The sequence below is a fragment of the Mycobacterium sp. pUA109 genome (genome assembly GCF_041287095.1).
In the GTDB taxonomy this organism is placed as follows: Bacteria; Actinomycetota; Actinomycetes; order Mycobacteriales; family Mycobacteriaceae; genus Mycobacterium.
In genome coordinates, this window is the sequence record NZ_JBGGKS010000001.1 from 1 (window position 1) to 57411 (window position 57411).

The 57411-nt window shown below is 69.2% G+C and carries 54 protein-coding genes (1 of these 54 only partly in view); 26 read left to right on the forward strand and 28 right to left on the reverse strand.

The genetic code is table 11. The features are described 5' to 3' along the window. Positions 1-143: 143 nt before the first annotated feature. Complete coding sequence (locus ACAG26_RS00005) at positions 144-575, reverse strand: DUF3499 domain-containing protein (RefSeq protein ID WP_370477815.1); 432 nt, start codon at positions 573-575, stop codon at positions 144-146. A 161-nt stretch (positions 576-736) separates the two neighbouring features. Here ACAG26_RS00005 and ACAG26_RS00010 point away from each other — a divergent pair, with 161 nt between their 5' ends. Further along, complete coding sequence (locus ACAG26_RS00010; RefSeq protein ID WP_370478753.1) at positions 737-1159, forward strand: metallopeptidase family protein; 423 nt, start codon at positions 737-739, stop codon at positions 1157-1159. 13 nt (positions 1160-1172) lie between these two features. On the opposite strand, the gene ACAG26_RS00015 is transcribed toward ACAG26_RS00010, so the two are convergent. After that, the gene (locus ACAG26_RS00015; protein WP_370477817.1) at positions 1173-1541 is read right to left on the reverse strand and encodes a WhiB family transcriptional regulator; all 369 of its coding nucleotides are present in this window, start codon (positions 1539-1541) and stop codon (positions 1173-1175) included. 316 nt (positions 1542-1857) lie between these two features. Here ACAG26_RS00015 and cofD point away from each other — a divergent pair, with 316 nt between their 5' ends. From cofD to ACAG26_RS00035, 4 genes are all read left to right on the forward strand, one after another. Continuing rightward, complete coding sequence (gene cofD, locus ACAG26_RS00020; protein WP_370477819.1) at positions 1858-2844, forward strand: 2-phospho-L-lactate transferase; 987 nt, start codon at positions 1858-1860, stop codon at positions 2842-2844. Positions 2845-2960: 116 nt separating this feature from the next. Further along, positions 2961-4271, forward strand: a complete 1311-nt coding sequence (locus tag ACAG26_RS00025) for a coenzyme F420-0:L-glutamate ligase (RefSeq protein WP_370478755.1) — start codon at positions 2961-2963, stop codon at positions 4269-4271. Further along, positions 4268-4813, forward strand: coding sequence for an NUDIX hydrolase (locus tag ACAG26_RS00030; RefSeq protein WP_370477821.1), 546 nt, complete (start codon positions 4268-4270; stop codon positions 4811-4813). The genes ACAG26_RS00025 and ACAG26_RS00030 overlap by 4 nt, the downstream gene beginning before the upstream one ends. Before the next feature lie 66 nt (positions 4814-4879). Next, on the forward strand, positions 4880-5098 hold the full coding sequence (locus ACAG26_RS00035; RefSeq protein ID WP_370477823.1) for a hypothetical protein: 219 nt from the start codon (positions 4880-4882) through the stop codon (positions 5096-5098). 75 nt (positions 5099-5173) lie between these two features. Here the strand turns inward: ACAG26_RS00035 and ACAG26_RS00040 are convergent, their stop codons facing one another. The 3 genes from ACAG26_RS00040 to rfbD are packed head-to-tail and all read right to left on the reverse strand — an operon-like array spanning position 5174 to position 8006. Continuing rightward, positions 5174-6250 carry a sugar phosphate nucleotidyltransferase gene (locus tag ACAG26_RS00040; RefSeq protein ID WP_370477826.1) on the reverse strand — a complete coding sequence of 359 codons (1077 nt, stop codon included), beginning with the start codon at positions 6248-6250 and terminating at the stop codon, positions 5174-5176. Further along, complete coding sequence (locus ACAG26_RS00045) at positions 6247-7131, reverse strand: glycosyltransferase family 2 protein (protein WP_370477828.1); 885 nt, start codon at positions 7129-7131, stop codon at positions 6247-6249. The genes ACAG26_RS00040 and ACAG26_RS00045 overlap by 4 nt, the downstream gene beginning before the upstream one ends. Continuing rightward, the gene (rfbD, locus tag ACAG26_RS00050; protein ID WP_370477830.1) at positions 7128-8006 is read right to left on the reverse strand and encodes a dTDP-4-dehydrorhamnose reductase; all 879 of its coding nucleotides are present in this window, start codon (positions 8004-8006) and stop codon (positions 7128-7130) included. Before rfbD ends, ACAG26_RS00045 begins: the two co-directional genes overlap by 4 nt. Positions 8007-8071: 65 nt before the next feature. Between rfbD and ACAG26_RS00055 the strand changes: the two genes are divergently transcribed. Beyond that, positions 8072-9541, forward strand: a complete 1470-nt coding sequence (locus tag ACAG26_RS00055; protein ID WP_370477833.1) for an LCP family protein — start codon at positions 8072-8074, stop codon at positions 9539-9541. A 51-nt stretch (positions 9542-9592) separates the two neighbouring features. Then, positions 9593-10291 (forward strand): TIGR03089 family protein, encoded by a 699-nt coding sequence (locus ACAG26_RS00060; RefSeq protein WP_370478757.1) that lies wholly within the window; start codon positions 9593-9595, stop codon positions 10289-10291. Here the strand turns inward: ACAG26_RS00060 and ACAG26_RS00065 are convergent. Next, positions 10288-11709, reverse strand: coding sequence for a wax ester/triacylglycerol synthase family O-acyltransferase (locus ACAG26_RS00065; protein WP_370477835.1), 1422 nt, complete (start codon positions 11707-11709; stop codon positions 10288-10290). The two genes, ACAG26_RS00060 and ACAG26_RS00065, sit on opposite strands and share 4 nt — an antisense overlap. 464 nt (positions 11710-12173) lie before the next feature. Here ACAG26_RS00065 and ACAG26_RS00070 point away from each other — a divergent pair, with 464 nt between their 5' ends. The 5 genes from ACAG26_RS00070 (at position 12174) to pstA (ACAG26_RS00090) (ending at position 17784) form a co-directional block, all read left to right on the forward strand. Further along, positions 12174-12452 (forward strand): DUF1490 family protein, encoded by a 279-nt coding sequence (locus tag ACAG26_RS00070; RefSeq protein ID WP_370477837.1) that lies wholly within the window; start codon positions 12174-12176, stop codon positions 12450-12452. A 125-nt stretch (positions 12453-12577) separates the two neighbouring features. Then, complete coding sequence (gene ctpC / locus ACAG26_RS00075) at positions 12578-14686, forward strand: manganese-exporting P-type ATPase CtpC (protein ID WP_370478760.1); 2109 nt, start codon at positions 12578-12580, stop codon at positions 14684-14686. Between the two features lie 76 nt (positions 14687-14762). Beyond that, the gene (pstS, locus tag ACAG26_RS00080; protein WP_370477839.1) at positions 14763-15893 is read left to right on the forward strand and encodes a phosphate ABC transporter substrate-binding protein PstS; all 1131 of its coding nucleotides are present in this window, start codon (positions 14763-14765) and stop codon (positions 15891-15893) included. Positions 15894-15934: 41 nt separating this feature from the next. Next, entirely contained in the window at positions 15935-16882 is a 948-nt protein-coding gene (gene pstC, locus ACAG26_RS00085; RefSeq protein WP_370478762.1) for a phosphate ABC transporter permease subunit PstC, read from the forward strand. After that, positions 16879-17784, forward strand: coding sequence for a phosphate ABC transporter permease PstA (gene pstA, locus ACAG26_RS00090; RefSeq protein WP_370477841.1), 906 nt, complete (start codon positions 16879-16881; stop codon positions 17782-17784). Before pstC (ACAG26_RS00085) ends, pstA (ACAG26_RS00090) begins: the two co-directional genes overlap by 4 nt. Here pstA (ACAG26_RS00090) and ACAG26_RS00095 read toward each other — a convergent pair. The 3 genes from ACAG26_RS00095 to pstS (ACAG26_RS00105) all read right to left on the reverse strand — a co-directional run bounded on the left by ACAG26_RS00095 (position 17781) and on the right by pstS (ACAG26_RS00105) (position 22943). Further along, positions 17781-19757, reverse strand: coding sequence for a serine/threonine-protein kinase PknD (locus ACAG26_RS00095; RefSeq protein ID WP_370477843.1), 1977 nt, complete (start codon positions 19755-19757; stop codon positions 17781-17783). The genes pstA (ACAG26_RS00090) and ACAG26_RS00095 overlap by 4 nt on opposite strands. Before the next feature lie 77 nt (positions 19758-19834). Then, a complete protein-coding gene (locus ACAG26_RS00100) occupies positions 19835-21793 on the reverse strand; it encodes a serine/threonine-protein kinase PknD (protein WP_370477845.1) in 1959 nt (652 codons plus the stop codon). 46 nt (positions 21794-21839) lie between these two features. After that, positions 21840-22943, reverse strand: a complete 1104-nt coding sequence (gene pstS / locus ACAG26_RS00105; RefSeq protein ID WP_370477847.1) for a phosphate ABC transporter substrate-binding protein PstS — start codon at positions 22941-22943, stop codon at positions 21840-21842. 273 nt (positions 22944-23216) lie between these two features. Between pstS (ACAG26_RS00105) and pstS (ACAG26_RS00110) the strand changes: the two genes are divergently transcribed. From pstS (ACAG26_RS00110) to pstA (ACAG26_RS00130), 5 genes are all read left to right on the forward strand, one after another. Next, complete coding sequence (gene pstS / locus ACAG26_RS00110; protein WP_370477852.1) at positions 23217-24341, forward strand: phosphate ABC transporter substrate-binding protein PstS; 1125 nt, start codon at positions 23217-23219, stop codon at positions 24339-24341. A gap of 88 nt (positions 24342-24429) precedes the next feature. After that, positions 24430-25254: an ATP-binding cassette domain-containing protein gene (locus ACAG26_RS00115; protein WP_370477854.1), complete on the forward strand. Its 825-nt coding sequence runs from the start codon at positions 24430-24432 to the stop codon at positions 25252-25254. A 36-nt stretch (positions 25255-25290) separates the two neighbouring features. Next, positions 25291-26403, forward strand: coding sequence for a phosphate ABC transporter substrate-binding protein PstS (gene pstS, locus ACAG26_RS00120; protein ID WP_370478765.1), 1113 nt, complete (start codon positions 25291-25293; stop codon positions 26401-26403). A 28-nt stretch (positions 26404-26431) separates the two neighbouring features. After that, positions 26432-27490: a phosphate ABC transporter permease subunit PstC gene (gene pstC, locus ACAG26_RS00125; protein ID WP_370477857.1), complete on the forward strand. Its 1059-nt coding sequence runs from the start codon at positions 26432-26434 to the stop codon at positions 27488-27490. Position 27491: 1 nt separating this feature from the next. Further along, positions 27492-28343 (forward strand): phosphate ABC transporter permease PstA, encoded by an 852-nt coding sequence (gene pstA / locus ACAG26_RS00130; protein ID WP_370477861.1) that lies wholly within the window; start codon positions 27492-27494, stop codon positions 28341-28343. Between the two features lie 15 nt (positions 28344-28358). Here pstA (ACAG26_RS00130) and ACAG26_RS00135 read toward each other — a convergent pair whose 3' ends face one another. The 6 genes from ACAG26_RS00135 to ACAG26_RS00160 form a co-directional block, all read right to left on the reverse strand. Beyond that, positions 28359-29567 carry an MFS transporter gene (locus ACAG26_RS00135; RefSeq protein ID WP_370477867.1) on the reverse strand — a complete coding sequence of 403 codons (1209 nt, stop codon included), beginning with the start codon at positions 29565-29567 and terminating at the stop codon, positions 28359-28361. A gap of 294 nt (positions 29568-29861) precedes the next feature. Continuing rightward, positions 29862-30248 carry a MarR family winged helix-turn-helix transcriptional regulator gene (locus ACAG26_RS00140; RefSeq protein ID WP_370477870.1) on the reverse strand — a complete coding sequence of 129 codons (387 nt, stop codon included), beginning with the start codon at positions 30246-30248 and terminating at the stop codon, positions 29862-29864. An 84-nt stretch (positions 30249-30332) separates the two neighbouring features. Beyond that, entirely contained in the window at positions 30333-31589 is a 1257-nt protein-coding gene (locus ACAG26_RS00145) for a PPE family protein (RefSeq protein WP_370477873.1), read from the reverse strand. Between the two features lie 101 nt (positions 31590-31690). After that, a complete protein-coding gene (locus ACAG26_RS00150) occupies positions 31691-32908 on the reverse strand; it encodes a PPE family protein (RefSeq protein ID WP_370477876.1) in 1218 nt (405 codons plus the stop codon). Positions 32909-32925: 17 nt separating this feature from the next. Continuing rightward, complete coding sequence (locus tag ACAG26_RS00155) at positions 32926-33225, reverse strand: PE family protein (protein WP_370477878.1); 300 nt, start codon at positions 33223-33225, stop codon at positions 32926-32928. Between the two features lie 250 nt (positions 33226-33475). Then, positions 33476-34525, reverse strand: a complete 1050-nt coding sequence (locus ACAG26_RS00160) for an LLM class flavin-dependent oxidoreductase (protein WP_370478767.1) — start codon at positions 34523-34525, stop codon at positions 33476-33478. A gap of 175 nt (positions 34526-34700) precedes the next feature. On the opposite strand from ACAG26_RS00160, the gene ACAG26_RS00165 reads away from it, so the two are divergent. The 6 genes from ACAG26_RS00165 (at position 34701) to ACAG26_RS00190 (ending at position 41478) form a co-directional block, all read left to right on the forward strand. Then, on the forward strand, positions 34701-35447 hold the full coding sequence (locus tag ACAG26_RS00165; protein WP_370477881.1) for a class I SAM-dependent methyltransferase: 747 nt from the start codon (positions 34701-34703) through the stop codon (positions 35445-35447). A gap of 151 nt (positions 35448-35598) precedes the next feature. Next, positions 35599-36789, forward strand: a complete 1191-nt coding sequence (locus tag ACAG26_RS00170; protein WP_370477883.1) for an ABC transporter substrate-binding protein — start codon at positions 35599-35601, stop codon at positions 36787-36789. After that, the gene (locus ACAG26_RS00175; protein WP_370477886.1) at positions 36786-37820 is read left to right on the forward strand and encodes a FecCD family ABC transporter permease; all 1035 of its coding nucleotides are present in this window, start codon (positions 36786-36788) and stop codon (positions 37818-37820) included. The genes ACAG26_RS00170 and ACAG26_RS00175 overlap by 4 nt, the downstream gene beginning before the upstream one ends. Then, a complete protein-coding gene (locus tag ACAG26_RS00180) occupies positions 37817-39526 on the forward strand; it encodes an ATP-binding cassette domain-containing protein (RefSeq protein WP_370477889.1) in 1710 nt (569 codons plus the stop codon). The genes ACAG26_RS00175 and ACAG26_RS00180 overlap by 4 nt, the downstream gene beginning before the upstream one ends. 114 nt (positions 39527-39640) lie before the next feature. Then, positions 39641-40813, forward strand: coding sequence for a CoA transferase (locus tag ACAG26_RS00185; protein ID WP_370477892.1), 1173 nt, complete (start codon positions 39641-39643; stop codon positions 40811-40813). Positions 40814-40917: 104 nt separating this feature from the next. Beyond that, complete coding sequence (locus ACAG26_RS00190; protein WP_370477894.1) at positions 40918-41478, forward strand: XRE family transcriptional regulator; 561 nt, start codon at positions 40918-40920, stop codon at positions 41476-41478. 5 nt (positions 41479-41483) lie between these two features. On the opposite strand, the gene ACAG26_RS00195 is transcribed toward ACAG26_RS00190, so the two are convergent. Next, entirely contained in the window at positions 41484-42095 is a 612-nt protein-coding gene (locus ACAG26_RS00195) for a cation transporter (protein WP_370478770.1), read from the reverse strand. Positions 42096-42333: 238 nt separating this feature from the next. On the opposite strand from ACAG26_RS00195, the gene ACAG26_RS00200 reads away from it, so the two are divergent. Further along, positions 42334-43257: a class I SAM-dependent methyltransferase gene (locus tag ACAG26_RS00200; RefSeq protein ID WP_370477896.1), complete on the forward strand. Its 924-nt coding sequence runs from the start codon at positions 42334-42336 to the stop codon at positions 43255-43257. After that, positions 43254-44735 (forward strand): succinate CoA transferase, encoded by a 1482-nt coding sequence (locus tag ACAG26_RS00205; protein WP_370477898.1) that lies wholly within the window; start codon positions 43254-43256, stop codon positions 44733-44735. The genes ACAG26_RS00200 and ACAG26_RS00205 overlap by 4 nt, the downstream gene beginning before the upstream one ends. Positions 44736-44775: 40 nt before the next feature. On the opposite strand, the gene ACAG26_RS00210 is transcribed toward ACAG26_RS00205, so the two are convergent. The 6 genes from ACAG26_RS00210 to ACAG26_RS00235 are packed head-to-tail and all read right to left on the reverse strand — an operon-like array spanning position 44776 to position 51494. Further along, positions 44776-45915, reverse strand: a complete 1140-nt coding sequence (locus tag ACAG26_RS00210) for an acetate kinase (RefSeq protein WP_370477900.1) — start codon at positions 45913-45915, stop codon at positions 44776-44778. Then, entirely contained in the window at positions 45912-48014 is a 2103-nt protein-coding gene (pta, locus tag ACAG26_RS00215; RefSeq protein ID WP_370477903.1) for a phosphate acetyltransferase, read from the reverse strand. Before pta ends, ACAG26_RS00210 begins: the two co-directional genes overlap by 4 nt. A gap of 23 nt (positions 48015-48037) precedes the next feature. Then, positions 48038-48622 (reverse strand): maleylpyruvate isomerase family mycothiol-dependent enzyme, encoded by a 585-nt coding sequence (locus ACAG26_RS00220; RefSeq protein WP_370477905.1) that lies wholly within the window; start codon positions 48620-48622, stop codon positions 48038-48040. A gap of 9 nt (positions 48623-48631) precedes the next feature. After that, positions 48632-49801 (reverse strand): acyl-CoA dehydrogenase, encoded by a 1170-nt coding sequence (locus ACAG26_RS00225; protein WP_370477907.1) that lies wholly within the window; start codon positions 49799-49801, stop codon positions 48632-48634. Between the two features lie 14 nt (positions 49802-49815). Continuing rightward, a complete protein-coding gene (gene purE / locus ACAG26_RS00230) occupies positions 49816-50322 on the reverse strand; it encodes a 5-(carboxyamino)imidazole ribonucleotide mutase (RefSeq protein ID WP_370478772.1) in 507 nt (168 codons plus the stop codon). Further along, positions 50319-51494 carry a 5-(carboxyamino)imidazole ribonucleotide synthase gene (locus tag ACAG26_RS00235; RefSeq protein WP_370478775.1) on the reverse strand — a complete coding sequence of 392 codons (1176 nt, stop codon included), beginning with the start codon at positions 51492-51494 and terminating at the stop codon, positions 50319-50321. Before ACAG26_RS00235 ends, purE begins: the two co-directional genes overlap by 4 nt. 142 nt (positions 51495-51636) lie before the next feature. Here ACAG26_RS00235 and ACAG26_RS00240 point away from each other — a divergent pair, with 142 nt between their 5' ends. Beyond that, a complete protein-coding gene (locus ACAG26_RS00240) occupies positions 51637-52299 on the forward strand; it encodes a GtrA family protein (protein ID WP_370477909.1) in 663 nt (220 codons plus the stop codon). Here ACAG26_RS00240 and ACAG26_RS00245 read toward each other — a convergent pair. The 6 genes from ACAG26_RS00245 to ACAG26_RS00270 all read right to left on the reverse strand — a co-directional run. Then, entirely contained in the window at positions 52254-52772 is a 519-nt protein-coding gene (locus ACAG26_RS00245; protein WP_370477911.1) for a PH domain-containing protein, read from the reverse strand. The two genes, ACAG26_RS00240 and ACAG26_RS00245, sit on opposite strands and share 46 nt — an antisense overlap. A 9-nt stretch (positions 52773-52781) precedes the next feature. Then, positions 52782-53579, reverse strand: coding sequence for a biotin--[acetyl-CoA-carboxylase] ligase (locus ACAG26_RS00250; RefSeq protein ID WP_370477913.1), 798 nt, complete (start codon positions 53577-53579; stop codon positions 52782-52784). Between the two features lie 106 nt (positions 53580-53685). After that, a complete protein-coding gene (locus ACAG26_RS00255; protein WP_370477915.1) occupies positions 53686-54810 on the reverse strand; it encodes a Rieske 2Fe-2S domain-containing protein in 1125 nt (374 codons plus the stop codon). 10 nt (positions 54811-54820) lie between these two features. Continuing rightward, the gene (locus ACAG26_RS00260; RefSeq protein ID WP_370477917.1) at positions 54821-56470 is read right to left on the reverse strand and encodes an AMP-binding protein; all 1650 of its coding nucleotides are present in this window, start codon (positions 56468-56470) and stop codon (positions 54821-54823) included. Then, a complete protein-coding gene (locus ACAG26_RS00265; RefSeq protein WP_370477919.1) occupies positions 56471-57025 on the reverse strand; it encodes a nuclear transport factor 2 family protein in 555 nt (184 codons plus the stop codon). An 83-nt stretch (positions 57026-57108) separates the two neighbouring features. Beyond that, positions 57109-57411: the end of a PucR family transcriptional regulator gene (locus ACAG26_RS00270; RefSeq protein WP_370477921.1), read on the reverse strand. 834 nt of this gene lie beyond the right edge of the window; 303 of the gene's 1137 nt are visible here — the last part of the coding sequence; its start codon lies off the right edge, out of view — the gene reads right to left on this strand; it ends in the stop codon at positions 57109-57111.

Here is a 57411-nt window from a genome sequence, read left to right on the forward strand (position 1 = left end):
CCACACAGACCCCGAAAACCGACAAAACACCAGCACACCCCACTTGACAACACCCCACCCCTTCAGGGATGACTCTGCGCCTACCAGACGGGTTACTCGAACTTTTGCGTGGTGACTGCAGAGTCACGCCAAAATGCCGGGTGTCAGTCGGCGGGGTCGGGCAGCACCCGCAGGTGGCCGCGGCGACGGCCGTTGCTCACCGGGCGCGGCGGGGGCGGCGCTAACACGCTGCTCGCCGGCGCGCCGGCATGCGACGGGGACAGCTGGCCGTCCGGTTCGGAGAATCCGCTGACCGGCGCGGCGCTCGGCACCGGCCCTTCCCGCACCGCGTCGGCGAGGGCCACCAGGTCGTCCTCGTCGGGGTGGGTGGGCAGCGGGCCGGCGTGCCGGACCAACTCCCACCCCCGCGGCGCGGTGATGCGGCTGGCATGGCTGACACACAGGTCCCAGGAGTGCGGTTCCCGCGCGGTGGCCAGCGGGCCGATCACGGCCGTCGAATCCGAGTACACGAACGTCAGCGTCGCCACCGCGTAGTGCGGACACCCGGGCCGGCAGCAGCGGCGGGGAACATTCACGCCTGCGAGGCTATCGTGCACAAACGGCTGTGCCGCACCGGACACGCGCATTCACACCGGGGGCTATGTCCAACCGTTACCATCGGCGCGTGTCCGATTCGCGCAGCTCTCGCCGCGGCGCTTCCCCGGCCGGGATCTCGGCGTCCCGGCGGGGCCGGGAGATGCGCGGGCCGCTGCTGCCGCCGACGGTGCCGGGCTGGCGCAGCCGCGCCGAACGCTTCGACATGGCGGTGTTGGAGGCCTACGAACCCATCGAGCGACGCTGGCAGCAACGGCTGGCCGCGCTCGACATCGCCGTCGACGAGATCCCGCGGATCGCCGCCAAGGACCCGGACAGCGTCCAATGGCCGCCGGAGGTCGTCGCCGACGGGCCGATCCCGCTGGCCCGGTTGATCCCGGCCGGCGTCGATGTCCGCGGCAACCCCACCCGAGCCCGAATCGTGTTGTTCCGCAAGCCAATCGAACACCGCGCCAATGACAGCGTCGACCTTGCTGAATTGCTGCACGAAATTCTGGTGGCGCAGGTCGCCACCTATCTGGACGTGGAGCCCTCGGTCATCGACCCGACCATCGACGACGACTAGATGCGTTCGGCGGTCAGATGATGCCGCGCTTGAGGCGACGGCGCTCCCGCTCGGAGAGGCCGCCCCAGATGCCGAAGCGCTCATCATGGGCCAACGCGTATTCCAGGCATTCCGAACGCACCTCGCAGCCCAAGCAGATCTTCTTGGCCTCGCGGGTAGAGCCGCCCTTTTCCGGAAAGAACGCTTCTGGGTCGGTCTGCGCGCACAGCGCGCGGTCCTGCCATTGATCCGGGGTCGCCGGCGCTGGGTCGAACACCTCCGCAGCGTCGGGAACCAAACTCAAGTGTGGCCGTGCGGCCGCCCCCGTCACCCCCATTGCCCCCGAGCCGGTATTGGTGTGCGGTGTGCCTCCCATTACGCCCCGAAGGTGCTCATAGGACATGCTCCGCCTCCTCACCTGGTTTCGTTGATCGTCAATCTCGCTCACTATTGTGATGTGCGGCCATCTCATTCGAACAGGTGATCGAATCTCGGTCTGCGACACCGAATCCGGCCGGCCAACCGGGAAATGACACTGGTGTGATTACACACGGGTTAGCTGTCCAGGTCAAGCGCTAGGCGGCGATTCCATACCATCTCGTGACGAAATCTCGGCGTGTCTGAGACCCGGCGAGTCCTGTTGCGTCGGCCACATTGCGGCCCGCGGAGGTCGTCGCCGCCGCACACGACCCCCTCGGCGGGCAGTACTGTCGTGCGCTGTGAAGGTCACGGTTCTGGTCGGCGGGGTCGGCGGCGCCCGCTTCCTGCTGGGTGTGCAACGGCTGCTCGGGCTCGGCCAGTTTGCCGGGGCCGACCCAGAGACCGGTCACCAGCTAACTGCGGTGGTCAATATCGGCGACGACGCCTGGATGCACGGGGTGCGCATCTGCCCGGATCTGGACACCTGCATGTACACCCTCGGCGGCGGTGTCGACCCGGAGCGCGGCTGGGGGCACCGCGACGAAACCTGGCACGCCAAGGAGGAGCTGGCCCGCTACGGGGTGCAGCCGGACTGGTTCGGGCTGGGCGACCGTGACCTGGCCACCCATCTGGTGCGCAGCCAGATGCTACGGGCCGGCTACCCGCTGTCGGCGGTCACCGAGGCGCTGTGCGACCGCTGGCAGCCCGGTGCCCGGCTATTGCCGGTCAGCGACAACCGGTGCGAAACCCACGTGGTGATCACCGACCCGGCCGATGACACGCAGCGCGCGATTCACTTCCAGGAATGGTGGGTGCGCTACCGGGCCCGGGTCCCGACCCACAGCTTCGCCTTCGTCGGGGCCGAAAAGGCAAGCCCGGCACCAGGGGTCAGCGACGCAATCGCCGATGCCGATGCGGTGTTGCTGGCCCCGTCCAACCCGGTGGTCAGCATCGGCGCGCTGTTGGCGATTCCGGGTGTGCGCGGCGCGCTGCGCTCGACCAGCGCACCGATCATCGGCTACTCCCCCATCGTGTCCGGAAAGCCGTTGCGCGGCATGGCCGATGAGTGCCTATCCGTGATCGGGGTGGACACCACCTCGGAGGCCGTCGGCCGGCACTACGGGGCGCGCGCGGGCACCGGCATCCTGGACTGCTGGCTGGTCCACGACGGCGACCACGCCGACATCGATGGCGTGCAGGTGCGCTCGGCGCCCCTGCTGATGACCGATCCGCAGGCGACGGCCGACATGGTGCGGGCCGGGCTGGACCTGGCGGGCGTGCAATGACCCGCGCCGGCGACGATGCAGTGGGGGTCCCCCCAGCCGCGCAGCGGCGAGGGGGCCGCAGCGATGAGGAGGAGCGGCGCCATACAACCGACCACGGCAGCGCGGCGAGCGTCGAAATCCTGCCGGTGGCCGGACTTCCCGAATTCCGGCCGGGCGACGACCTGGCCGCCGCCATCGCCGCGGCGGCACCCTGGCTGCGCGACGGCGACGTCGTGGTGGTCACCAGCAAGGTGGTGTCCAAGTGCGAAGGTCGGATCGTGCCCGCCCCGGTCGACCCTGAGGAACGAGACGTGCTGCGCCGCAAGCTGATCGAGAGCGAAGCGGTGCGGGTACTGGCCCGCAAGGGCCGCACCTGGATCACCGAGAACCGGTTGGGCCTGGTCCAGGCCGCCGCCGGGGTGGACGGCTCCAACATCGGCGCCGACGAACTCGTGCTGCTGCCCGTCGACCCGGACGCCAGCGCGGCCGCGTTGGCCGACGCGCTGCGCCGCCGGCTCGATGTCACCGTCGCGGTGGTCATCACCGACACCATGGGCCGGGCCTGGCGCACCGGCCAGACCGATGTCGCGATCGGCGCGGCCGGACTGGCCGTGCTGCACTCCTACGCCGGCGCGCTCGACCGGCACGGCAACGAGTTGGTGGTCACCGAGATCGCCGTCGCCGACGAGGTCGCCGCCGCCGCCGATCTGGTCAAGGGCAAGCTGACCGCGATCCCGGTGGCGGTGGTGCGGGGCGTGGCCCCGCGCGAGGACGGGTCGACGGCGCGCACCCTGGTGCGGGCCGGCACCGAGGACCTGTTTTGGCTGGGCACCGCCGAGGCCCTCGAACTGGGCCGCCAGCAGGCCCAGCTGCTGCGCCGGTCGGTCCGCCAGTTCGCCGCCGCGCCGGTGCCCCCGCAGCTGATTGAGGCCGCCGTCGCCGAGGCGCTCACCGCGCCGGCCCCGCACCACACCCGGCCGGTGCGCTTCGTCTGGCTGCAGTCCGAGACCGTCCGGGTCGCGCTGCTGGACCGGATGCGCAAGCAGTGGCGGGCCGATCTGGCCGGCGACGGTAAGCCCGCCGCGGCGATCGAACGCCGGGTGGCCCGCGGCCAGATCCTCTACGACGCCCCCGAAGTCGTCATCCCGATGCTGGTTCCCGACGGCGCGCATGACTACCCGGACGCCGCCCGCACCGACGCCGAGCACACCATGTTCACCGTGGCGGTCGGCGCGGCCGTGCAGGCGCTGCTGGTCGCCCTGGCGGTGCGCGGGGTGGGCAGTTGTTGGATCGGGTCCACCATCTTCGCCGCCGAGCTGGTGCGCGCCGAGCTGGAGCTGCCCGACGACTGGGAGCCGTTGGGCGCCGTCGCGATCGGCTATCCGGCCGAGCCGGTGACCGAGCCGCGGGACCCGGTGCCGCCCGACGATCTGCTGGTGCGCCGATGACGAACGTCCGGGACTCGGCGATCGCGCTGCTGTCCGGCTGGGCCGCACCGAATGCGGCCCAGGAGACGCTGCGCCACGCCGTGCTGGCGTTCCTGGACGCCCGCCCCGACGCCTGCGCGCGGGAATGCGCGGCCGGCCACATCACCGCCTCGGCGCTGGTGCTCGACCACACCGGCACCCGGGTGCTGCTGACCCTGCACCCGCGGGTGGGACGTTGGGTGCAGTTGGGCGGGCACTGCGACGACACCGACCCCGACATCGTGGCCGCGGCGCTGCGGGAGGCCACCGAGGAATCCGGGATCACCGGACTGCGTATCGATCCGGTGCTGGCCGCCGTGCACGTGCACCCGGTCACCTGTTCGCTGGGGGTGCCGACCCGCCACCTGGACCTGCAGTTCATCGCCCAGGCCCCGCCCGACGCCCAGATCGGGATCAGCGACGAGTCGCTGGACCTGCGCTGGTGGCCGGTCGACGGGCTGCCCGCCGACGCCGACGCCGCGCTGGCCTATCTGGTTTCTCGCGCGCCGCGCGGCCAGTTATGACACGCTTTTTCGCAGAACGCGTGCGTTAACTGGCCGCGCGGCGCGGTCGAGGATTGAGGTGACGAGATGCGCGGACACCTGCACACCTACACGGCCTACAGCATCGGTTGCGCCGTCGTGTGGGCGGTGATCCTGGCGGTGCTGTCGACCACCGCGGACGGCGCGACCAAGCACACCTTCGTGGTGTTCTTCGGCGGTTGGGTGATCGGGTGGCTGTCCGCGACCATTGCCCGAGCCGTCTATCCGCCGCCCAAGAGCCGGAACCCGGCCGGCACCGCGCGGTGACCAGCGCCGAGTGGCCAGTTATGACACGCATTTTCGCGAAAAGCGTGACATAACTGGCCACTCGGCGGAAGCGGCTCACACATCACTCGAATAGCGGATGCCGCCGTCGGGAATGGCCACCCCCGGCCACACCCGGGCGCCGCGCAGCAGCTCGCAGCGCGCCCCGATGTCGGCGCCGTCGCCGATCACCCCGTCGCGGATCAGCGCCCGCGGCCCGATCCGGGCCCCGAACCCGATGATGGACCGCTCGATCACGCTGCCGGCCTCCACCCGCACCCCGTCGAAGATCACCGCGCCGTCCAACCGGGCGCCCGGCCCGATTTCGGCGCCGCGGCCGACGACGGTGCCGCCGATCAGCACCGCGCCCGGCGCCACCGCCGCGCCGTCGTGCACCAACTTCTCCCCGCGCTGGCCGTGCAGCGCCGGGGACGGTGCGATCCCGCGCACCAGGTCCGCCGAGCCGCGGACGAAGTCTTCCGGGGTGCCCATATCGCGCCAGTAGCTGGCGTCGACGTACCCGCACATGGTGATCCCGTCGGACAGCAGCGCCGGGAACACTTCCCGCTCCACCGAGACGGCGCGCCCGCGCGGGATGCGGTCGATGATCGCGCGGTTGAACACGTAGCAGCCGGCGTTGATCTGGTCGGTCGGCGGATCCTGGGTCTTCTCCAAAAACGCGGTGACCCGGCCGTTTTCGGTGGGCACGCAGCCGAACGCCCGCGGGTCGCCGACCCGCACCAAATGCAGGGTCAGGTCGGCGTCGTTGCCGTGGTGGTAGTCGAGCAGCTGACCCAGGTCGGCACCGGAGAGCACGTCGCCGTTGAACACCATCACGGTGTCGTGCCGCAGCCGCGAAGCGACGTTGGCGATGCCGCCGCCGGTGCCCAGCGGCTCGGTCTCGGTCACGTACTCGATCTGCAGCCCCAGCTTGGAGCCGTCACCGAACTCGGCTTCGAACACCCCGGGCTGATACGACGTGCTCAACACCACGTGCTCGATCCCGGCGGCGGCGATCCGCGACAGCAGGTGGGTGACAAACGGCAGCCCGGCGGTGGGCAGCATCGGCTTGGGCGCCGACAGGGTCAGCGGTCGCAGCCGGGTGCCCTTCCCGCCCACCAGGACAACGGCATCGACCTGTCGAGGATCCGTCACGACCGCCCTTTCGCCAGTTTTCGCCGTGAGCTGCGCACCACCAGCCGCGACCGGGTGGCCAGCGCGGTGCGCATCGCCCAGCGCAGCGGTGCCCGCACCCAGCCGGCGTGCCGGTCGGCGAGGTAGGTGTAGGTGCTCTGGTGGTGCGCGGCCAGGTTGCGCGCCGGGTCGCGACCGGTGGAGTGCCCCTTGTGGTGCAACACCTCGGCCGACGGCACGTAGACGTTGAGCCAGCCGGCCTTGCCGAGCCGGTCCCCGAGGTCGACGTCCTCCATGTACATGAAGTAGCGCTCGTCGAAGCCGCCGACTTCGTCAAACGCGGCCCGGCGCACCAGCAGACACGACCCGGACAGCCAACCCACCGGCCGCTCGTTGGGCGCCAGCCGCTCCTGCCGGTAGGCGCTGGTCCACGGGTTGGACGGCCAGACCGGGCCGATGACGGCGTGCATGCCGCCGCGGATCAGGCTGGGCAGGTGCCGCGCCGACGGGTAGACCGAGCCGTCGGGGTCGCGGATCAGCGGGCCTAGCGCGGCCGCGCGCGGCCAGCGGGCGGCCGCGTCCAGCAGCGCGTCGATGCTGCCGGGCCCCCACTGCACGTCCGGGTTGGCGACGATCAGAAACTCACCGTGGCCACCGTCGTCGGTCAGCTGGGTGACCGCCCGGTTGACCGCGCTGCCGTAGCCCAGGTTGGCGCCGGTGGTGAGCAATTCCACATTCGGGTAGCGCGCCACGGCCGCCTGCGGGGTCCCGTCGGTGGAACCGTTGTCGGCCATCAGTACCCGCACCGGCCGGTCGGTGGCCAGCGACAGCGACGCCAGGAAACGGTCCAGGTGCGGACCCGGCGAATAGGTCACCGTCACGACCGGCAGGACGTCACTCACGGCGTAGAGGGTAACTGGCCCGCGCCCAGCGCCTCGACCAGCGCGTCGTGCCAGCCGCGCAGCGGCGTCAGGCCGGCCCGCGCCGACGCCGCACCGGACAGCGCGGAGTAGGCCGGGCGGGCCGCGGGACGCGGATTGTCGGCGCTGGCGACCGGGCGCACCCGGTCCGGGTCGGCGCCCAGGTAGCGGAACACCGCACGGGCCTGCTCGCACCGGCTGACCGCGCCGTGATTGGCGGCGTGCACGACGCGCGCGGTCACCCGCCCGTCGGCCACCTGCAGCAACGCCGCGACCAGATCCGCGACGTAGGTCGGCGACCCGATCTGGTCGTCGACCACCGACACGGTGCCGTCGTCGCCGGCCAGCCGGCGCATGGTGGCGACGAAGTCGGTGCCGGTGCCGCCGGTGTAGACCCAGGCGGTGCGCACCACGGTCGCCGTCGGCGACGCGGCCAGCACCGCGCGTTCGCCGGCCAGCTTGGTGCGCCCGTACACGCTGAGCGGCCCGACCGGATCGTCCGGCTGGTAGGGCCGCGGCGCCGACCCGCCGAAGTCGCCGCTGAACACGTAGTCGGTGGAGATGTGGATCAGCGCCGCCCCGGCCCGCGCGCAGGCCCGGGCGAGGTGGCCCGGACCGGCCGCGTTGACCGCGTGGGCGGCCTGCTCGTGCGATTCGGCGGCGTCGACGTTGGTGTAGGCCGCGCAGTTGATCACCACGTCGCCGGGTTCAACGATCGGCTCGGCGGCCGCCGGGTCGCTGATATCCCATTGCGCCGAGGTCAGGGCCAGCACCTGCCGGCCGTCTTGCGCCGCGCGCGCGGCAAGGCAGCGTCCGACCTGTCCGCCGGCGCCGGAGATCACGATCCTGTCTGGCATGGGTTCCGAGTCTGGCACGCCGAGCCCGGCTACCGCTGATACGGCTGATGCATAAGTAACCTGGAGTGATGCCTGTGCACCGTGTGGTCCGTGTGGTTGCGACGGTGGCTGCCGTCCTGGTCGTGCTGAGCACCGGGGTGGCCTGGAGCAGGATCCGCTCGTTCGAGGACGGCATCTTCCACATGTCCGCGGCCGCGCTGGGTGAGGGCGGCGACGACGGCGCGATCGACATTTTGCTGGTCGGTATGGACAGCCGCACCGACGCGCACGGCAATCCGTTGACCCCCGAGGAGCTGGCAACGCTGCGGGTCGGCGACGACGAGGCCACCAACACCGACACCATCATCTTGGTCCGCATCCCCAACAACGGGAAGTCCGCCACCGCGATCTCGATTCCGCGGGACTCCTACGTGGCCGCCCCCGGCCTGGGCAAGACCAAGATCAACGGGGTGTACGGCGCCACCAAGTTGGAGACCGCCGAGGCGGCGGTGGACTCCGGGCTCGGGCCGCTGGAAGCCGACGCGCGGGGCACCGAGGCCGGCCGGGAAGCGCTGATCAAAACCGTGGCCAACCTGACCGGGGTGACCGTCGACCATTACGCCGAAATCGGGCTGCTGGGCTTCTCGCTGATCACCAACGCCCTCGGCGGTGTCGACGTCTGCCTCAAACAGGAGGTCTACGAGCCGCTTTCGGGGGCGGACTTCCCCGCGGGCTGGCAAAAGCTGGACGGTCCCCAGGCGCTGAGCTTTGTCCGCCAGCGCCACGACCTGCCGCACGGCGACCTGGACCGGGTGCACCGCCAGCAGACGGTGATGGCCTCGCTGGCCCACAAGGTCATCTCCGGCAAGACGCTGTCCAGCCCGGTGACCATGCAGCGGCTGCAGCAGGCCGTGCAGCGGTCGGTGGTGTTGTCCTCGGGTTGGGACGTGATGGATTTCATCTCGAAGCTGCAGCAGCTGGCCGCCGGGCAGGTCGCGTTCGCCACCATCCCGGTGCTCGAGGAGTCCGGCTGGAGCGACGACGGCATGCAAAGCGTGGTGCGGGTCAACCCGGACCAGGTCCGCACTTGGGTGGGCGGGCTACTCCATGACCAGGACCAGGGCAAGACCGAGGAGCTGGCCTACGCACCGGAGAAGACCACCGCCAGCGTAGTCAACGACACCGACATCAACGGGCTGGCCGCCGCGGTATCGAACGTGTTGACGGCCAAAGGGTTTAGCACCGGCACCGTGGGCAACAACGAGTCCGGCCACGTGACCGGCAGCCAAGTCCAGGCCGACAACGCCGACGATTTGGGCGCCAAAGCGGTGGCCAAGGAGCTCGGCGGGCTGCCCGTCGTGGCCAGTGCGGCGGTGCACCCGGGGTCGGTGCGGGTGGTGCTGGCCAACGACTACACCGGGCCCGGATCCGGGTTGGGCACCGGCGATGCGACCGCGTTGGGCAACGCCACCGAGGGCGAGTCGGCGCAGACCGCGGCTCCCCCACCGTCGCCGATCATCACCGCGGGCTCGAGCGACCCGCAGTGCGTGGACTGATCCGACTACCGTGGCGGCGTGACTAACCTCAGCGCAGCGGTGCTCGATCCGATGTTGCGCGCCGATCCCGTCGGCCCGCGCATCACCTACTACGACGACGCCAGCGGCGAACGCATCGAGCTGTCCGCGGCCACGTTGGCGAACTGGGCGGCCAAAACCGGCAACCTGCTGCGCGACGAGTTGGGCGCCGGCCCGGCCAGCCGGGTGGCGGTGCTGCTGCCCGCCCACTGGCAGACCGCGGCCGTGCTGTTCGGGGTGTGGTGGATCGGCGCCGAGGTGGTGCTGGGCGGCCCGGACACCGCCGCGGACATCGCCCTGTGCACCGCGGCCCGGCTGGAAGACGCCGACGCCGCGGTCGGGGTCGGCGGCGAGGTGGCGGTGCTGTCGCTGGATCCGTTCGGGCGGCCGGCGCCGGATCTGCCGGTCGGCGTCACCGACTACGCGACGGCGGTGCGGGTGCATGGCGACCAGATCGACGCCGAACGCCAGCCCGGCCCCGCGCTGGCCGGCCGATCGGTGGATCAGGTGCTGGCCGCGGCCGCGAAGTCCGCGGCCGATCGCGGCCTGACCGCGACGGACCGGGTGCTGTCCACCGCGTCCTGGGATACCGCCGACGCGTTGATCGACGCCCTGGTGGCGCCGCTGGCCGTGGGCGCATCGCTGGTGCAGGTCGCCCACCCCGACCCGGCGGCCCTGCCGCGCCGCATCGAATCCGAGAAGGTCACCCGCCGCCTGGACGAACCGGACTAACCCGGGGGCCTGCGCGGTCTGCGGTCACGCCGCGACCCAATCCGGTGGAAAGCGTCGAGCAGGTCGAGTTCGCGGCCGAGATAGTCGGCCAGCGCGCCGATCCGCGGCACGGCGCGACGGCAGCCGGTCAATCCGAAACTGACCTGGTCATCGACGCTGGTGCAGCTGATGTTGAGGGTCTGCCCGTCCACCGGTACCGACAGCGGGTACAGCGCTTCGACGCGGGCGCCGTTCCAGTACGACGGGCCGCTGGGACCGGGAACGTTGGAGATCAGCACGTTCGGCGGGCGCAGCGGTGCCGGCGCTCGCCCCACCGTCATGGCCAGCGCCAGCGGCGCCGCGCCCAGCGCGCTCATCGCCAACACCTGCAGCTGACCGCGGCCGGCCAGCGCCGCCTTGCCGTCCCGCATGCTGGTCTGCACCACCGCCAGGCGTTCGGCGGGGTCGTCCAAGTGCGTGCCCAGCGAGCACATCAACGTCCCGACCTTGTTGCCGGGCACCACATCCGCGGTGTCGACGGGGTCGTCGCCGCGCAGCGACACCGGCACCATCGCCATCAGCGACGCAGCCGGCAACGCGTTGCGGTCCAGCAGGTAGCGGCGCAACGCACCCGCGCACATGGTGAGCACGACGTCGTTGAGGGTGGCGTCGGTGTGCTTGGCGACCAGCCGCAGCCGGTCCAGCGCAAAGCTGCATCCGGCGAACGACCGGGCACCGCTGATCGGCACGTTGAGCGGCGTGTGGGGCGCCGCCAGCGTCAGCGGCCCGCCGCGGTGCCGCATCGCCCGCCAGGCGGTGTCGAGCAGGGCCGGACCGACTCCGGCCAGGGCCTCCGCCCCGCCGATCATCCCTCGGGCGGCGTCCAGCGCCCGGAATCCACCGCCGGCGCCCCGTTCCCCATCCGACACCTCCCACAGCGCCGGCATCCCGCGCTGGTCTGCGTCCGCGCTGACCGTCCGCCGCAGCAGCCGCATCGCCGAGACCCCGTCGGCGAGCGCGTGGTGAATCTTGACGTACACCGCGTAGCGCCCATCGGCGAGGCCTTCGATCAAGTGGAACTGCCATAACGGGCGGGTGCGGTCCAGCGGCACGCTGTGCACGCGCGACACCAGATCCCACAACTCGGCGTGCCCGGCCGGGCTCGGCAAGCCGCTGTGGCGCACGTGGTAGTCCAGGTCGATGTCGGCGTCGGTCCGCCAACACCACTGCCCCAGCGAGGTGATCGAGCGATGCGGGCGCCGACGCCACAGCGGTGCCACCTCGCGTCGGCGCAGCGCAGTGGCGAACATCCCGCGCACGTCGCGCGCGTCGCCGCCCTCGGGTGGGCGCAGCAACGCCAGCGCGCCGATATTGACCGGCCGCTCCGGCTGTTCGGCATGCAGGAACATCGAGTCGGTGGGCGACATGGGAAGCGGCATGTACAGCAGCACCTTCGGCAAGTCCGGCAGATGACCCGCATTGGCCTCCGCCACTCCGCCCGGCTGGCACCGCCGCAGTCAGATCGCCGTTTGCCGAAACCGACGGGCACGTAAGCTGAGCGGGTTCAACACGATTGGGGTCGAAGGACAACTGCCGCCACGTTCGAACGGCGAACCCGCTGGTTTCTCAACGGGTGGGCGCGGTCAACGTAACACGCACGCTCAGTTACTACAAAGTAACTTGTAAAATTTGCCAGTCCGTCAAGCGCGTCCGGCGCATCGGAGCGTTGAGATTGCGCCGGCGGTCGTGCATTTGCGAAAACCGCGACCCTCTATGCAATCTCAACGTCGCCCCGTGCTTTAGCGTCTTCTCGGCACCGGATCCAGCCACCGGATACATATTGATATCGCAATATTTGTATGTTAGCGTCGGCGGTCAGTGACCTGAGAGGAAGGGTGTCCGAATGGCATACGCGCTATTCGCAAAGGCGGCCAGCACGGTCGTCACCGGGCTGGTCGGCGTGAGCGCCTACGAGCTGCTGCGCAAGGCGGTCGATAAGGCCCCGCTGCACGAGACCGCGGTCAAGGCCACCGAGTGGGGGCTGCGCGGAACCCGCCGCGCCGAGGAAGCCGCGGAGTCGACCCGGCTCAAACTCGCCGACGTCGTCGCCGAGGCGCGGGAACGCATCGGGGAGGAGTCCCCGCCGCCGGCCGCCGCCGTCGACCACAACCACGAGCACTGATCGCGGCGCCCGTGAGCACGCGCCGACGACGATGCAGAACGAAGTGATGAGGAGGAGCGGCGCCCGTGAGCAGCAGCACTGCCATCGACCCTGACCTTTCCGTCATTTCCGACGCGGCCGGACGGATGCGGGTGCACGTCCCGTGGGTGCGCGGCAACGCGCGGCGCGCCGTGGCGGTGGAAGAAAGCGTCGACCGCGAGCACGGGGTGCGCACCGTGCACGCCTACCCGCACACCGGATCGGTGGTGGTGTGGTATTCGCCGAAACGCTGCGACCGGGCGGCGGTGCTGGCGGCGATCAGCGCGGCGGCCGAGGTGGCGGCCGAGCTGATCCCGGCCCGCACCCCGCGCTCGGCGGACATCCGCAACACCGACGTGTTGCGGATGGTGATCGGCGGGGCGGCGCTGACCCTGCTCGGGGTGCGCCGCTACGTCTTCAAGCGGCCGCCGCTGCTGGGGCCGACCGGCCAACTGGTCGCCACCGGGGCGACGGTGTTCATGGGCTACCCGTTCCTGCGCGGCGCGCTGCGGTCGATCCGCTCCGGTCGCGCCGGCACCGACGCGCTGGTCACCGCGGCGACCCTGGCCAGCCTGGTGCTGCGGGAGAACGTGGTGGCGCTCACCGTGCTGTGGCTGCTCAATATCGGTGAGTACCTGCAGGATCTGACGTTGCGACGCACCCGGCGGGCCATCTCCGACCTGCTGCGCGGCAGCCAGGACACCGCGTGGGTGCGATTGGGGCAAGGCCCCGAGGATTACACCGAGGTGCAGGTGCCGATCGAGACCGTGCAGATCGGTGATCAGGTCGTGGTGCACGATCACGTCGCGATCCCCGTCGACGGCGAGGTGGTCGACGGCGAGGCGATCGTCGACCAGTCCGCGATCACCGGGGAAACCCTGCCGGTGAGCGTGCTGCCGGCGTCGACGGTGCATGCCGGCTCGGTGGTGGTCCGCGGCCGGCTGGTGGTGCGGGCCACCGCGGTGGGCAGCCAGACCGTCATCGGCCGCATCATCAGCCGGGTGGAAGAAGCCCAGCACGATCGGGCACCGATCCAAACCGTCGGGGAGAATTTCTCCCGGCGCTTCGTGCCGGCCTCGTTCATCCTGTCGGCGATCACGCTGGCGCTGACCGGCGATGTGCGGCGCGCCATGACGATGCTGCTGATCGCCTGCCCGTGCGCGGTCGGGTTGGCCACCCCGACCTCGATCAGCGCCGCGATCGGCAACGGCGCCCGGCGCGGCATCCTGATCAAGGGCGGCTCACACCTCGAGCAGGCCGGCCGGGTGGACGCGATCGTGTTCGACAAGACCGGCACCCTGACCGTCGGGCGCCCGGTCGTGACGAACATCATTGCGATGCACAAGGATTGGCAGCCCGAGCAGGTGCTGGCCTACGCCGCCAGCTCGGAGATCCACTCGCGGCACCCGCTGGCCGAGGCGGTGATCCGCTCCACCGAGGAACGCCACATCACCATTCCGCCGCATGAGGAATGCGAGGTGCTGGTGGGCCTGGGCATGCGCACCTGGGCCGACGGCCGCACCCTGCTGTTGGGCAGCCCGTCGCTGCTGCAAAGCGAGAACGTGACGGTATCCCCCGACGCGGCGCGGTGGGTGGACAAGCTGCGCCGCCAGGCCGAGACCCCGCTGCTGCTGGCGGTGGACGGCGCCCTGGTCGGGGTGATCAGCCTGCGCGACGAGGTCCGGCCGGAGGCGGCCGAGGTGCTGACGAAGCTGCGCGCCAACGGGATCCGGCGGATCGTCATGCTCACCGGCGATCACCCGGAGACCGCCGAGGCGGTGGCGGGTGAACTCGGTATCGAGGAGTGGCGCGCCGAGGTGCTGCCCGAGGACAAACTCGAGGTGGTGCGCGCGCTGCAGGAGGACGGCTACGTCGTCGGGATGGTCGGCGACGGGGTCAACGACGCGCCGGCGCTGGCGGCCGCCGACATCGGCATCGCCATGGGGTTGGCCGGCACCGACGTGGCGGTGGAGACCGCCGACGTCGCGTTGGCCAACGACGACCTGAACCGGCTGCTCGACGTGCGGGACCTGGGTGCCCGCGCGGTCGACGTGATCCGGCAGAACTACGGCATGTCCATCGCGGTCAACGCGGCCGGGCTGCTGATCGGCGCTGGTGGCGCGCTGTCCCCGGTGCTCGCGGCGATCCTGCACAACGCGTCGTCGGTGGCCGTCGTAGCTAACAGCTCACGGCTGATCCGCTACCAGCTGGACTGACCGGTTCCTCGACGGGCCCAGCGGCCGGATAGTAGTGTTCTGACACGCCAGCCCCCAACCGTTCGAAGGAGCCGATGTGAAGGTCAACCGACTTGGCGCAGCACTGGGCGTTCTGGCCACTGGTGCACTGGTGCTGTCGGGATGCGGTAGCGACAACAACAGCGCCAGCCAGGGCGGCAATGAGGGCGCAGCGACACCGGGTTCGGCCGCGTCGAACGTCACCTGCGGCGGGAAGAAGACCATCAAAGCCAGCGGTTCCACCGCGCAGAAGAACGCGATGGACCGGTTCGTCAAGGCGTTCCAGCAGGCCTGCCCCGACCAGGACCTGAACTACACCGCGAACGGGTCCGGCGCCGGGGTCAGCGAATTCCTGGGCAAGCAAACCGATTTCGGTGGGTCGGATGTGCCGCTGAGCCCCGAGGAATACGGCAAGGCGCAGGAGCGCTGCGGCGGCGCCCCGGCCTGGAACCTGCCGACGGTGTTCGGGCCGATCGCGATCACCTACAACGTCAAGGGCGTCGACTCGCTGGTGCTGGACGGGCCGACCGCCGCCAAGATCTTCAACGGTGCCATCACGTCGTGGGACGACGAGGCGATCAAGAACCTCAACAGCGGCGCCACGCTACCCGCCGAGCCGATCCACGTGGTGTTCCGCAGCGACGAATCGGGCACCACGGACAACTTCCAGGAATACCTCGACGCCGCCTCCGACGGCGCCTGGGGCAAAGGCACCGGCAAAACCTTCAACGGTGGGGTCGGCGAGGGCAAAAAGGGCAACGACGGTACCTCGGCGGCGATCACGTCCACCGAAGGGTCGATCACCTACAACGAGTGGTCGTTCGCCCAGGGGCACCACCTGAACATGGCCAAGGTCATCACCTCGGCGGGCCCGGACCCGGTCGCGATCAGCACCGACTCGGTGGGCAAGACGATTTCGGGTGCGACGATCAAGGGCCAGGGCAACGACCTGGTGCTGGACACGATGTCGTTTTACAAGCCGACGCAGGCAGGCGCCTACCCGATCGTGCTGGCCACCTACGAGGTGGTCTGCTCGAAGTACCCCGACGCCGACGTCGGCAAGGCCGTCAAGGCGTTCCTGCAGGCCGCCATCGGTGAGGGCCAAAACGGCTTGGCGGACAACGGGTACATCCCGATTCCCGACGCGTTCAAGTCGAGGTTGTCCACCGCGGTCAACGCCATCGCGTGAGCTTGACGTCCCCCGAGCCTGATCCGAACCGCGGAACCGCCGTGCTGCCTGCGCCCAACCCGGGCGCAGCGCGGCGCGGCGACCGGCTGTTCAAGGCCGTCGCGGTCGCCGCCGGGTTGACGATCGTCCTGTCCATCGCGCTGATCGCGGTGTTCCTTTTGGTGCAGGCGATTCCGGCGCTGCGCGCCAACCACGCGAATTTCTTCACCAGCGCCGACTTCAACACCAGCGACCCCGACAAGTTGTCGTTCGGGATCCGCGACCTGCTGATGGTCACGGTGCTGAGTTCGGTGTGGGCGCTGATGCTGGCCGTGCCGGTGGCGATCGGCATCGCGGTGTTCCTCACCCAGTACGCGCCGGCCCGGCTATCGCGGCCGTTCGGCGCCATGGTGGATCTGCTGGCCGCGGTGCCGTCGATCATCTTCGGGTTGTGGGGAATCTTCGTGGTGGCACCCAAGCTCGAGCCGATCGCCACCGCGTTGAACCGCCACCTGGGGGCGGTGTTTTTGTTCAAGCAGGGCAACGTGTCGTTGGCCGGCGGCGGCAACATCTTCACCGCCGGGATCGTGCTGGCGGTGATGGTGCTGCCAATCGTCACCTCGGTGTCGCGAGAAGTGTTCCGGCAGACCCCGATCCCCCACATCGAGGCGGCGCAGGCGTTGGGCGCCACCAAATGGGAGGTGGTGCGGATGACCGTGCTGCCGTTCGGGCGCAGCGGGGTGATCGCGGCGTCGATGTTGGGGTTGGGGCGCGCCCTGGGCGAAACGGTGGCGGTGCTGATCATCTTGAGTGCCGCCGCCAAACCGGGCAAATGGTCGCTGTTCGACGGCGGCTACACGTTCGCCTCCAAGATCGCTTCGGCGGCCACCGAATTCAGCGAACCGCTGCCGACCGGCGCCTACATTTCCGCGGGGTTTGTGCTGTTCGTGCTGACCTTCGTCGTCAACGCGGTCGGCCGCCTGATCGCCGGCGGGAAGGTCAACGGATGAGCATCGGCGCGCTCAGCCAGCCGGTGAAAGAGGCGGTGTTCGTGCCGCTGAGCCTGGCCCGGCGGATCAAGGACAACGCCGCGACCGGGTTCTTTTTCGCCTCGTTCGTGACCGCGCTGATCCCGCTGGTCTGGCTGCTGTGGGTGGTCATCGCCCGCGGCTGGTACGCGGTGACCCGGTCGGGGTGGTGGACCCATTCGCTGCGCGGGGTGCTGCCCGAACAGTTTGCCGGCGGGGTGTATCACGCGCTGTACGGGACGCTGGTGCAGGCCGGGGTGGCTGCCCTGCTGGCGGTGCCGCTGGGATTGATGACCGCGGTGTTCTTGGCGGAGTACGGGTCGTCGCGGTTGGCGCGGGTCACCACGTTCATGGTCGACGTGCTCGCCGGCGTGCCCTCGATTGTGGCCTCGCTGTTCATCTTCAGCCTGTGGATCGCCACCCTGGGCTTTGAGCAGAGCGCGTTCGCGGTGTCGCTGGCGCTGGTGTTGCTGATGCTGCCGATCGTGGTGCGCGCCACCGAGGAGATGCTGCGGTTGGTGCCCGACGAACTGCGGGAAGCCAGCTTCGCGTTGGGTGTGCCGAAGTGGAAAACGATCGTGCGGATCGTCATCCCGGTCGCGTTGCCGGGCATCTTGTCCGGTGTCTTGTTGTCGCTGGCCCGCATCATCGGCGAAACCGCGCCGGTGCTGGTGCTGGTCGGCTACAGCCGGTCGATCAACTTCGATATCTTCGACGGCAACATGGCCTCGCTGCCGCTGTTGATCTACACCGAGCTCTCCAACCCCGAACACGCCGGGTTCCTGCGGGTCTGGGGTGCGGCGTTGACGTTGATCATCGTGGTGGCGGTGATCAACGTGGTCGCGGTGGTGGCCACGCACCTGCTGGCGAGCCGGCGAGGTTAAGACGACGCGGCCAGTTTCACCACCCGGTTGTTGCCGCGGTCGGCGACGTAGACGTTTCCGTCGTTGTCGGCCACCACATCCAACGGGGTGTTGAGGCCGGTGAACGGCAGCACCGTCGAACTGTTCGCCCCGGCCGCCAACTTCAGCACCTGACTGTTGTCGTGTTCGGTGACGTACACGTTGCCCTTGTTGTCCACCCCCACCCCCCACGGCACCGAGAGATTGGTGAACGGCAACTCGGCCTGGGTGGACGACCCGGACGGCAATTTCACCACCCGGTTGTTGTCGGTGTCGGTGACATACACGCTGCCGTCATCGCCCACCGTCACGCCATCGGGGTCGTTCAGGCCGGTGAACGGCAAGTCGGTCTGGGTGTTCGACCCGGCCGCCAACTTCACCACCCGGTCATTGCCCCGGTCGGCGACGTACACGTTCCCCTCGGCGTCGACCGCCAGCCCCTCGGGGTAGTTGAGCCCGTTAAACGGCAACACGGTCTCGTTATTCGAGCCGGCCGCCAACTTCACCACCCGGTTGTTGAAGTCGCTGACGTACACCGCGCCGGCACTGTCCACCGCCAGCCCCTGCGGCTGGTACAGACCGGTGAACGGCAGCACCGTCGGCGTGTCCGACCCGGGCGGTAACTTCACCACCCGGCCGTACATCCCCATGCTCGCGACGTACACGTTGCCCTCGTTGTCCAGGGCGACCGCCGCCGGGGACAGGTGGAAGTTGAGGCCCTTGAACGGCAGCACGCTCTGCCCGGACGCCGACGACCCCGACGGATGCCGGGTCAACAGGAACGCGAACACCGCCACCACCACCGCCAGCAGCAGCGCGCCGGCGCCCAGCAGTATCTTGCGTCGCTGCGCGGGCTCGGGGCCCCGGGCGAACGACGGCAGCACGGCGGGTTGGCGGGCCGGCGGCGGCGCCTGGGGCTGGCTGCGCCAACTGGGCGCGTCGCCCGGGGGCGTCACCGGCCGCACCCGGGTCTGGTCGATCGGCGACGCCGACGGCGAAACGATCCGCTCGCCCGACGACGTGAACGCCCCGACGGCGCCCGGGTCGATGGCCGGCGCCCGCAGGGTGGCGGCCTCGCCTTGCCGCAAGATGGTGGCGGCCTGGTTCTGTTCGGGGGCGTCCAGCGCGTCGTGGGCGGCGGCGGCCAACTCACTGGCGCTGCGGTAACGCTCGGCGGGCTTTTTCGCCATCCCGCGGGCGATCACCGCATCCAACGCCGGCGGCACCCGGCCGGGACGCAGCTGGCTGGGCTGCGGGGCGGGCGCCGTCAAATGCGCACCGATCATCCGTTCGATGGTTTCGGCGCGATACGGCGGCGCCCCGGTCAGACACTCGCACAGCACGCAGGCCAGCGAATAGATGTCGGCGCTCGGGGTGATCTCGTCGCTGGTGAACCGTTCCGGGGCCATGTAGTTGTAGGTCCCCATCGCCATCCCGGTCTGGGTCAACCCCGGGTCCGCCTTGGCGCGGGCGATCCCGAAATCCACCAGGTACGCGAAATCGTCGCCGGTGATCAGGATGTTTTCCGGCTTCACATCACGATGGGTCACCCCGGCGGCGTGCGCGGCATCCAACGCGGAGGCGATCTGGCGCACGATGGCCACCGCCCGCGGCGGGCTCAACGGTCCATACCGCTTCAGCAGCGTCGACAAATCGGTGCCGTCGATCAGCCGCATATCCAGATACAGCATCCCACCGATCTCGCCGTAATCATGGATCGGCACCACATGCGGCTCGGTCAACCGCCCCGCCGCGTCGGCCTCCCGCTGCATCCGCGCCCGAAACACCGGATTGCCGGAGAACTGCTCGGAGATCAGCTTCAACGCCACCACCCGACCCTTGCGGGTGTCCTCGGCCTCATAGACCTCACCCATGCCGCCGCGACCCAGCAGCCGCAGCAGCCGGTACGGCCCAAACTGCGACCCCACCCGCGACCCTCGCCCGGTGTCGCTCACCGTCGACGCTCCCTTCGCCTGGCCACCCGATCCAGCCAATCCGCTACTTCCTCAATACGCCACGGCGGCGCAGCGCATCAGCTGGGCGCCAGTTTCACCACCCGATCGTTACCTCGGTCGGCGACATAGACGTTGCCGTCCTTGTCCACCACCACGTCCAGCGGGGTGTTGAGGCCGGTGAACGGCAGCACGGTGGAGCTGTTCGCTCCGGCCGCCAGCTTCGCCACCCTGCTGTTGTCGTGTTCGGTGACATAGACCGCGCCCTGGGTGTCCACCCCCACCCCCCACGGCACGGACACGCCGGTGAACGGCAACTCGGCCTGGGTGGTCGACCCGGCCGGCAACTTCAGCACCCGGTTGTTGTCGGTGTCGGTGACATACACGCTGCCGTCATCGCCCACCGCCACCCCATCCGGGTCGTTGAGACCGTTGAACGGCAGGTCGACCTGGGCATTCGACCCGGCCGCCAACTTCACCACCCGGTCATTGCCCCGGTCGGCGACGTAGACGTTGCCGTCCTTGTCCACCGCCAGCCCCTCGGGGTAGTTGAGGCCGGTGATCGGCAGGTCGGTCTGGGTGCTCGAGCCGGACGCCAGCTTCACGACCCGGTTGTTGAAATCGCTGACGTAGACCGCGCCAGAGCTATCCACCGCCAACCCCTGCGGCTGGTACAGACCGTTGAACGGCAGCACCGTCGGCTTGCTCGACCCCGGTGCCAACTTCACCACCCGGCCGTACATCCCCTGGCTGGTGATGTACACGTTGCCGTCGGTGTCCAGCGCCACCGCACCCGGCGACAGGCGGAAGTTCAGGCCGTTGAACGGCAGCACGCTCTGCCCGGACGCCGACGACCCCGAGGATCCCGATGGTCGCGTCACCAGGTAACCAACGAGGGCGATGACGGCGATGATGGCCAGCGCGGCCGCACCCAGCAGGATCCGCCGCTTGCGCTGGGAGTCGGGTTGGGCCGGCGCAGGCGCAAAGTCGGCCCGGTCGGTGCGCTGCGACCGGCTCATTGTCGGTGGACCCGCGGGGTAGCCACGTTGCACGGGGCTCGGCTGGCGCCAACTACCGCCGGTGGTGGGAGCCGGTTGGATCCCGGTCTCGGCGGCAGCGAACCCCGTGTCGACAGCCGGCGCCCGCAGGGTGGCGTCCTCGCCGTGCCGCAGAATGTTCGTCGCCTGGTTCCGCTCGGGGGCGCCCAGCGCGTCGTGGGCGGCCGCGGCCAACTCAGCGGCGCTGCGGTAGCGCTCGGCGGGGTTTTTGGCCATACCCTTAGCGACCACCGTGTCCAGGGCGGCCGGAACCCGGCCGGGTAGTTGTTGGCTGGGCCGCGGCGGCGGCGCCGTCAAATGCGCACCAACCGCTTGTTCGATGCTCTGGGCCCGAAACGGGGGCCCCCCGGTCAAGCACTCGGCCAGCACGCAGGCCAGCGAATAGATATCGGCGCTCGGGGTGATCTCCGCGCCGGAGAACCGCTCCGGGGCCATGTAGTTGTAGGTGCCCATCGCCATCCCGGTCTGGGTCAACCCCGGATCGGCGGCCGCCCGGGCGATCCCGAAATCCACCAGATACGCGAAGTCGTTGCCGGTGATCAAGATGTTCTCCGGCTTCACATCACGGTGCGTCACCCCGGCGGCATGCGCGGCATCCAACGCCTCGGCGATCTGGCGGACAATCGCCACCGCCCGGGCCGGGGGCAACGGCCCGAACCGCTTCAACAACGTCGACAAATCGGTGCCCTCGATCAGCCGCATATCCAAATACAACCGACCATCGATCTCGCCGTAATCATGGATCGGCACCACATGCGGCTCGGTCAACCGCCCCGCGGCATCGGCCTCCCGCTGCATCCGCGCCCGAAACACCGGATTGCCGGAGAACTGCTCGGAGATCAGCTTCAACGCCACCACCCGACCCTTGCGGGTGTCCTCGGCCTCATAGACCTCACCCATGCCGCCGCGACCCAGCAGCCGCAGCAGCCGGTACGGCCCAAACTGCGACCCCACCCGCGAGCCGTGTCCGGCGTTGTTCACCGTCGAGGCTCCCTTCGCCCGGCGACTACCCCACGATGAACTCTCATCACGAGATCGCATTCACCGCCGTCAATAGCTTGTCTTGGAACGACTTCGGCATCGGTATGGATCCGTACTGGTCCAAACCGTCTTGACCGGGCCCGATGGCGGCCTGCAAAAACGCCTTGACCGCGGGGCCGGTCGACGGATCCGGGTACTTCGAGCAGACGATCTCATAGGTGGCCAGCACGATGGGATAGGAGCCGGCTTGGGTGGGCTTGTAGAACGACGACGTGTCCAGCACCAGGTCGTTGCCCTGCCCGGCGAACTTGGCCCCGGCGATCGTCTTGCCGACCGAGTCGGTGGTGATCGTCACCGGATCCGGACCCGCCGAGGTAATGATCGAGGCCATGGTTAACTGTTTGCCCACCGCGAACGACCACTCGTTGTAGGTGATCGACCCGTCGGTGCTCTGCAGCAGTGCTGACGTGCCGTTATTCCCGGCGGCACCCTGACCGACACCGCCTTCGAACGTCTCGCTGACACCTTTACCCCACGCGCCGTCAGAGGCGCCGTCGAGGTATTTCTGGAAGTTGTCGGAGGTCCCGGATTTATCGCTGCGGAAGATGACGGTGATGGGCGTCGCGGGCAGGGTGGTGCCCTTGTTGAGCGCGGCGATCGCCGGATCGTTCCAGCTGGTGATGGCGCCGTTGAAGATCTTCGCGGTGGTCGGACCGTCGAGGTTCAGCGAACTCACGCCGTTGATGTTGTAGGTGACCGCTATGGGGCCGAACACCACCGGCAGATCCCACGCCGGTGAACCGCAGCGATCCGACGCCCGGTCCGGCTCACCCTTCGCCGGATCCAATGCCACGTCGGAGCCCGCGAAATCAGTCTCGTTGCCGATGAACTGCTGCACCCCTTTGCCCGAGCCAATTGCGGCGTAGTCCAGCGTGTGGCCCGGGCAGGCTCGGATATAGGCGTAGACGAATTGTTCGATCGCGTTCTCTTGCGCGGTCGACCCGCTGGCCTTGAGTTTGTTCTTGCCGCCGCAGTCCACATTCGCGCTGGCCCCAGACGACGAGTCGGTTGAACCGCCACCGCATGCCGATAACACGATTACGCTGATGGCCAGCAAGCTCAGCGCGACACCAAATCGGTTGAACTTCACGGCACTCCTTATTGCAAGCCAAGGTGACAGCCACATTACACGCCGGTGCTCATCGCGCCGGGCCATTGCCCGTTCCGACACGTCGGCTCTGGCCGATCAATTCGGCTAGGAACCCGCGGTTGGCATTTGGGTTGTGGTGGCCGCCAAAGATTTCCGTCTACCAGATAGCGCGTGGCTGTTCGACAGGTACCTCACCTGGCCGAAGTAACGCTCCTGGCACGGCGTAACGAAGTAGCATCCGTAGCTAATCGCGATACTGACTAAGGGGCCGGCGTGAAGGTTCGTGTGCGTGCGTTGTTGGCCCTCTCGGCCACCGCGCCACTGGTTCTGGCCGCCTGCGGTTCGAACTCAACCGAGGGTTCGTCGAACCCGGCGGCCACCGGCGGTCCGGTCGCCACCACGCCGGCGACATCGCAGATCACGCTGTCGGAGACCGGCAGCACCCTGCTCTATCCCCTGTTCAGCGAGTGGGGCGCGGCCTATCGCCAGCAGTACCCCAACGTCACCGTCACCACTCAGGGCAGCGGTTCGGGGGCCGGGATCTCCCAAGTGGTTGCCGGTGCCGTCAATATTGGCGCGTCCGACGCCTACCTGTCCGAAGGCGACATCAAAGAGCACCCCGGGCTGATGAACATCGCGCTGGCCATCTCCGCACAGCAGGTCAACTACAACCTGCCCGGCGTCCACCAGCACCTGCAACTCAACGGCAAGGTGCTGGCCGCCATGTATCAGGGCAAGATCAAAACCTGGAACGACCCGAAGATCGCTGCCCTCAATCCGTCGGTGCCGCTGCCCGCCACCCCGGTGGTGCCGCTGCACCGCTCCGACGGGTCCGGGGACACCTTCTTATTCACCCAGTACCTGTCCAGCCAGGATCCCGACGGCTGGGGCAAATCACCGGGGTTCGGTACCACCGTCGCGTTCCCCGACGTGCCCGGCGCGCTGTCCGAAACCGGCGACGGCGGCATGGTGACCGGCTGCGCCGCCACCCCCGGCTGCGTCGCCTACATCAGCCTCTCCTCCCTCGACGCCACCGACCAAAATGGGCTGGGCGAGGCCAGGCTGGGCAACGCCGCCAGCCGCTATCTGCTCCCCACCGCTAAGAGCATTGCGGCTGCAGCGGCTGGCTTCGCCGCCAAAACCCCGGCCAACCAAGCGATCTCGTTGATCGGCGGCTCCGCGCCGGACGGCTACCCGATCGTCAACTACGAATACGCCATCGTCAACAGCCAACAACCGGATGCCGCCACCGCGCAGACCGTGCAGGCGTTTTTGCACTGGGCCATCACCGAGGGCAACAAGCCCACGTTCTTAGACAAGGTGCACCTGCAGCCGTTGCCGGCGCCGGTCGCGAAGCTGTCCACCGACCAAATCGCCAAGATCACCGGCGAGAAGTAACGATGTCCGCGGTCACAACGAAGATTCTTGCGGTGCTTGACGAAGCGGCGCCGCGAACCGTGATGGGAAGGACGGCGCAAGAAGTAGCATGGCGGTAATGCATCCCGAACAGCCCGATACCGAAACCGGCGATGCCCCGGCCATGTCGGCGGTGGATCTTACCCTGGGTTTCGGCGCTAAAACCGTGCTCGAACAGGTGAATCTCGAGTTCCCCGGACGGGCGGTCACCGCCATGCTCGGGCCTACCGGTTCGGGCAAGACGACGTTACTGCGCACCCTGAATCGGATGAACGACAAAGTGTCCGGATACCGGCACAGCGGCGAGGTCTTATTGGGCGGGCACAGCATTTTCAATGTCCGCGACCTGATGGAGTTTCGCCGCAGTATCGGCATGCTGTTTCAGCGCCCTAATCCGTTCCCGATGTCGATCAGAGACAATGTGATTGCCGGTGTGCGCGCCCACAAGATGGTGCCGCGCAAGGAATTCAAGAACGTCGCCGAGGCTCGACTCACCGAGGTGGGGCTGTGGAACGCGGTCAAGGATCGGCTCAGCGATTCCCCATTCCGGTTATCCGGCGGCCAGCAGCAGTTGCTGTGCCTGGCCCGGGCGCTGGCGGTGAACCCGAAGGTCCTGCTGCTCGATGAGCCCACCTCCGCGCTGGACCCGACCACCACCGAGAAGATCGAACAGCTCATCGCCTCGCTCACCAGCCGGCTGACCGTGATCATGGTGACCCACGACCTCGCCCAGGCCGCCCGCATCGCCGACCGCACGGCCTTCTTCTTCGACGGCAAGCTGATCGAAGAGGGGCCCACCGAGCAGTTGTTCTCCTCCCCGAAGCATGAGGAAACCGTCCGCTACTTCGCCCCGTTTCGACCGACCGCGGGCTCACCGAACGTCAGCAGCGAATAGGAAATCAAGAGAAAGGTGGGGCACGTGAAGGTTCGTATGCGTGCGCTATTGGCCATGTCGGCCACCGCGCCACTGGTTCTGGCCGCAGCAGCCTGCGGTTCGAACTCCAACGAGGGTTCGTCGAACCCGGAGGCCACCGGCGGTCCGGTCGCCACGACACCCGCGACGTCGCAGATCACGTTGTCGGAAACCGGCAGCACCCTGCTCTACCCGCTGTTCAACGAGTGGGGTTCGGCCTACCGCCAGCAGTACCCCAACGTCACCGTCACCGCCCAGGGCACCGGATCGGGTACCGGGATCTCCCAGGCCGCCGCCGGTGCGGTGGACATCGGTGCCTCCGACGCCTACCTGTCCGAAGGGGACATGAAGGAGCACAAGGGGCTGATGAACATCGCGCTGGCGATTTCGGCCCAGCAGATCAACTACAACCTGCCCGGGCTCACCGAGCACGTCAAACTCGACGGCAAGGTGCTGGCCGCCATGTATGAGGGCAAGGTCAAAACCTGGAACGACCCGCAGATCGCCGGCCTCAACCCGGGGGTGAACCTGCCGGACACCCCGGTGGTGCCGCTGCACCGCTCCGACGGGTCCGGGGACACCTTCCTGTTCACCCAATACCTGTCCAAACAGGATCCCGACGGCTGGGGCAAGTCACCGGGCTTCGGCACCACCGTCGCCTTCCCCGACGTGCCCGGCGCGCTGGGCGAGAACGGCAACGGCGGCATGGTGACCGCGTGCGCCGACACCCCGGGCTGCGTGGCCTACATCGGGATCAGCTTCCTGGACCAGGCCACCCAGAAGGGGCTGGGCGAGGCCCAGTTGGCCAACGCGGCCGGGAAATACCTGCTGCCCGACGCCCAAAGCATCCAGGCCGCCGCCGCCGGCTTCGCCTCGAAAACCCCGGCCAACCAAGCGGTCTCGCTGATCAACGGGGACGCGCCGGACGGCTACCCGATCGTCAACTACGAGTACGCGATCGTCAACAGCCAGCAAAAGGACGCCGCCACCGCACAGACCGTGCAGGCGTTCCTGCACTGGGCCATCACCGACGGCAACAAGCCCACGTTCTTAGACAAGGTCCACTTCCAGCCGTTGCCGGAGCCGGTCGCGAAGCTGTCCACCGACCAGATCGCCAAGATCACCGGCTGATCGGGATGCACAGCCGAGGACGCACCCGATGACGGCGCAGGCGCCGGGCGACGCGACCGTCGCCCGGCGCGTGCCGGGCCGTCTCCGGGCGGGGGGCCGCCCCGGTCTGGCCATCCGCTGGCTGGGCGGGGCCAGCGCGGTCGTCCCGTTGCTCGCGTTGATATTCGTGTTGGTCACGCTGTTCCTGGAGGCGCTGCCCGCGATCAAACTCAACGGGCTGCAGTTCTTCTCCCACACCGCGTGGAACCCGGGCAACACCTACGGCGACTCCGTCGTCACCCGCGGCGTCGAACATCCCGTCGGCGTCGACTACGGGGCGTTGCCGCTGATCGTCGGGACCCTGGCGACCTCGGCGATCGCCCTGATCATCGCGGTTCCGGTGTCGATCGGGGCGGCGCTGGTGCTCGCGCAGCGGCTGCCGAAACGTCTCGCGGGGGCGGTCGGGATGACGCTGGAATTGCTGGCCGGCATTCCCAGCGTCATCGTCGGACTGTGGGGGGCGATCACCTTCGGCCCGGTCATCGCCCACGACGTCGCCCCGCTGATCGCCCGCCACGCCCCCGATGTGCCGATCCTGAGCTACTTCCGGGGCGACACCGGTAACGGCGAAGGCATGCTGGTGTCCGGCCTGGTGTTGGCCGTGATGATCATCCCGATCATCGCCAGCACCACCCGCGATTTGATCCAACAGGTGCCGGTGCTGCCCCGCGAGGGCGCGATCGCGCTGGGCATGTCGGACTGGGAGTGTGCCCGGCGGGTCACGCTGCCGTGGGTGTCCAGCGGCATCATCGGTGCGGTGGTGCTGGGTCTCGGCCGAGCGCTCGGCGAGACCATGGCCGTGGCGATGGTGTCCGGCGCCGCGTTGGGCGCGATGCCCACCAGCATCTACTCGGCGATGACCACCATCGCCGCCACCGTGGTCTCCCAACTGGATTCGGCGTTCACCGACTTCACCGGGTTCGCGGTGAAGACCCTCGCCGAGGTTTCTTTGGTGCTGATGCTGATCACGTTGCTGACCAACATGGCCGCGCGCGCCCTGGTGCGCCGGACGTCGGGCACCGCGCTGCCGGTCGGACGGGGGGTGTGAGATGAGCTCGGTCGCGGCCCGCCGCAAGATCGTGAACGCGCTGGCCTGGTCGGCATGTTTGTGTTGCCTGGTGGTGGTGATCGGTCCGACGTTGTGGATGCTGATCGGGGTGGTCAGCCGCGCCGTGCCGGTCTTCCACTGGAATGTGCTGGTCACCAACACCCAGGGCAACGGCGGCGGGTTACGCAACGCCATCATCGGCACCGTGGTGGTCGGTCTGGGCGTGCTGCTGCTCGGGGGCACCGTGAGCGTGCTGACCGGAATCTATCTGTCCGAATTCGCCACCGGCCGAACACGGTCCGTGCTGCGCGGCGCCTATGAGGTGCTCTCCGGTATCCCGTCGATCGTGCTCGGCTACGTCGGCTACGTGGCCCTGGTGGTGTATTTCCACTGGGGGTTCTCGCTGGCCGCCGGCGTGTTGACGTTGTCGGTGATGAGCATCCCCTACATCACCAAGGCCACCGAGTCCGCGCTGTCCCAGGTGCCGACCTCCTACCGGGAGGGCGCCGAGGCGCTGGGGCTGCCGCTGGGCTGGACGCTGCGCAAGGTGGTGCTCAAGGCGGCGATACCCGGCATCGTCACCGGCATGCTGGTGGCACTCGCCCTGGCGGTGGGCGAGACCGCACCGCTGCTCTACACCGCGGGCTGGTCGACGTCGGCGCCGACCGGAAAACTCACCGACTCCCCGGTCGGTTACCTGACCTATCCGATCTGGACGTTTTACAACTTGCCGTCGGCGTCGGCTCGGGCGCTGTCCTACGACGCGGCGTTGTTGTTGATCGTGTTCGTGCTGGTGCTGATCATCCTGGGCCGGGCGGTCAGCTGGCTGTCGCGGCGGCATTCGGAATCGTAAGTAACGGAGCCGAACTCAGTTGGAGCGTTCGTCGTTGGTCGGCACCAGCGGTATCGCGGCCAGCGGGAATAGTGCGCAGACCGCGAACGCCAGCGGATAACCGGCTGCGGTGATCAGTGCACCGAACGCGGGTGGTGTGATTGCGGCCGTCAAACGTTGGAAGGTGTTTTGGACGCCGAGTGCGCGCCCGCTCCAGAACGGCCCGGCGTACTCGGTGATCGCGGTGGCCGCCAACCCGTTGTAGCCGACCGCGATCACGGATGCGACAACCATGGCGGTCTCGGCGAGGGGAGAGTCGAAGTGATCGTTGAGGGCCAACACCAGCAACGCCAGGAAACAGGCGACCGCGACGAACCGCTTCGGTCGCAGCCGTGAGTCAACGTGATCAGACCAGCGGCCGACTGCGATGCGGCCCAGCGCGCCGGTCAGTTGCGCGACGGTCACCAGGGCACTGGCCGCCGGGGTCGACCAGTGATGGTCAACAATCAACCACACCAGAATGAACGTGATGGTCATCGATTGCGGCACCATCAGCAGCGCCGAAGCCAGATGGATGCGGCGCAGCACCGTCGATTTCCGGTACGGGTTAGCGAGTTGCTCTTCGGTGGCGTCCGCCCGCTTCGGCCGTGGCGGATCAGCCAAGAAGATGAAGGCGGCCAGCGCAGCCACCGCGCACGCGATCGCCGGATACAACAACGCCGCGAAAAAACCGTTCTCGATCTCGGTCAGCTCGGGCATCGCCACCGCACCGATCGCGACACCCAGCGGCTGCGCGGTCTGGCGGATTCCCATCGCCAGGCCGCGCTGATGCGCCGGAAACCAGCCAGACACCAGCCGACCGCCGGCGGTATTGCAGCTCGCGGCGGCCATCCCACCCAAAAACAGCAGCGCGCCGATCCCCACCAGCGAATGCAGCGGCGCCGCGACAAAGGCCGCCACCGCGGTAAGCGACGAGCCCGCGGTCAGCACCATCCGTTCACCGAGCCGGTCCACCAGATAACCCCAGGCCACCAGCGTCACCACCATGCCGAAGCTGGGCATCGCCGAGAGCAGACCGGCCGCCGCCAGCGAAGTGTGGCGGTCGGTCTGCAACGCCGGGATCAAGAAGACACCGCAGTTGATGAACAGGAAAGAACACGACGTGACCGCCAGCGTGACCGCCAGCATCAACCAGCGCCGCGCCGCACTGATAGATGTGGTCGGCGCACACTGATCGGTCCGCATCGGCCCCATTAAAGACCAATCCAAGGGTGGCAACAGCCAACGACCCGTGAACGGCGGTTGAACATGCTTGTCAGCTAGTTGCCAGCACACGTGGAGACCAGGTTGTGATCGATTCTGCTGACCGGCGGCGGCATGGCGCTTTCCCGAACGTGGAATTCCCGATGGCCCAATCGTTCTCGCGAGTTTCATGGCGCCAAGGCTGCGGTTACTGACGCGACGCATGGAATTCTGTGATGGGCGTGCGCTGTCACCTCGCCGCTGGCGAACGTGGAATGACGAGCGGGTCCGAGATTCTTACGGTAAGAGCGGCGCGATAGTGAGGCGTTGCAGTTCTTCGAAATGTGCGGCCGTGAGTCCTTCCAGACGTTCGCGGCCCAGATCAGTGAGCTCCAACCGGGTCACCCGATGGTCGTGATTGTCACGAACGCGCCGGACTAGGCCAACCGCCTCGGCCCGCCCCGCCAGCTCGCCCGCACTGTGATGCCGCAGCAGCAGATAATCGGCGACATCGCCGATCGTTGGCCCGCGCTGATCGGGGTGGCCGCGGACGGCAAGCAGCAACTGGTGCTGCATGGGTGTCAGCCCGACCGATAGGGCCTGTTCGGCGCTCCACCGCTCGAAGCCACGCAATTTGGTCCGCAGCTGCAATAACTGCGCATAGACGTCGTCGGGCAGGCCCATGCCGGCAACAATATGACGTGCGCGTTAAACAGGCGGTCTCGCCCTCCTCGCGAGGGTCCGGATGAATTAAGGATGGGCCCCCGCTCATCCGCCGCCGGGTGGGCGGGGCATCACCTTCTGGCGGTAGCCGTAGCGCGGAACGAATCTGAGACTATAGCCGGCCCGGCCCGGTGTGCCGGGTAATCCCGGTGCGCCTGCCAATGCTTCGTCGACTTCGGTGACCGCAGCGGCTTCCCTGGCGGCAGCGGTGTCCTCGGCCGCGACCGCTTCCGCCTCCATTGCCGCCGCGGCGGGCCCCACCCCCGGGCCGGTTCCGGGGAAACCTGGCGGCACCGCCACCCCACCGATCTGGGCCGCTTGCCCCATCCCCGCGGTCACCGGCAGACCGCCGCCACCGGCGATGCTCGGTGCCAGGGTGGGTGCGGCACCCAGCGCCTTGGCGGCCCCGCCGGCGGGTTTGCCGGCCATCTCGGCAAGCTTGCTGAGCACCGGTCGGCCATCGCCGATGACATCGTCGGTACCTCGCAAAACCGCGCACAGGCTGTGCATGGTGGCGCCGCCGGTGTAGCTGTTCACGAACTGCCAAGCGTTCAGAACGCCCGAAACACCCGGTGCTGCGGGCGTCGTACCCGGGGTGGGCGGCGTAGGTGTTGTGGACGACGCCGGTGAGGTCGGCTGCGCGAGCACTTGCAGCGTGTGCGGCACCGTCGAACTCAGGTGCGGCGCTGTCGACGGCGGCGGTGTCAGCGAAGACCCGGGGGTTGTGCCGGTGGCGTGACCGACCGCGGCGGCCTGTCCGGCCATCCCGCCCGGGTTGGTGGTGTGCGGCGGGGACGCGAAGGGCTGCACTTGCGAGGCAGCCGCCGAATGTCCCGCGTAGCCGTACATCGCAGTAGCGTCTTGAGCCCACATCTCGGCGTAGTGCGCCTCGGTGGCCGCGATCGCCGGGGTGTTCTGACCGAAAAAGTTGGTGGCGATCAGCGACAGCAACAACGCGCGGTTGGCGGCGATCACCGGCGGGGGCACCGTCATCGCGAAGGCGGCCTCGTAGGCGGCGGCAGCCAACTTGGCCTGGATGGCCGCTTGCTCAACCTGGCCGGCGGTGGCACCGAGCCACGCCACATACGGTGCGGCCGCAGCCAGCATCGACAGCGACGCCGGCCCCAGCCACGGACCGTCGGTCAGCCCGGTAACCGCCATACCGTAGGAAGCCGCGGTTGTACCCAAATCGCTGGCCAGCCCATCCCAGGCCGCGGCGGCAGCCAGCATCGGCGCGGCTCCCGGACCGATATACATGCGCCCCGAATTGATTTCCGGCGGCAATGCCCCGAAATCAAGCACTCAATCCCCTCCTCGACGGCTGGCCGCTGTGCTCACCAACAGACCAGCATCACACCCGAAATTGGTCACCCGGCCCGGAGCCGTCATGGCCAGTCGTTGCATCAACCCGCAAACGGAGGTCGTGGCATCACAATGGGTTTGAGTCCGTATCGGGGTGGTAAGCCACTGGCCCCGGCTCGTGCGCCCATGCCCGACAGACCGGCCGGCCCAGCGACCCCCGGCATTCCGGGCGCACCCGGCGCGGCACTCAATGGCGCCTCCCCCAACAGGCCAGTGGGGCCCACTGTCTGCCAGGTGCCGCCCGACACCGGCCCGATCGCCTCGGCAACCGGGGCCGGTGGCGCCCAAACCGGCGGCACCGACAACTTCCCGCCCACCGAGTTCGCCTGACCCAATGCCACCGAGAGTCCCCCGCCGCCCACGCCACCGAGATTGGGTATCGCGGCAGGCGGGGCTACCGATTCTGCGGCCTTGGCGGCACCACCGGCGGCCTTGGACATAAAGTCGAATTGTTTTTGCGCTGAACTGGTGCCACGCCACACCGCACAGATACCGCGCATGCCGGCGTTGACGCTGTGGATCCAGTTCGCGTAGCCGCTGTGGAACTCCTTGAGCGCGGGGTTGTTGAAGATGCTGGACAGGCCTGACGAGGATGTCCCGCTTTGTGATGCCGTGGACGATGCTGGCGCCGCAAGCATTTGGAGCGCTTGCGGTGTGGTCGCCAGCGTCTTGCTGGCGGCCGCACTGCCGGTGGCATGGGCAACCGCGGCGCCCTGAGCCGCGGACCCCGCAGGATTGGTGGTCTGCGGCGGTGGCGTGAACGGTTTCATTTGGGTGGCCACCGCCGAATGTCCGGCATAGCCGTACATTGCGGCGGCGTCCTGAGCCCACATCTCCCCGTACTGCGCCTCGGCGGCCTGAATGGCTGGGATGTTCTCCCCCATCACATCCGTCTGCACCAGATGCATCAGCTGGGCCCGGTTGGCCGCAACCGCCGACGGGGGCACCGTCATCGCGTACGCGTGCTCGTAGGCGGCCGCCGCGACCCTGGCCTGGCTGGCCGCCTGCTCGGCCTGCGCACCGCTGGTGTTCATCCAGGCCACGTACGGAGCCGCCGCTTGCGCCATCGACGCCGACGCTGGACCCTGCCACTCCTCACTGCTCAGTCGGGTAATGGCCGTCCCGTACGACGTAGCCGCGGAATGCAGCTCGGCGGCCACCTGATTCCAGGCCGCCGCAGCAGCCATCATTGGACCCGAGCCGGGGCCCGAATACATTCGGGCAGAATTGATTTCCGGCGGTAACGCTCCGAAATCCATTGCAGTCCTCCGGGTGCCTAGCTGGCCGCGGCTGCGTTGGCGACCTCGGTGGCCGCGTAGGAGCCGGCGCTGGTGTGCAGTGTGTTCACGAACATCTCGTGAATGGCCGCCGCCTGCGCGCTGACCGTCTGATACATCTGCGCGTGGGCGGCGAACTGCGCGGCGGTCAACGCCGACACCTCGTCTGCGGCCGCGGGAATCACCCCGGTGGTCGGGGCCGCTGCGGCGGCATTGTGGGCGGCCATCGCCGAGCCGAGACCCGCTAGATGGCCGGCCACCGCGGCGAGCGCATCCGGCTGTGCCGTCACAAATGACATCTGCTGTCCTCCTCAACAACCTACTTGCGTCAACATCGTCAGGAATTACATCGTGTTACGAGATTTCCGGTTGCGACGCTAGGGGCTCGGATTCGCCCGTCGCTACCGGGGACACCGACTGTTCACCTGACACACCGACTGTTCATTGGCTGCTGGCTTCCTGCTAACGTCCTGACAAGCGCCGCCTCGAAACCGGGCTCGGGTGTAGGGTGCGCGGCCGACCTGGCGATCAGCGACTACGGCCGGTGTTTCAGACCAGCGCTTCCGCCAACCGCTCCAACGTCGCCTCCCGCTCCGGAGCGCTATCCGGATCCGCGCCCAAACGGGCCGAAGCGACCGGATTAACCATGACCTCCTCGACGCCGAATCGGTCGGCCAGTGCCCGCATTTGGCTGGCGGCCTCGGCGGGGGTTCCTACCACCGCGCGATTAAGTTCCTCGTCCGCGACGCGTTGCTGCTGCGGTGGCAGGGTTGCCGCCTCGGCGTCCTCGACCAGATTCAGCGGCCCCAGCGGTTCCCCGGTCTGAAGCCGGGCCACCATGTGCAGATGAGGCAGCATCAGTGCCGTTGCCTGCTGTCGGGTGTCGGCCACCACGGCATTGACCGTCACCAATGTCATCGGCTCGGCGGCCAGGTCGCTGGGCACGAATTGCGACCGATATAGCGCGAGCGCCTCCTCGGTTCCCTCACCGAAAAGATGGTGGGCAAACGCGTAGGGCAGCCCCTTGGCCGCAGCCAGCTGTGCCGAATAGACCGACGATCCCAACAGCCACACCCGCGGCCCGGAAGCTGCCGCTGGGGTGGCCCGCAGCACATACTCGGTGTTGAGCAGTTGCACGCGGACGCCGGGGGTGCCCAGCAACATCACCACATCGTCGAGGTACTCGGGGAAGTTCGCCAGATCTTGCTCGATGGCCGCGGTGTCGCGTCCGTTCCATCCGCGCAACACCATCGACGTCACCGGGTCCGCACCGGGTGCGCGGCCGATACCCAGGTCGATGCGCCCCGGGGCGGCAGCTTCCAGCAGCGCGAACTGCTCGGCCACCGCCAAGGGCGCGTGATTCGGCAGCATCATCCCACCGGAACCCAACCGCAATTGCGAGGTATTCGCAGCCAGGTGGGCAATCAGCACCGGTGGGCTGGTCGCGCCGACCGACGGGATGTTGTGATGTTCGGCGACCCAGTAGCGGGCATAGCCGCACCGTTCAGCGGTTTGGGCAAGGCGTACCGTGGCCGCCAACGCGTCCGAGGTGGACTGGTCGGTGCGCACTGGCACCAAGTCAAGGACGGAGAGCCGCACAATGCCAGCCAACGTATCAGTTCATCGCGCTACTTGCGCCGTTGGTGCTGCGCTCGGTGCTGGACGAGCTACGCACACGGTAGCGTGAGAAGTGCGCTGGCAGCGCATAAATCTGTCGGACCCGGGCAGGCGCGAATTCCCCATCCACCACACAACCTTAGGAGAACGCAGCGCTATGAGCGGCGACGCCGACTTCGACAGCCTCTATCGCGGCGCGCGGTCCACGCAGGAGTCGCCCGCATTGGCTCCCTGGGATATCGGTGGGCCCCAGCCGGTGGTGCAGCAACTGGTCGCCTACGGTGCGTTGCGCGGCAAGGTGCTCGACCCGGGCACCGGACCCGGGCATCACGCGATCTACTATGCCTCAAAAGGCTACTCCGCGACCGGCATTGACGAATCGCCGACAGCGATCGAACGGGCCCGGCGCAACGCCGAGCGAGCCGGAGTTGAGGTCAACTTCCAGGTGGGTGACGTCACCGAACTCGCCGGGTTTGAGGATCAATTCGACACCGTCGTGGACGTCGCCTGCTACCACGTATTCGACGGCGATGACGAACTGCAGACGCGGTACGCCCAGGCTTTACACCGCGCTACCAAACCGGGCGCGCGGCTGTTCATGTTCGAAGACGGACGCGGCAACATCAACGGGCTGCAGTTGGAGGGTGTGGCGGTAGAGAATTTTGAGCGGGTACTGCCGACAGCAGGGTGGCGCATCGAGTATCTCGGCACGGCCACCTACCAATCCATTTTCAGCCCCGAGGTTTTCGCGCATATGTACGACGCGCTGGCGGCGTCTAACCGGCCCCAGGACGCGGAACTGATCAGACCCTGGGAAGAACGGATTCGCATGATGGAACCCCTGCTGGAAAACCACCGAGTACACCTCCCGATCTGGGTGGTACATGCCACCCGAGTGGACTAGCTCACCGCTGCATGCTTTCTGGTGTTGACGGTGCTGGCTAACCGGGTACCGGGACTCGCCGATCCTCGGCATCCGTCGTAGCGTGCGCGTCGCTGACCGCAACCCGGATGTCACAATGACGCCGGTAAAGCCATGACGTGGGAGCAAACCTGTGCGAATCGCGCGCCTCGCGGCCCTCGCCGCGACCACCGCCCTGGCGCTGAGCCTGGGTGGTTGCTCGGCGCGTCCCGACCACCGCGTGGCCACCGACCGCCGGGACTGCATCACCGATTTCCGCCCGGACGCCGACTACTTCCCGAACAAGTTGACGATCACCGACGCCACCAACTTCACCCTCAGCTACCACCGCAGCTACCAGGTGCTGACCGTCAAACAGCCCTACCCCAACGGCAAACCCGAGTCGTATGTGCTGGTGCGTTGCGGCGCGCCGGACCCGCAGCTGACCGGTGAGCTCGCCGACGCACCGCGGATCAGTGTGCCGGTCGACAGCCTGTATTCGGCCTCGACGACGCATCTGGGCATGATCGCCGAACTGCACCAGACCGAGGTGATCACCGGGGTCGCCAACACCGCCGCCGTGGTGGATCCGCAGGTCCGGCGGCGCATCGACGACGGTGACATCGTGGCGTACGCCCCGGGCCAGCAGGTCAACGTCGAGGCGGTGATCGCCGGGCGCCCGGCGGTGCTGATCACCGGCGGCATCGACGATCCCAGCTACCCCAAGCTGCGCGACGCCGGCATCGGCGTGCTCGCCGACGCCGAATGGCTGGAGGCCACCCCGCTGGGCCGGGCCGAGTGGATCAAGGTGATGGCCGCATTGACCAGCACCGAGAAGGCGGCCACCGGGGTCTATGACCGGGTCCGCGCCGACTACCACGCGGTGGCCGCCCAGGCCGCCGCCGCGCCACCGGTCGACGTGCTGCTGGGCACCATGTATCAGGGCAGCTGGTCCATGCCCGCCGGCGGCGACTACGCGGGGCGGCTGGTGCTCGACGCCGGCGGCCGCTACCCGTGGGCCGCCGACCCCAGCACCGGCAGCCTGCAACTGAACTTCGAATCCGTCTACGCCCGTGCCGGTCACGCCCCGCTGTGGCTGGTGACCACCGACTGGACGAACACCGCCGAGGTGCTGGCGGCCGACCCCCGCTACGGCGAGTTGGCGGCGGTCCGCGACGGCCACATCTGGGCGGCGGCCAAGGCGATTGGCCCCGGCGGCGGCAACGACTACTGGGAACGCGGGTCGGCCCGCCCGGACCTGGTGCTCGCCGACCTGACCGCGATCCTGCATCCCGACCGGCACGCCGATCACCACTTCGTGTTCTACCGCCAGGTTGCGGCGTGACCCGCCGGACGGTGCTGCTGACGACGCTGGTCGCCGGTGTCGCCGCGTTGGCCCTGCTGGGCCTGGTGGTGGGGCCGGTGCGGGTGCCGCTCGGCGAGACCCTGCGGGTGCTGGTCGGCGCCACCCCGGCCGACCCGCGCTGGCAGGTGGTGGTGCGCACGCTGCGGCTGCCGCGGGTGCTGACCGCGGCCACCGCGGGCGCCGGCCTCGGGGTCGCCGGGCTGCAGATGCAGACGCTGTTTCGCAACGCCCTCGCCGACCCGTACGTGCTGGGGGTCAGCTCCGGCGCCAGCCTGGGGGTGGCGCTGGTGGTGATCGGCGTCGGCGCCGGGGCGGGGTTCACCGCCGGGCTGGGCACCGGCGACCGCGCCGGGGTGGTGGCGGCGGCCGCGGTCGGGGCCGCGGCGGTGCTCACGGTGGTGCTGCTGTTGTCCCGCTGGGTGCGGTCGGCGGCGACGCTGCTGCTGATCGGGGTGATGGTCGGCGCGGCCAGCACCGCGATCGTCAGCGTGCTGCTGATCTACGCCGACCCGCAGCGCATCCAGCAGTTCCTGGTGTGGGGGCTGGGCAGCTTCGCCGGCACCACCTGGGCCGACGTGCGGCTGCTGCTGCCGCTGGTGGCGGTCGGGCTGGCGGCGGCGGCGCTGACGGTCCGCGCGCTCAACGCCCTGCTGCTCGGTGAGGGCTACGCCCGCTCAATGGGCATCGACGTGCGCCGCGCGCGGCTGATCACGGTGGCGTCGGCGTCGCTGCTGGCCGGGGTGACGACGGCGTTTTGCGGGCCGATCGCGTTTCTGGGGCTGGCGGTTCCGCACCTGGCGCGGCTGGCGCTGGGCACCTCCGATCATCGGGTGCTGCTGCCCGGGGTGGTGCTGATGGGGGCGGCGGTCGCGCTGGGCTGCGGCCTGGTCAGCCAGGTCCCGGGCAGCGACGCCGTGCTGCCGATCAACGCCGTCACCGCGCTGATCGGCGCGCCGATCGTGGTGGCGGTGCTGCTGCGCAGCCGCCGCGGGCTGGGCATGGAGCGATGACGACCGGCGTCGCGCTGCGCGACTTGAGCATCGGCTACCGGCACCGACGGCGGCGCACCACGGTGGCCGGGGGGCTGCACGCGGTCGCGCACCGCGGCGAACTCACCGTGCTGCTGGGCCCCAACGGCTGCGGCAAGTCGACGCTGATCCGCACCCTGTGCGGGCTGCAGCCGCCGTTGGGCGGCCAGGTGCTGCTGGACGGCGCCGAAACCGGTGGGTTGCCGCTCGACGAGTTGGCCCGCCGGGTGGCGGTGGTGCTGACCGACCGCGTCGATCCGGGATTGTTGTCGGCCCGCGAACTCGCCGGCCTGGGCCGCATCCCGCACCTGGGCCTGTCCGCCCGGCTGGGGCCGGACGACGACGCCGTCGTCGACTGGGCGTTGGCGGCGGTGGGTGCCGAGCACCTGGCGCATCGGCCGGCGGCCGAACTGTCCGACGGCGAACGGCAGCGGGTGCTGACCGCCCGGGCGCTGGCCCAGCAGCCGGGGCTGCTGGTGCTCGACGAGCCGACCGCGTTCCTGGATGTGCCGTCGCGGGCGGGTCTGGTGGAGTTGCTGCGTACCCTGGCCCGCGAGCAGGACTTGGCCGTGGTGATGTCCACCCACGACCTGGAACTGGCGCTGCGGGTGGCCGACCGGGTGTGGCTGCTGCACCCCGACGGCACGCTGGTCGACGCGATCCCCGAAGAACTCTTGCTGGCTGGGCGGATCGGTGCCCTGTTCGACGGTGACACGCTGGGCTTCGACCCGGCCAGCGGCACCTTCGCCTTGCGCGCCACCGGCATTCGGCGCAGCGCCCGCATCGCGGCACCCGAACCGCTGCGCACCGCGCTGGACCGGCTGCTGGCCCGAGAGGGGTGGCGGCAGCACGAGCCCGCCGAGATCGTCGTCACCGCAACCGATCCCGCCGCGATCACGGTCCGCGCCGGTGCCCGCCCCGCGGCGCCGACCACCCTGAGTGCCCTGCCCGCGCTGCTGCGCGCGCTGCCGGACAGCCCGCGGCGCTGCCTGCCGGAGGCCGACGCGGCCGCGGCGTTGGCGGAGGTGTCCCAGATCAGCCCGTACTTCGCGGTCGGCACCGGCCCGCTCCCCGACGGCGACTGGCGGCCGGTGCACCAGCTCTACACCGACCGCGCACTGTTGGCGCGCGTCGTGCGCGGTGTGCAGACACGGATCAACACCCCGCATCAGCGGGTCGCGGCCTCGACGTTTCACCTCGGCTTCGCCGCCCGGCTGTGGTCGATCGGGCTCGGCGCGCTGGCCGGGCACCGGCTGCTGGTCGACCTGGACCCGCTGCTCTTTCAGCAGGCCGACGGCCAGATCCGGCTGCACCTGCCGGATCCGGTCTGCTGGCGCGGCGACGAGCTGGAGCCGGCGCTGGCCGCCGACGTGCTGGATGCGCACCTGGCCCCGCTGGCCGCCGCGCTGCGCGCACTGCACCCGATGTCGGAAAAACTGTTGTGGGGCAACGCGGCATCCGCGCTCCTCGGCGCCGCCCGGGTGTTCGACGGCCGCGGCGCGGACCGCGGGCCCGGCTCCGGCTGGCAGCTGGCCCGACGCCTGTGCGCCGACGAAAGACTGGCCGGCGCGGTGCGTTTCGACACCGACACCGACTACCGTCGACTGAGCTGCTGTTTGTACTACCGCACCCCCGGCGGCGGGCTCTGCGGCGACTGCGCGTTGTCTAAGAAGCCGTCGTCGCGTTGACCTGACGCAGTCTCCGCGTTCACTCTGCGTTCAGGGCGCACTTTTGCGCCTAATTCGCGCCCTCAGCGCAGAGTCAACGCGGGCTTCCCCACCGGCTCGCTAGGCTGCCCAGGTATGGCGGATGGCCCTAAGCCCCTGGACGGGTTTCGCGTGCTCGACTTCACCCAGAACGTGGCCGGCCCGCTGGCCGGGCAGGTGCTGGCCGACCTGGGCGCCGAGGTCATCAAGGTCGAGGCGCCCGGCGGTGAGGCGGCCCGGCAGATCACCTCGGTGCTGCCCGGCCGTCCCCCGCTGGCGACGTACTTTCTGCCCAACAACCGGGGCAAGAAGTCGGTGGCGGTGGACCTGACCACCCCCGACGCCCAACACCAGATCCTGCGGCTGGTCGACACCACCGACGTGCTCCTGGAGGGCTTCCGGCCCGGGGTGATGGAGAAGCTGGGCCTGGGCCCCACCGAATTGCAGTCGCGCAACCCACGATTGGTCTACGCGCGGCTGTCGGCGTTCGGCGGCAACGGCCCGCACGGCGACCGCCCGGGCGTCGACCTGATGGTGGCGGCCGAGGCCGGCATGACCACCGGGATGCGCACCGCCGACGGGAAACCGCAGATCATCCCGTTTCAGCTGGTCGACAACGCCAGCGGGCATGTGCTGGCCCAAGCGGTGCTGGCCGCCCTGCTCAACCGGGAGCGGCACGGGGTCGCCGACATCGTCCGGGTCGCCATGTACGACGTCGCGGTGGGCCTGCAGACCAACCAGTTGACCGTGCACCTCAACCGCCGAACCGACGCCACGCCGGCATCGAACACCAAGCGGCGCAAAAGTGTTGGTTTTGCCACCCAACCGTCCGACGCGTTCCGGGCCGCCGACGGCTATCTGGTGCTCAGCGCGTACGTGCCCAAACATTGGCAGCTGCTGTGTCACGCCATCGGGCGCCCGGACCTGATCGATGATGAGCGGTTCGCCGACCAGCGGTCGCGGTCGATCAACTACGCCGAACTCACCGACGAGTTGGAGGCCGCGTTGGCCGCCCGCCCCGCCGCCGAATGGGTCGAGGTGTTGCGCCGCAACGGCGTTATGGCCTGCCTGCCGTACACCTGGAAGCAGGTGGTGGGCACCCCGCTGTTCGGCGAGAACGACCTGGCCCTCACCGTCGGCGGCGGCGAGGACGCCGTCACGGTGATTCGCACCCCGGCGCGCTACGCGTCGTTCACCGCGGCGGCCACGGATCCGCCCCCGGCGGCGGGCCAGCACAACCACGAATTTCTGGCCGGGCCGGGGCGCTGAACACGCCGACGCCCATTGTCATCGACCGGCCCACACTGTAACGTTCCACGGCGCGGTTACCGTGACCTTCGCGCCCTTGGACAGCAGCACAGAATTGAGCACCCGTGAACCAGTTTGATCCCAAAAACGGTGAAGCACATGTGATTGTCGGTGTCGCCGACGCGGCCATGCACATGTATCGGGCGGCCATCGAATCCCTGCCGTTCCCCGAGGACAAGAAGTTCCCGAAGCGCGCCGAGGTGGTGTTGACCGGGCTGCGCAAACTGCGTGCCTCGTTGACCGAGGCGGCGTGCTACAGCCGCTCCACCGCGACGGTGATCACCACCCTCAGCGAGGTGCGTCGGCAATACGACAACCTGATGGCCCGCGCGGCCGCGGCACCCAACGCGACCCTGGGTCAACAGCTCTACACCGTGCGCATCCGCGCCAAGTTGTCGGCCGCCGAGGCCGCCAGCGGCGCCGGCCTGCGGCCCGAGCTGCCCGACGAGCTCGAGGCCGGCGGCACCCCCAGCGATGACGAAGCGGCCAAGGTGCAACAGCTCATCGAGGCGCTGGGTGGGATCACCGGCCCCGACGACGCCGACCTCGCCAGGCTCACCGACTCAGAGCTCAGCGGGATGGACTTGGAGACCAACGGGTCCCCGGTCGACGCGGTCGCCAACTAAGCGAATTAGCAGCCGCAGTCGTCGCCGCGCCAGGCCCGAACGCCCTGCCACACCGCGGCGACGGCCACACCCAGCCCGATCACCGGGTCCAGCCACCAGCCGCCGGACCATTGGGCGGAGACGGCCAGGCCGAGCAGCACCGCGGCGGCCTGGGTGGCGCACAGGTAGTTCTGCACGCCCTCGCTCGCGGTGGCGGCCGAGGACAGCCGCGCCCCCAGCCGACGTTGCGCCCGGCCCAGGATCGGCATCGCCACCACCCCCACGGCGGTCACCGCGATGCCGATCAGGGTGGTCTCGGCGTGGTGCTCCCCGAACAGGTGCCGCACCGATTCGGCGACGATGTAGGGCGCGCTGAGCCAAAACGACACCGCCACCCCGATTTGGGCTCGCCGCTCGGCGGTGTCCGACAGGGTGCGCGCGCCGGTGAACCGCCAGATCACCATCGCGCCGGCCAGTCCCTCCGGGATGCTGCCCAGCGCCCAGCCGGTCAGCGCGATGGACCCGGCCGCCAAGCCCTGCCACAGTCCGACCGCGCCCTCGGCCGCCACCAACACCAGGCTGATCCAGGCCAGCCGCCGCGCCCAGCGGGCGGCGCGATGCCAGCCGGCGTCGTGCACCACCGGCGCGGCGTGCACGTGGTCGTGGCCGTGGGATGCCCCACAGGCGGCGTCGACCAACTCGGCACGGTTAGCGGGGCTCACGATCTCCACCCAGCGATGGTATCCGCAATCGGTGCCGACCCGCCTCTCCGGCAGCTCCCGGCACGGCCGCCGATCGCGGTAACGGGCAGGTCAGCGCCGGTTCCGGCGAGTAATCCGGTTGGCGGCCCCGGCACCGGCTCGTAGGCTGGCGAGCATGACCCGCAGCGATAACGACACTTGGGATTTGGCCAGCAGCGTGGGAGCCACCGCGACCATGGTGGCCGCCGGCCGGGCCCGCGCCACCCGCGCCGGGCTGATCGACGACCGGTTCGCCGAACCGTTGGTGCGGGCGGTCGGCATCGACTTCTTCACCCGCTGGGCGGCCGGGGAGCTCGACGCCGCCGACACCGATATCCCCGATCACCCGTGGGGGATGCAGCCGATGACCAACCTGCTGACGGTGCGGACCCGCCACATCGACAACTTCGTCGCCGAGGCCGCCGCCGCGGGGATCCGCCAGACCGTCATCTTGGCGTCCGGGCTGGACGCCCGGGGATACCGGTTGTCCTGGCCGGCGGACATGACGCTGTTCGAGATCGACCAACCGGCGGTCCTGGCGTTCAAAGCGACCACGCTGACCGGGCTCGGCGCGCGGCCGAGCGTCGAGTTGCGCGCGGTGCCGGTGGATCTGCGCCACGATTGGCCGTCGGCGCTGCGGGCGGCCGGGTTTGACGCTGCGCAGCCCACCGCCTGGGTCGCCGAGGGCCTGCTGGCGTTCCTGCCCGCCGACGCCCAGGACCGCCTGCTGGACAACATCACCGAGCTCAGTGCCGACGGAAGCCGGTTGTTCGCGGAGATGTTCCTGCACACCCCCGACTCCCAACAGGCCATGCAGGCCGCGAACCAACGCTGGTACCAGCACGGTCTGCAGGTGCGCTTGGACGGTTTGGGCTACCCGGGCGAACGGAACGACATCGTCAGCTACCTCGACGACCGCGGCTGGCGCACCACCCGCAGCTACTTTCGCCAACTGCTGGCCGACAGCGGGCTCCCGGTGCCGCCGCAAAGCGACAGCACGGCAAAAACGAACGAAAATTATTACTGCACCGCAATATTGACCCAGCGGCCACACACGTGAGTGGCCGCATCGCGGATCCCGCACTCGCCCGCAAGATCTCTTCGGCCGAGGATGCGGCCGCGATGATCGCCGACGGTGACAACGTGGGCATGAGCGGATTCACCGGTGCCGGTCATCCCAAGGCGGTTCCGACGGCGTTGGCCGATCGGATCGCCGCCGGCGATCGGCTGCGGATCGGGGTGTGGACCGGCGCCGGCACCGCCCCCGAGCTCGACGGCGCGCTGGCGGCGGTGGACGGCATCGGGCTGCGACTGCCGTATCAGTCCGATCCGGTGCAGCGGACGAAGATCAACACCGGCGCCATGGAATACCTCGACCTGCACATCGCACACGTGGCACCGATGGCCCGGCACGGCGCGCTGGGCCACCTGGATGTCGCGGTGATCGAAGTCGCCGGCATCACGCCGGCCGGGGAACTGATCCCCGCTACCTCGGTCGGCAACAATGACACCTGGCTGCAGCTGGCCGACCGGGTGATCCTGGAGGTCAACTCCTGGCATTCGGAAAACCTCGACGGCGTGCACGATATCTGTTGCGGCAACGGCGCACCCATCCCGATCACGGCACCCGGCGACCGGGTCGGCGTTCCCCACCTGCACTGCCCCGCCGACAAGGTGATAGCGGTGGTGGAAACCCACGCACCGGAAGGCAACGGCGCGTTCACACCGCCGGATGCGGCGTCGCGACGCATCGCCGAGCACGTGCTGGACTTCCTGTGCGCAGAGGTTGCCGCCGGCCGTATCCCGCCGACGTTGCCGCCGTTGCAGTCCGGCGTCGGCAACGTTGCCAACGCGGTGCTGGCCGGGCTGCAGGACGGACCGTTTGATCGCCTGACCGCCTACACCGAGGTGATCTCGGACGGCATGCTCGCGCTGATTGACTCCGGCACCATGGTGGTGGCCTCGGCCACCTCGCTGTCGCTGAGCACCGAGGCCATCGAACGCTTCCGCGCCGGCGACTACCGCGACACCGTCGTGCTGCGGCCAGCCGAGATCAGCAACCACCCCGAAGTGGTGCGTCGGCTGGGGGTGATCGCGATGAACAGCATGATCGAGGCCGACATCTACGGCAACATCAACTCCTCGCATGTGCTGGGCAGCCAGATGATGAACGGCATCGGTGGCTCCGGCGATTTCGCCCGCAACGGCTATCTGTCGATGTTCGTTACCCCGTCTACCGCCAAACACGGTGCCGTCTCAACCATCGTCCCGATGGTGTCACACGTGGACCACACCGAGCACGACGTCGACGTGATCGTCACCGAACAGGGCCTGGCCGACCTGCGCGGCCTCTCCCCCAAGCAGCGGGCACGGCGCATCATCGAGCGCTGCGCCCATCCGGACTTTGCTCCCCGGCTCGCCGATTACTTCGGTCGCGCCCTGCGGTTCAGCCCCGGCCAGCACACGCCGCACCTGCTCGACGAGGCACTGTCCTGGCATACCCGCTACCTCGCCGAACAGACCATGCGCCAGCAGTGAGCCCTGGCACGCGTTGACCGGCCGCTCGCCAATTCGGCGGTTACACAAACCGCCAGGCGGCGCGGGCGATGGCGAGTTCCTCGTTGGTGGGCACCACCAGCACGGTGGTCGGCGACGCGTCGGTGGAGATCACCCGCGCGTCGCGGCTCTCGGCGCGGTTGCGCTGCGGGTCGACGGCGATGCCCAGCCGGTCCAGCCCGGCCAGCGCGTCCTCGCGCACGCTGGCCGCGTTCTCCCCCACCCCGGCGGTGAACGCGATCGCGTCGACACGGCCCAGCACCGCCAGGTAGGCGCCGACGTATTTGCGCAGCCGGTGGATGTAGACGTCGTAGGCCAGTTGGGCGGCCACCGAACCCTCGGCGCCGTCGTCGATCTGGGCCCGCAGTTCGCGGAAATCGTTGACCCCGCACAACCCTTTGAGCCCGGAGCGCCGGTTGAGCAGCTCGTCGATCTCCTCGACCTCCATGCCGGCGCTGCGCCGCAGGTGCATCAGCACACCGGGGTCGATGTCACCGCTGCGGGTGCCCATCACCAGACCCTCCAGCGGGGTCAGGCCCATCGAGGTTTCCACCGCCATCCCGCCGCGCACCGCCGACGCCGACGCCCCGTTGCCCAAGTGCAGCACGATGGTGTTCAGGTCGGCGAGCGGGCGGCCCAGCACCTCGGCGACCCGCCCGGAGACGTATTCGTGTGACGTGCCGTGGAACCCGTAGCGGCGGATGCCGTACGCGGCCGCGACCTCGCGGTCGATCGCGTAGGTGGCCGCGGCGTCGGGCAGCGAGTGAAAGAACCCGGTGTCGAACACCGCGACGTGCGGGACACCTGGAAAGTCCTTGCGGGCCACCTTGATCCCGATCGCGTTGGCCGGATTGTGCAGCGGCGCCAGCTCGGAGAGCCGCTCGATCTCGGCCAGTGTCTCATCGGTGATCAGGGTGGGCTGATAGAACCGCTGGCCGCCGTGCACCACCCGGTGCCCGACCGCCTGGACCGCCGCCAGGTCCGCCCCGGAGTCGTCGAGCATCTGATAGGCGCGCTGCATCCCTTCGGTGTGGTCGGCGATGCCGCTGCCGGACTCGCCGATCTGCTCCACCAACCCGGAAGCCACCGCGGCGCCAGCCGCCGGATCGACCAGCTGGAATTTGATCGACGACGATCCCGAGTTGAGCACCAGCACAGTCACGCCGCGCCTCCTTGGGCCTGAATCGCGGTGATCGCCACCGTGTTGACAATGTCGTCGACCAGCGCGCCGCGCGACAGGTCGTTGACCGGTTTGGCCAGTCCTTGCAGCACCGGCCCGATCGCGACCGCTCCGGCGGTGCGCTGCACCGCCTTGTAGGTGTTGTTGCCGGTGTTGAGATCCGGAAACACCAACACCGTGGCGTGCCCGGCCACCGGCGAACCGGGCATCTTGGTCGCGGCCACGCTGGGTTCCACCGCCGCGTCGTATTGCATCGGCCCGTCGGCGCGCAGGTCGGGCTGCCGCTGATGCACCAGTTGTGTTGCCGCGCGGACCTTGTCGACGTCGGCGCCGGCGCCGGAGTCCCCGGTGGAATACGACAGCAACGCGACCAGCGGCTCGATGCCGAACTTGGCGGCGGTCGCCGCCGAGGAGATCGCGATATCGGCCAGCTGCTCCACGGTGGGGTCGGGCACCACCGCGCAGTCGCCGAACGCCAGCACCCGATCGGCCAGGCACATCAAAAACACGCTGGACACCGTGGAGACCCCGGGTGCGGTTTTGATGATCTCGAAGGACGGCCGGATGGTGTGCGCGGTGGTGTGCGCGGCACCGGACACCATCCCGTCGGCGACCCCCAGGTGCACCATCATGGTGCCGAAATAGGAGATGTCGCGCATGATTTCGCGGCCCCGCTCCTGCGAGATCCCCTTATGGGCGCGCAGCCGGGCGTATTCGGCGCCGAACCGCTCCAGCATCCCGCTGCGGTCGGGATCGAGCACCTGCGCGTCGGCGAGATCCACCCCGAGTTCCGCGCCGCGGCGCCGCACCGCCGCCTCGGCCCCCAGGATGGTCAGGTCGACGATGCCGCGTGCCAGCAGCCGCCCGGCGGCCAGCAGGATGCGGTCATCGTCGCCCTCCGGCAACACGATGTGGCGACGGTCGGCGCGGGCGCGTTCCAACAGCCGGTACTCGAACATCTGCGGGGTGACCACCGTCGGGGCCGGCCCGCGCATCTGCTCCACCAGCGCGGTGGTGTCGATATGGCGGCTGAGCACCTCCAGCGCGGTGTCCACCTTGCGCAGCGCCCCGGCGTGGATCCGGGCCCGGGTGTGGGAGGCCAACTCCGCGGTCTTGTAGGTGCCGTGCTCGGTCGCGATCAGCGGCAGCGTCGGCTGCAAACCCTTGACCAGCTTGTCGATCGCCGGGTGCGGCAGCAAGCCACCGTTGAGGATGATCCCGGCCAGCGACGGGAAGCTGTGCGCGGCATGGGCGTTCACCAGCGCCAGCAGCACCTCCGAGCGGTCCGCGGGCACGATCACCACCTGCCCCTCGACGAGGCGCTCCAAGATGTGTTCGGGGGTCATGCCGCCGACCATCACGCTCATGGCCTCGCGGCGCAGCAGCTCGGGGTCGCCGCTGTAGAGCGTGCCGCCCAGCGCCCGGCACAGCTCGGCCATGGTCGGGGCGGCCAGCAGCGGCACCTCGGGCACGCTGAACGCGGGCAACCCGAGATCGGCCAACGTCGCGGTCAGCGTGTCCAGTTGCGCCGGGTCGCACCGGTTGGCGATCACCGCCGCCGGGCGGGCGTGCGCGGCGGCCAGCTCGGCCAGGCAGCGTTCGGTGATCGCGGTGATGGTGTCGAGATCGCGGTCGTGGCCGTTGACGGCCAGCAGCAGCGGGGCGCCCAGGTTCACCGCGATGCGGGCGTTGAAGCTCAGCTCGGTGGGGTTGACGACGTCGGTGTAGTCACTGCCGACCACCACCACCGCGTCGCAGTGGCGCGCGACCGCGTGATAGTCGGCGACGATCTCACTGAGCGCGGCGGCGGGATCGGCGTGGACCTGCTGGTAGGTGACGCCGACACAGCGGGAGTCGTCGTCCAGGGTGGCGGTCGCGTGCGCGAGCAACAGCTCCAGCAGCTCGTCGGGCTCGTCCAGGGACCGCACGATCGGCCGGAACACCCCGACCCGTCCGGCGGACGCGGCCAGCAGGTGAACCAAACCCAGCGCGATGGTGGATTTGCCGGTACCGGCCTCCGCGGCGGCCAGGTAGATGCTCGAGGTGCGGGACGGATCGGGTTCGGGTTCCGCGGACAGCATTGCTCCAGGCTAAACGGGGCCGGCTAACGATCGAATTCGACGTCGGCGACCTCGCGGCCGCCCAGCCACAACCCCAGCGCCTCGGCGGTGCCGCGCACCCGGATCCCGCGCCCCAACGCTCGGCCGATCCCGTTGGTGGGCTCGACCCGGTATTTGAACAGGGTGGGTTGCGCCTTCTGGATAGTCAGTGACACACCCTCGAAGAAGATCGCGGCCTCCTCCACCGGGTCCAGCACCCGGGTGCGGCCCAGGCCGCGCAGCACATCCTGATGGTGCATCGCCACATCGCCGAGCAGCAGCCGACATATCGCGCGATCCACCGGTTTCGGTAGATCCGCCCATGCCCGGCCGGCGGCGGTGAGGGACGCCCGGTCCTGTCGACGCCCGGCCGCGACGAATTCGCCGTTGATCCGATGCAGCCGCCACGGCGCGCGCAGGTAAGGCCCCACCTCGGCGGTACCGATCAAGTGCGCCAACACATCCCGCGGCGACCAGCCGGCGCACAGGGTCGGACCGTCGTCGAACTCGGCGTCGCTGAGCGCCTCGACGGTGTCCAGGAATGCGCTGCGGGCCGCCCGCACCACGGCTTGGCTGGTCTGGGACGCCATACCGGCAAATTACCGCAGCAGGGCGCGGCTCATGACGACACGCTGAATTTGGTTGGTGCCTTCATAGATCTGGGTGATCTTGGCGTCCCGCATCATGCGTTCGACCGGGAAGTCGACGGTGTAGCCGGCCCCACCGAACAACTGCACCGCGTCGGTGGTGACCTCCATGGCCACATCGGAGGCAAAACACTTGCTCGCCGCGGAGATGAAACCCAGGTTGGGTTCGCCGCGCTCGGCGCGGGCCGCCGCCGAATACACCATCAACCGGGCGGCTTCAACCTTCATCGCCATATCGGCCAACATGAACTGGATGCCCTGGAACGTGCTGATCGACTCGCCGAACTGCTTGCGGTCCTTGGTGTAGGTGATCGCCGCATCCAATGCGCCCTGGGCGATCCCGACCGCTTGGGCCCCGATCGTGGGCCGGGTGTGATCCAAGGTGGCCAGCGCGGTCTTGAACCCGGTGCCCGGCTCCCCGATGATCCGATCCCCCGGGATGCGGCAGTTCTCGAAATACAACTCGGTGGTCGGCGACCCCTTGATGCCGAGCTTTTTCTCCTTGGGCCCCACCGAGAAGCCCTCATCGTCCTGGTGCACCATGAACGCCGAGATCCCGTTGGCGCCCTTGTCGGGGTCGGTCACCGCCATCACCGTGTACCAGGTGGACTTGCCGCCGTTGGTGATCCAGCACTTGGCCCCATTGAGGATCCAGTCATCCCCGTCGGCCTTGGCGCGGGTGCGCATCGAGGCCGCGTCGGACCCGGCCTCCCGCTCGGAAAGCGCGTAGGAGGCCATCGCCTCGCCGGCCGCCAGCGTCGGCAGCACCTGCTTTTTCAGGTCCTCCGATCCGCGCAGGATCAGGCCCATGGTGCCGAGTTTGTTGACCGCCGGGATCAGCGACGCCGACGCGTCCACCCGGGCGACTTCCTCGATCACAATGCACGCGGCCACCGAGTCCGCGCCCTGTCCCCCGTACTCCTCGGGCACGTGCACCGCGTTGAACCCCGAGGCGTTCAGCGCCGCCAGCGCCTCCTCCGGGAACCGCGCGTTCTCGTCGACGTCGGCGGCATACGGAGCGATCTCCTTTTCCGCCAACGCCCGAATCGCCGCCCGCAGCTCGTCGTGCTCCTCGGGCAACTTGTACACATCAAACGACGGGTTCCCCGCCCACCCAGCCATCCGGCCCTCCTTAGCTACTCGCCGGTAACTTTACCCTGTAGTGCCGCGTCCTTGGCCAGCACGGTGTCGGCCAGCTGATCCTGGAACGCCGTCATCCGGGCACGCAGCGCCGCGTCCGCGGAGCCGAGGATGCGCACCGCCAGCAGGCCGGCGTTGCGGGCCCCCCCGATGGACACGGTGGCCACCGGAACCCCGGCCGGCATCTGCACGATGGACAGCAGCGAGTCCAACCCGTCCAGCCGCGCCAGCGGTACCGGCACCCCGATCACCGGCAGTGGCGTGGCCGAGGCGACCATGCCGGGCAGGTGCGCGGCGCCGCCGGCGCCGGCGATGATCACCTCGATGCCGCGGTCGGCCGCCCCGCGGGCATAGTCGAACATCCGTTGCGGGGTGCGGTGCGCCGAGACCACCCCGACCTCGAACGGCACGTCGAATTCGGCCAGCGCGACCGCGGCGTCTTCCATCACCGACCAGTCGCTGTCGCTGCCCATGATCACGCCGACGCGCGGCTGCGGGGTCATTGATGTGGGTCCCATCCGTCGGTCCATTGCGCGTGCGATAACCAGTGTGCCGCGAGTTCGGCGCGTTCACGCAGCTTCGGCAGGTCCGCCGGGTCGGCGCCGAGCAGGTTGATGTGGCCAATCTTGCGGCCGGGACGCTCGCCCTTGCCGTACAGGTGGACCCGGGCGTCGGGCAACCGGGCGAACAGGTGGTGCAGCCGCTCGTCGATGCTCATCGTCGGGGTCGCCGCGGCGCCCAGCACGTTGGCCATCACCGTCAGCGGCACGGTGGCGTCGGTGTCGCCGAGCGGGTAGTCCAGCACCGCCCGCAGATGCTGCTCGAACTGGCTGGTGCGGGCCCCGTCCATGGTCCAGTGCCCGGAGTTGTGCGGGCGCATCGCCAGCTCATTGACGAGCAGCTCGCCGTCGGTGGTTTCGAACAGTTCGACGGCCAGCACGCCGACCACGCCGAGTTCGTCGGCCAACCGCAGCGCCAGCTGCTGCGCCTGCGCGGCGCGGGGCTCGGGCAGGTCCGGCGCCGGGGCGATCACCACCACGCAGATGCCGTCGCGCTGCACGGTTTCCACCACCGGCCATGCCGCGCCCTGACCGAATGGCGAGCGCGCCACCAGCGCCGCCAGTTCGCGGCGCATCGCGACCCGCTCCTCGACCACCACGGCGACACCCGAGGACAGGTAGCGTTCGGCGATCTCGCGGGCGGCCGCCGCGTCGTCGGCCATCGCCACCCCGCGGCCGTCGTACCCGCCGCGGGCGGCCTTGACCACCACCGGTCCGCCGACCTGGGCGGCGAAGGCCTCCACCGCGTCCAGGTCGTCGAGACGCTCGACGGTGGCGTAGCGCGGCACCGGCGCGCCCAGCGCCTCCAGCCGGCGGCGCATGACGAGTTTGTCCTGGGCGTGCACCAGCGCCTGCGGCGGCGGCGCCACGTTGACGCCCTCGGCGACCAGCTTGTCCAGCAGCTCGGTGGGGACGTGCTCGTGGTCGAAGGTCAACGCGTGCGCCCCGTCGGCGGCGCGGCGCAGGTCGTCGAGATCGGTGTGGGAGCCGATCACCACATCGGGGGTGACCTGGGCGGCGGGGTCGTCGGCGTCGACGGCCAGCACCCGCAGGGTCTGACCCAGGGCGATCGCGGCCTGGTGGGTCATCCGGGCGAGCTGACCGCCGCCGATCATGGCGACCAAAGGCGGAACGGAGGGGGGACGCGACACGCCAATATGGTGTCATGGCGCCCCGACCGTCGACGGCCACGGCTAGTTGACGACGGTGACACCGTTGTTACGCACCGGTAGGCCGAAGTACGTAGGATGGCGTGTTGTGTCATTCACCGACGCCACGATCGCACGCCTGCCAGGGCCGATCCGCCCACTGGCCGAGCGTCATCATGAGCTGATCAAGTTCGCCATCGTCGGCGGGACCACCTTCGTCATCGACTCGGCGCTGTTCTACACGCTCAAGCTGACGGTGCTCGAACCCAAGCCGGTCACCGCGAAGGTCATCTCCGGCATCGTCGCGGTGATCGCCTCCTACATCCTGAACCGGGAGTGGAGCTTCAAGGATCGCGGCGGCCGGGAACGCCATCACGAGGCGCTGCTGTTCTTCGCGTTCAGTGGGGTGGGCGTGCTGCTGTCCATGGCCCCGCTGTGGTTCTCCAGCTACGTCCTGCAGCTGCGGGTGCCGACGGTGTCGCTAACGGTGGAGAACATCGCCGACTTCATCTCGGCGTACATCATCGGCAACCTGCTGCAGATGGCGTTCCGGTTCTGGGCGTTTAGGCGGTGGGTGTTCCCCGACGAGTTCGCCCGCAACCCGGACAAGGCGCTGGAGTCGTCGTTGACCGCCGGCGGCATGGCCGAGGTTCTGCACGACAACCTCGACGACGGCGGAACGGTCACCCTGCTGCGGGGCTGGCGGTCGCGCCGGAATCGGTTCGCTCAGCTGGGCGACTCCTCGGACCCCAGCGTGTCGAAGACCTCGTGATATAGCAGCGCGTGGACCTGCTCCACCCGCGGAATGTCGTGGAACTCCAACGGATCTTGCGCCGCTGACTCGATGATCAGGGTCCCGGTGCGCAGCATCCGGTCGATGAGGCGGTGGGTGAACTCCACGCTGTTGATCCGGGCCAGCGGGATGTCGATGCCGCTGCGGGTCAACACCCCGTGCCGATACATCACCCGCCGGTCGGTGATGACGAAGTGGGTGGTGCGCCAGCCCAAAAACGGCAACAGCGCGAGCCAGCCGACCACCACCAGCCAGATCGCCCCGATCACCGCGTAGATGACGTTCTTGGCGGTCGGGTCCCAGGCCCGGGTGCTGACGAACCCGGCGGCGAACGCCGCCAGCGCGGTGATTAGCAGCAGCACCAACGCCGCGCCGATCAGGCGCTTCCAGTGCGGATGCCGGTGCAGCACCACCTGCTCGTCGTTGGCCAGGACGTTCTCCGGATAGCCCACGGCCGCACCTTAAACGTCGGGGCGCAGATGCGTGACGTCCCCGGCCGACACCGTCTCCACGCCCGCGCCGGTGTCGATGCGCAGCCGACCCAGCTCGTCGATCGCCTCGGCGCTGCCCTCGATCTGCCGGTCACCGGGCATGCTGGCCCGCACCCGGGTGCCCAGGGTGGCGCTGTAGCGCCGGTAGTCGGCCCGCAGCGCCTCGTCGGCGCCGCCGGCGGCGCGCCACGCGTCGATCCGCGCTCCCAGCGCATCGAGCACCGCCGCCGCCACCGCGGTGCGGTCGGCCGAGATGCCCAGCATGGTCAGCGAGGTGGCCGCCGTGTTTTCCGGCGCCTCGGCGGCCGTCATCGTCGCGTTCAACCCGAGCCCGACGACGATCACCGGGTGGGGCGCGGCCACCTCGGCGAGGATCCCGGCCAGTTTGCCGTCCCCGACGACGACGTCGTTGGGCCATTTCAGGCCGGTTTCAAGCCCGGCCACCCGGCGCAGCGCGTCGGCCACCGCCACCCCGGTGGCCAGCGTCAGCCAGCCCCATCCGGTGGTGGGGACCGCGGCCGCATCCACCCCGACCGACAGCGCCACCTGGGTGCGCGGCGGGGTCGACCACTGCCGGCCGTGCCGGCCCCGACCCGAGGTCTGGTGTTCGGCCAGCAGCACCGCGCCGTCGATGCCCTCCCCGGCGGCGGCCCGGGCCAGCAGGTCGGCGTTGGTGGATCCGGTTTCCTCGACCACATCCAGCTGGCGCCACGGCCCGATCAGCTGTTCGCGCAGCGCGGCCGCGTCAAGGGAAGGGCGGTCCTCCATGGCCAGCCAGCCTACTGCCTCGACCACCGTTGAGACTGCGGTGAGGGTCGCGATTTCGGCGGAAGCGCAACCCGGTACGCAATCTCAACGCGGGACGCACCCGGGCCTACCTGCGCGCCGCCAGGTTCGCGGCGACCTCCTGCTCCCACACCCCGAATGCGTGGGTGGTGTCGACCTCCACCTCGAACCGGTCCGTCATGTCGGCGGTGACGTCGGCGACGTCGACGTAGAACTGCTGATACCAGCGGCGGTGCTGGTAGACGGGGCCGTCCTCTTCGGTCAGCAGCGGGTTGTCGATGCGGGCCTTGTGCTTCCAGATCTCGACGTCTTCTCCGAAGCCATCCCCGAAGGACCGGCTCATCGCCGCGGCGAGTTTGGCGGCCCTCTCCGGCGGCAGCCCGGGCATGTTCTGCACGGCGACGCCCCACTGCAGCACGAACGAGTCGTGCGTGACCGGGTAGTGGCAGTTGATCAGCGCGATCTCGACGGTGAATTCCGGTCCCAGGTCGTTGTGCAGCCAGTTGATCATGTAGGCCGGCCCGAAGTAGGTGGCCTCCGACCGCAGATAGGTGCCCTCCCAGAGCTTGTCGGCGCCCGGGTTGTCGGGGCGGGGTTTGGATTCCATGAACTGGCTGGCGGTGTGGCCCTCGATGACGTTCTTGAAGTACGTCGGGTAGGCGTGGTGGATGTAGAAGAAGTGCGCCATATCGACGTTGTTGTCGACGATTTCGCGGCAATGCGCACCCTCGATGAGGATCGAGTTCCATTGCCACGGCGACCACACGCCGGCGTCGATGCCCTCGATCTGCGGCGGGGTCAGCTCCGGCGGCGGTGCCGAGCCTTCCGGATCGTGCCACACCAGCAGCTGACCGTTGACCTCGCAGGTGGGCCAGCGGCGGGTGCGGGCCAGCCGCGGTGCCCGCTTCGCGTACGGCACTTGCACGCAGCGCCCGGTCGCGCCCTGCCACCGCCAGTCGTGAAACGCGCACGCCAGGGTGTCGCCCTTGACGGCGCCCATCGCCAGGTCGGCGCCCATGTGCCGGCAGTAGCCGTCCAGCACGTGCAGGGCCCCGGCGGTGTCGGCGAACACCACCAGCCGGGTGCCGAACGCGTCGACGCCGTGCGGCCGCCCGTCGCGGAACGTCTCGGCCAGACCCAGGCAGTGCCAGCCGCGGGCGAAGCGGGTCATCGGTGTGCCGCCGTCGATGTCCCGGATCACGGGGTCGCCCATCATGGTCTCCCTACACATAGCGTTGCCGGCCGTGCCGTGCGAACTCGGCGTCCAGCGCGCGTTTATCGTCATCGGTCATCCGGTGATACCCCGGTGCGCCACGCCCGGCCCACCGGTACACCGGTTCGTCGGTGCGCCAGCGCTGGGCCTGCAGTTCGCGTTTGAGCACCTTGTTGGAGCCGGTGACCGGCAGGCGCTTGGACAGCCGCAGCAACCGCGGAATCCCCTTGCGGCCCAGGTCCTGCTGGGCGCCCAGATAGTCGGCGAACGCGGCGGTGTCGAAGCCGTCGGGGTCGGTGACCTCGACGGCGGCCATCACCTGATCCCCCGAGCGGGGGTCGGGCACGGCGTACACCCCGGCGGCGATCACCGCCGGATGGCGGCGCAGCACCCGCTCGATGGTCAGCGCCGAGGTGTTCTCGCCGTCGACCCGGATCCAGTCGCCGCGGCGTCCGGCGAAGTACAAGAATCCCGACTCGTCCAGGTAGCCGAGGTCACCGGTCCAATACCAGCCGTGGCGGATCCGCTCGGCGTCGGCGGCGTCGTTTTTGTAGTAGCCCTCGAAGGACAGGCCGCCGGCCTTGTCGACGATCTCGCCGACGGCGGCGTCGGGATTCCGGATCCGGCCGTGCTCGTCGAAAACCGCGGGGACGCAATCGGTCAACGTGTCCGGGTGCACCACCGCCACCCCGGCGTGCGCGGGGCGACCCAGCGCGCCGGGCGGCGCGTCGGGGTCGTGGGCGACCGCCCCGCCGCCCTCGCTGGAGCCGTAACCCTCGTACAGTTCGGCGGAAAACCGGCGACGAAACTCCGCCTGATCGTCCGGGGACGCCTCGGTGCCGAACCCGCGGACCAGGGTGTTGTCCGCGTCGTCGGGGCGCTCGTCGGTGGCCATCAGATACGCCAGCGCCTTGCCGACGTAGGTGAAGAAGGTGGCACCGAAGTACCGCACGTCGGGCAGAAACCGGGACGCCGAGAACGTCGGCGTCAAACACACCGTGGCGCCGTTGGCCAGCGCCGGCGCCCACAGCGCCATCAGCGCGTTGCCGTGGAACAGCGGCATACAGCAGTAGTCGACGTCGGCGCGGACGTGGCCGAACTTGTCGGTGGCGGTGTGCGCGATCCGGGCCAGCCGGCCCTGGCTGCACTTGACCGCTTTGGACGCGCCGGTGGTCCCGGAGGTGAACAGCAACAACAGCAGCGAGTCCGGGCCAACGCCCGGCGTCGCCGCGGGTTCGACGCGGTGGGCGTCAAGACACCGCCGATAGTCGGGGTCGTCGACGACCAGGAAGCGGTCCGGGCCCAGCCCCAGGTCCAGGTCACGCAGCCACCGCATCCCGGCGGTGTCGGTGACGATCAATTGGCAGTCGGCGTGGGCGATCTCGGCGGCCAGCTCGGCCGCACCCCGGGTGGGGTTGATGCCCACCACGGTCGCGCCGGCCAGGGCCGCGCCGCCCAGCCAGAACACGAAGTCGGGCACGTTGTCCAGCAGCACCCCGACGTGAAACGGCCCGTCGCGGCGCAGCGCGGCCGCCAGGGCGCCGCGGGCGGCGGATTCGCGGACCACCTCGTCCCAGGTCCAGTCCCGGTCCCGGGTGCGCAGCCCGAGGTGCGCGTCGCCGAGCCGGTCGAGCAGCATCGTCGCGATGTCGGTACGCATTCAGGCCGGCGCGTGGACGAGATCGAGGTACTGCTGCGGGAGGTCCTCCCGGGCCACCGGGGTCACGCTGCGCACGCCGGCGAAGTAGGAGTCCTCACCGACGATCTTCCCGCTGGCATCGATCGGCCACAGCAGCACCTGCCGGTACACCACCAGGTAGTCGCCGTCCGGATCGTCGACATCCACGCCGAGGATGGCGGTCGCCAGGGCACCCGGGTACAGCTGCTTCATGTCGCCTTCGGTCACCACGCAGTCGTCGTCGACCACCAGCCGGTCGATGGCGAACTCCAACACGTTGGTGTGGGTCGCCATGAAGTTCACGTAGTAGGTGCGCACGCCGTCGGTGGTTTTCGGTCCGACATCCTGACCGCCCATCCAGAAGTGGTAATCCGGCTCGGCGGCTAGCGTGCCCATCACCTGGTCGAGGTCCGGCGCGGCCTCACCCTTCATGTGCTCGATCACCGCTTCCAGCGCAGCCCGATGGCGCTCGTTGGTGGTCACGGCCAACCGCTGCTCCAACGGGGCCCAGGTCCGGCTGGGGTCGATCACGGCCACGGTCAAACTCCTTGTCGCTGGGCGGTCCAGTGATCATCATCACCGCCACCGCAACCCCGGTCATCCGCCATACGTCGGCTGGCTTAGCGGTTTCGGCCGACAACTGTCGGCTCGGCGCCGGTGAGCTCGGCCGACGAGAGGGCGATGCGCCGCACGAAGAGCACCAGCGTGGCCGTGAACCGATCGATCGGGTCAGCCAGATCCCAGCCCATCGCCGCCTCCACGTGGGCGATGCGCGCGGCCACCGTGCTGTGGTGCAAGTGCAGCTGGGCGGCGGTGCGGCGCAGCGACCCGAGCACGCAGAACGCCTCGGTGGTGTCGACGTCGTGCGCACCGGCCGGCGTCGCCGCGATCGCGTTGATCCGGGCCACATCGTGGTGCCGCAG

What these genes read in the sequence shown, in the direction of transcription:
- ACAG26_RS00255 (WP_370477915.1), bottom strand. Translation starts at nt 54,810, where the DNA reads ATGGGCGACCCCGTGATCCGGGACATCGACGGCGGCACACCGATGACC.
- ctpC (WP_370478760.1), top strand. Translation starts at nt 12,578, where the DNA reads ATGCGGGTGCACGTCCCGTGGGTGCGCGGCAACGCGCGGCGCGCCGTG.
- ACAG26_RS00235 (WP_370478775.1), bottom strand. Translation starts at nt 51,494, where the DNA reads ATGATCGGCGGCGGTCAGCTCGCCCGGATGACCCACCAGGCCGCGATC.
- ACAG26_RS00140 (WP_370477870.1), bottom strand. Translation starts at nt 30,248, where the DNA reads ATGGGCCTGCCCGACGACGTCTATGCGCAGTTATTGCAGCTGCGGACC.
- ACAG26_RS00065 (WP_370477835.1), bottom strand. Translation starts at nt 11,709, where the DNA reads ATGCCGCTTCCCATGTCGCCCACCGACTCGATGTTCCTGCATGCCGAA.
- pstA (WP_370477841.1), top strand. Translation starts at nt 16,879, where the DNA reads ATGAGCATCGGCGCGCTCAGCCAGCCGGTGAAAGAGGCGGTGTTCGTG.
- ACAG26_RS00180 (WP_370477889.1), top strand. Translation starts at nt 37,817, where the DNA reads ATGACGACCGGCGTCGCGCTGCGCGACTTGAGCATCGGCTACCGGCAC.
- ACAG26_RS00155 (WP_370477878.1), bottom strand. Translation starts at nt 33,225, where the DNA reads ATGTCATTTGTGACGGCACAGCCGGATGCGCTCGCCGCGGTGGCCGGC.
- ACAG26_RS00260 (WP_370477917.1), bottom strand. Translation starts at nt 56,470, where the DNA reads ATGCGTACCGACATCGCGACGATGCTGCTCGACCGGCTCGGCGACGCG.
- purE (WP_370478772.1), bottom strand. Translation starts at nt 50,322, where the DNA reads ATGACCCCGCAGCCGCGCGTCGGCGTGATCATGGGCAGCGACAGCGAC.
- rfbD (WP_370477830.1), bottom strand. Translation starts at nt 8,006, where the DNA reads ATGCCAGACAGGATCGTGATCTCCGGCGCCGGCGGACAGGTCGGACGC.
- ACAG26_RS00060 (WP_370478757.1), top strand. Translation starts at nt 9,593, where the DNA reads ATGTTGCGCGCCGATCCCGTCGGCCCGCGCATCACCTACTACGACGAC.
- ACAG26_RS00185 (WP_370477892.1), top strand. Translation starts at nt 39,641, where the DNA reads ATGGCGGATGGCCCTAAGCCCCTGGACGGGTTTCGCGTGCTCGACTTC.
- pstA (WP_370477861.1), top strand. Translation starts at nt 27,492, where the DNA reads ATGAGCTCGGTCGCGGCCCGCCGCAAGATCGTGAACGCGCTGGCCTGG.
- ACAG26_RS00165 (WP_370477881.1), top strand. Translation starts at nt 34,701, where the DNA reads ATGAGCGGCGACGCCGACTTCGACAGCCTCTATCGCGGCGCGCGGTCC.
- ACAG26_RS00115 (WP_370477854.1), top strand. Translation starts at nt 24,430, where the DNA reads ATGGCGGTAATGCATCCCGAACAGCCCGATACCGAAACCGGCGATGCC.
- ACAG26_RS00035 (WP_370477823.1), top strand. Translation starts at nt 4,880, where the DNA reads ATGCGCGGACACCTGCACACCTACACGGCCTACAGCATCGGTTGCGCC.
- ACAG26_RS00010 (WP_370478753.1), top strand. Translation starts at nt 737, where the DNA reads ATGCGCGGGCCGCTGCTGCCGCCGACGGTGCCGGGCTGGCGCAGCCGC.
- ACAG26_RS00200 (WP_370477896.1), top strand. Translation starts at nt 42,334, where the DNA reads ATGACCCGCAGCGATAACGACACTTGGGATTTGGCCAGCAGCGTGGGA.
- pstS (WP_370478765.1), top strand. Translation starts at nt 25,291, where the DNA reads ATGCGTGCGCTATTGGCCATGTCGGCCACCGCGCCACTGGTTCTGGCC.
- ACAG26_RS00250 (WP_370477913.1), bottom strand. Translation starts at nt 53,579, where the DNA reads ATGGAGGACCGCCCTTCCCTTGACGCGGCCGCGCTGCGCGAACAGCTG.
- ACAG26_RS00015 (WP_370477817.1), bottom strand. Translation starts at nt 1,541, where the DNA reads ATGTCCTATGAGCACCTTCGGGGCGTAATGGGAGGCACACCGCACACC.
- ACAG26_RS00135 (WP_370477867.1), bottom strand. Translation starts at nt 29,567, where the DNA reads ATGCGGACCGATCAGTGTGCGCCGACCACATCTATCAGTGCGGCGCGG.
- pstC (WP_370477857.1), top strand. Translation starts at nt 26,432, where the DNA reads ATGACGGCGCAGGCGCCGGGCGACGCGACCGTCGCCCGGCGCGTGCCG.
- ACAG26_RS00030 (WP_370477821.1), top strand. Translation starts at nt 4,268, where the DNA reads ATGACGAACGTCCGGGACTCGGCGATCGCGCTGCTGTCCGGCTGGGCC.
- ACAG26_RS00220 (WP_370477905.1), bottom strand. Translation starts at nt 48,622, where the DNA reads ATGGCGTCCCAGACCAGCCAAGCCGTGGTGCGGGCGGCCCGCAGCGCA.
- ACAG26_RS00070 (WP_370477837.1), top strand. Translation starts at nt 12,174, where the DNA reads ATGGCATACGCGCTATTCGCAAAGGCGGCCAGCACGGTCGTCACCGGG.
- pta (WP_370477903.1), bottom strand. Translation starts at nt 48,014, where the DNA reads ATGCTGTCCGCGGAACCCGAACCCGATCCGTCCCGCACCTCGAGCATC.
- ACAG26_RS00150 (WP_370477876.1), bottom strand. Translation starts at nt 32,908, where the DNA reads ATGGATTTCGGAGCGTTACCGCCGGAAATCAATTCTGCCCGAATGTAT.
- ACAG26_RS00225 (WP_370477907.1), bottom strand. Translation starts at nt 49,801, where the DNA reads ATGGCTGGGTGGGCGGGGAACCCGTCGTTTGATGTGTACAAGTTGCCC.